At 60.8% G+C, this 57,671-nt stretch carries 45 protein-coding genes, 2 tRNA genes and 2 pseudogenes; 13 read left to right on the forward strand and 36 right to left on the reverse strand.

All coding sequences use genetic code 11. From position 1 onward, the window contains the following. Positions 1–1,083: 1,083 nt before the first annotated feature. The 10 genes and pseudogenes from EB809_RS07685 to EB809_RS21275 all read right to left on the reverse strand — a co-directional run. Positions 1,084–1,160, reverse strand: a tRNA-Pro gene (locus EB809_RS07685). 124 nt (positions 1,161–1,284) lie between these two features. Further along, positions 1,285–1,647 carry a MerR family transcriptional regulator gene (locus tag EB809_RS07690; protein ID WP_123634238.1) on the reverse strand — a complete coding sequence of 121 codons (363 nt, stop codon included), beginning with the start codon at positions 1,645–1,647 and terminating at the stop codon, positions 1,285–1,287. After that, entirely contained in the window at positions 1,628–1,930 is a 303-nt protein-coding gene (ihfA, locus tag EB809_RS07695; protein ID WP_004578706.1) for an integration host factor subunit alpha, read from the reverse strand. The genes EB809_RS07690 and ihfA overlap by 20 nt, the downstream gene beginning before the upstream one ends. A gap of 5 nt (positions 1,931–1,935) precedes the next feature. Further along, positions 1,936–4,308, reverse strand: a complete 2,373-nt coding sequence (gene pheT / locus EB809_RS07700; RefSeq protein ID WP_123634239.1) for a phenylalanine--tRNA ligase subunit beta — start codon at positions 4,306–4,308, stop codon at positions 1,936–1,938. A gap of 57 nt (positions 4,309–4,365) precedes the next feature. Further along, positions 4,366–5,364 carry a phenylalanine--tRNA ligase subunit alpha gene (pheS, locus tag EB809_RS07705; protein ID WP_123634240.1) on the reverse strand — a complete coding sequence of 333 codons (999 nt, stop codon included), beginning with the start codon at positions 5,362–5,364 and terminating at the stop codon, positions 4,366–4,368. A 215-nt stretch (positions 5,365–5,579) separates the two neighbouring features. Next, entirely contained in the window at positions 5,580–5,936 is a 357-nt protein-coding gene (rplT, locus tag EB809_RS07710; protein ID WP_111497796.1) for a 50S ribosomal protein L20, read from the reverse strand. Positions 5,937–5,967: 31 nt separating this feature from the next. Then, entirely contained in the window at positions 5,968–6,159 is a 192-nt protein-coding gene (gene rpmI / locus EB809_RS07715; protein ID WP_123634241.1) for a 50S ribosomal protein L35, read from the reverse strand. Positions 6,160–6,254: 95 nt separating this feature from the next. Further along, the gene (gene infC / locus EB809_RS07720; protein ID WP_123634242.1) at positions 6,255–6,797 is read right to left on the reverse strand and encodes a translation initiation factor IF-3; all 543 of its coding nucleotides are present in this window, start codon (positions 6,795–6,797) and stop codon (positions 6,255–6,257) included. A gap of 23 nt (positions 6,798–6,820) precedes the next feature. Next, a pseudogene (gene thrS, locus EB809_RS07725) lies at positions 6,821–8,569 on the reverse strand (threonine--tRNA ligase); the annotation flags it as partial. Continuing rightward, positions 8,549–8,719, reverse strand: a pseudogene (locus tag EB809_RS21275) (TGS domain-containing protein); the annotation flags it as partial. The pseudogenes thrS and EB809_RS21275, both read right to left, overlap by 21 nt. Before the next feature lie 190 nt (positions 8,720–8,909). Here EB809_RS21275 and EB809_RS07730 point away from each other — a divergent pair. Beyond that, positions 8,910–9,656, forward strand: a complete 747-nt coding sequence (locus EB809_RS07730; RefSeq protein ID WP_123634244.1) for a ParA family protein — start codon at positions 8,910–8,912, stop codon at positions 9,654–9,656. Between the two features lie 63 nt (positions 9,657–9,719). Here the strand turns inward: EB809_RS07730 and EB809_RS07735 are convergent, their stop codons facing one another. The 11 genes from EB809_RS07735 to EB809_RS07785 all read right to left on the reverse strand — a co-directional run bounded on the left by EB809_RS07735 (position 9,720) and on the right by EB809_RS07785 (position 26,535). Then, a complete protein-coding gene (locus tag EB809_RS07735) occupies positions 9,720–12,290 on the reverse strand; it encodes a TRAP transporter permease (protein ID WP_411711062.1) in 2,571 nt (856 codons plus the stop codon). A gap of 159 nt (positions 12,291–12,449) precedes the next feature. Next, entirely contained in the window at positions 12,450–13,433 is a 984-nt protein-coding gene (locus EB809_RS07740; protein WP_123634246.1) for a TAXI family TRAP transporter solute-binding subunit, read from the reverse strand. Between the two features lie 194 nt (positions 13,434–13,627). Next, positions 13,628–16,012, reverse strand: coding sequence for an efflux RND transporter permease subunit (locus tag EB809_RS07745; RefSeq protein ID WP_123634247.1), 2,385 nt, complete (start codon positions 16,010–16,012; stop codon positions 13,628–13,630). Between the two features lie 47 nt (positions 16,013–16,059). Further along, on the reverse strand, positions 16,060–17,202 hold the full coding sequence (locus tag EB809_RS07750; protein WP_123634248.1) for a WD40/YVTN/BNR-like repeat-containing protein: 1,143 nt from the start codon (positions 17,200–17,202) through the stop codon (positions 16,060–16,062). Between the two features lie 141 nt (positions 17,203–17,343). Beyond that, positions 17,344–18,738, reverse strand: a complete 1,395-nt coding sequence (locus EB809_RS07755; protein ID WP_123634249.1) for a DUF1329 domain-containing protein — start codon at positions 18,736–18,738, stop codon at positions 17,344–17,346. A gap of 345 nt (positions 18,739–19,083) precedes the next feature. After that, on the reverse strand, positions 19,084–21,723 hold the full coding sequence (pepN, locus tag EB809_RS07760) for an aminopeptidase N (protein ID WP_123634250.1): 2,640 nt from the start codon (positions 21,721–21,723) through the stop codon (positions 19,084–19,086). A 70-nt stretch (positions 21,724–21,793) separates the two neighbouring features. After that, the gene (locus EB809_RS07765; protein WP_123634251.1) at positions 21,794–22,666 is read right to left on the reverse strand and encodes a DUF2797 domain-containing protein; all 873 of its coding nucleotides are present in this window, start codon (positions 22,664–22,666) and stop codon (positions 21,794–21,796) included. An 11-nt stretch (positions 22,667–22,677) separates the two neighbouring features. Continuing rightward, positions 22,678–22,938 (reverse strand): YeaC family protein, encoded by a 261-nt coding sequence (locus EB809_RS07770; protein WP_123634252.1) that lies wholly within the window; start codon positions 22,936–22,938, stop codon positions 22,678–22,680. Positions 22,939–23,760: 822 nt separating this feature from the next. Continuing rightward, the gene (locus tag EB809_RS07775) at positions 23,761–24,633 is read right to left on the reverse strand and encodes a rhomboid family intramembrane serine protease (RefSeq protein ID WP_223807864.1); all 873 of its coding nucleotides are present in this window, start codon (positions 24,631–24,633) and stop codon (positions 23,761–23,763) included. Positions 24,634–24,637: 4 nt separating this feature from the next. After that, positions 24,638–25,648: a metallophosphoesterase gene (locus EB809_RS07780; RefSeq protein WP_123634254.1), complete on the reverse strand. Its 1,011-nt coding sequence runs from the start codon at positions 25,646–25,648 to the stop codon at positions 24,638–24,640. Positions 25,649–25,650: 2 nt separating this feature from the next. After that, on the reverse strand, positions 25,651–26,535 hold the full coding sequence (locus tag EB809_RS07785; RefSeq protein WP_123634255.1) for an NAD(+) kinase: 885 nt from the start codon (positions 26,533–26,535) through the stop codon (positions 25,651–25,653). 162 nt (positions 26,536–26,697) lie between these two features. On the opposite strand from EB809_RS07785, the gene EB809_RS07790 reads away from it, so the two are divergent. Continuing rightward, positions 26,698–27,630, forward strand: coding sequence for a DUF1853 family protein (locus EB809_RS07790; protein WP_223807865.1), 933 nt, complete (start codon positions 26,698–26,700; stop codon positions 27,628–27,630). Between the two features lie 6 nt (positions 27,631–27,636). Here the strand turns inward: EB809_RS07790 and EB809_RS07795 are convergent, their stop codons facing one another. Further along, entirely contained in the window at positions 27,637–28,896 is a 1,260-nt protein-coding gene (locus tag EB809_RS07795) for a DNA repair protein (protein WP_123634257.1), read from the reverse strand. 372 nt (positions 28,897–29,268) lie between these two features. Between EB809_RS07795 and EB809_RS07800 the strand changes: the two genes are divergently transcribed. The 5 genes from EB809_RS07800 to EB809_RS07820 all read left to right on the forward strand — a co-directional run bounded on the left by EB809_RS07800 (position 29,269) and on the right by EB809_RS07820 (position 34,535). Continuing rightward, complete coding sequence (locus tag EB809_RS07800; protein WP_123634258.1) at positions 29,269–30,612, forward strand: ABC transporter substrate-binding protein; 1,344 nt, start codon at positions 29,269–29,271, stop codon at positions 30,610–30,612. A gap of 122 nt (positions 30,613–30,734) precedes the next feature. Then, positions 30,735–31,769 carry a branched-chain amino acid ABC transporter permease gene (locus EB809_RS07805; RefSeq protein WP_123634259.1) on the forward strand — a complete coding sequence of 345 codons (1,035 nt, stop codon included), beginning with the start codon at positions 30,735–30,737 and terminating at the stop codon, positions 31,767–31,769. A gap of 3 nt (positions 31,770–31,772) precedes the next feature. Beyond that, a complete protein-coding gene (locus EB809_RS07810; protein ID WP_223807866.1) occupies positions 31,773–33,002 on the forward strand; it encodes a branched-chain amino acid ABC transporter permease in 1,230 nt (409 codons plus the stop codon). Between the two features lie 2 nt (positions 33,003–33,004). Then, a complete protein-coding gene (locus tag EB809_RS07815) occupies positions 33,005–33,766 on the forward strand; it encodes an ABC transporter ATP-binding protein (protein ID WP_123634260.1) in 762 nt (253 codons plus the stop codon). Positions 33,767–33,782: 16 nt separating this feature from the next. Then, positions 33,783–34,535: an ABC transporter ATP-binding protein gene (locus EB809_RS07820; RefSeq protein WP_123634261.1), complete on the forward strand. Its 753-nt coding sequence runs from the start codon at positions 33,783–33,785 to the stop codon at positions 34,533–34,535. Positions 34,536–34,548: 13 nt separating this feature from the next. Here the strand turns inward: EB809_RS07820 and EB809_RS07825 are convergent, their stop codons facing one another. After that, positions 34,549–36,621, reverse strand: a complete 2,073-nt coding sequence (locus EB809_RS07825; RefSeq protein ID WP_123634262.1) for an NADPH-dependent 2,4-dienoyl-CoA reductase — start codon at positions 36,619–36,621, stop codon at positions 34,549–34,551. A 131-nt stretch (positions 36,622–36,752) separates the two neighbouring features. Between EB809_RS07825 and EB809_RS07830 the strand changes: the two genes are divergently transcribed. Beyond that, positions 36,753–37,796, forward strand: coding sequence for an AraC family transcriptional regulator (locus EB809_RS07830; RefSeq protein WP_123634263.1), 1,044 nt, complete (start codon positions 36,753–36,755; stop codon positions 37,794–37,796). A 258-nt stretch (positions 37,797–38,054) separates the two neighbouring features. Here EB809_RS07830 and EB809_RS07835 read toward each other — a convergent pair. Then, a tRNA-Asp gene (locus EB809_RS07835) sits at positions 38,055–38,131 on the reverse strand. A gap of 139 nt (positions 38,132–38,270) precedes the next feature. After that, positions 38,271–39,305: an AraC family transcriptional regulator gene (locus EB809_RS07840; protein WP_123634264.1), complete on the reverse strand. Its 1,035-nt coding sequence runs from the start codon at positions 39,303–39,305 to the stop codon at positions 38,271–38,273. 340 nt (positions 39,306–39,645) lie between these two features. On the opposite strand from EB809_RS07840, the gene EB809_RS07845 reads away from it, so the two are divergent. Continuing rightward, positions 39,646–40,533, forward strand: a complete 888-nt coding sequence (locus EB809_RS07845) for a MaoC family dehydratase (protein ID WP_317848709.1) — start codon at positions 39,646–39,648, stop codon at positions 40,531–40,533. 338 nt (positions 40,534–40,871) lie between these two features. Here EB809_RS07845 and EB809_RS07850 read toward each other — a convergent pair whose 3' ends face one another. Genes EB809_RS07850 through EB809_RS07860 form a run of 3 tightly spaced genes read right to left on the reverse strand, consistent with a single transcriptional unit; the run spans position 40,872 to position 44,039 of the window. Beyond that, entirely contained in the window at positions 40,872–42,443 is a 1,572-nt protein-coding gene (locus tag EB809_RS07850) for a response regulator (RefSeq protein WP_123634265.1), read from the reverse strand. A 45-nt stretch (positions 42,444–42,488) separates the two neighbouring features. Continuing rightward, positions 42,489–43,115 (reverse strand): response regulator FixJ, encoded by a 627-nt coding sequence (fixJ, locus tag EB809_RS07855; protein WP_123634266.1) that lies wholly within the window; start codon positions 43,113–43,115, stop codon positions 42,489–42,491. 54 nt (positions 43,116–43,169) lie between these two features. Then, on the reverse strand, positions 43,170–44,039 hold the full coding sequence (locus EB809_RS07860; protein ID WP_123634267.1) for a M23 family metallopeptidase: 870 nt from the start codon (positions 44,037–44,039) through the stop codon (positions 43,170–43,172). 43 nt (positions 44,040–44,082) lie between these two features. Here EB809_RS07860 and EB809_RS07865 point away from each other — a divergent pair, with 43 nt between their 5' ends. Continuing rightward, entirely contained in the window at positions 44,083–44,694 is a 612-nt protein-coding gene (locus EB809_RS07865; RefSeq protein ID WP_123634268.1) for an alpha-ketoglutarate-dependent dioxygenase AlkB family protein, read from the forward strand. 12 nt (positions 44,695–44,706) lie between these two features. On the opposite strand, the gene EB809_RS07870 is transcribed toward EB809_RS07865, so the two are convergent. Beyond that, positions 44,707–47,145 (reverse strand): Lon protease family protein, encoded by a 2,439-nt coding sequence (locus EB809_RS07870; protein ID WP_123634269.1) that lies wholly within the window; start codon positions 47,143–47,145, stop codon positions 44,707–44,709. A gap of 209 nt (positions 47,146–47,354) precedes the next feature. Between EB809_RS07870 and EB809_RS07875 the strand changes: the two genes are divergently transcribed. After that, a complete protein-coding gene (locus EB809_RS07875) occupies positions 47,355–47,642 on the forward strand; it encodes a hypothetical protein (protein WP_123634270.1) in 288 nt (95 codons plus the stop codon). Positions 47,643–47,781: 139 nt separating this feature from the next. After that, positions 47,782–48,159, forward strand: coding sequence for a PilZ domain-containing protein (locus EB809_RS07880; RefSeq protein ID WP_123634271.1), 378 nt, complete (start codon positions 47,782–47,784; stop codon positions 48,157–48,159). Positions 48,160–48,195: 36 nt separating this feature from the next. Here EB809_RS07880 and EB809_RS07885 read toward each other — a convergent pair whose 3' ends face one another. Beyond that, a complete protein-coding gene (locus EB809_RS07885) occupies positions 48,196–48,657 on the reverse strand; it encodes a flavodoxin family protein (RefSeq protein WP_123634272.1) in 462 nt (153 codons plus the stop codon). A 218-nt stretch (positions 48,658–48,875) separates the two neighbouring features. On the opposite strand from EB809_RS07885, the gene EB809_RS07890 reads away from it, so the two are divergent. Beyond that, a complete protein-coding gene (locus tag EB809_RS07890; protein ID WP_123634273.1) occupies positions 48,876–49,946 on the forward strand; it encodes a GGDEF domain-containing protein in 1,071 nt (356 codons plus the stop codon). 75 nt (positions 49,947–50,021) lie between these two features. Here EB809_RS07890 and recA read toward each other — a convergent pair whose 3' ends face one another. From recA to EB809_RS07920, 6 genes are all read right to left on the reverse strand, one after another. After that, on the reverse strand, positions 50,022–51,074 hold the full coding sequence (gene recA, locus EB809_RS07895; RefSeq protein ID WP_123634274.1) for a recombinase RecA: 1,053 nt from the start codon (positions 51,072–51,074) through the stop codon (positions 50,022–50,024). 145 nt (positions 51,075–51,219) lie between these two features. Beyond that, the gene (gene pncC, locus EB809_RS07900) at positions 51,220–51,720 is read right to left on the reverse strand and encodes a nicotinamide-nucleotide amidase (protein WP_123634275.1); all 501 of its coding nucleotides are present in this window, start codon (positions 51,718–51,720) and stop codon (positions 51,220–51,222) included. A gap of 103 nt (positions 51,721–51,823) precedes the next feature. After that, entirely contained in the window at positions 51,824–52,729 is a 906-nt protein-coding gene (locus EB809_RS07905; protein ID WP_123634276.1) for a transglutaminase domain-containing protein, read from the reverse strand. 5 nt (positions 52,730–52,734) lie between these two features. Next, entirely contained in the window at positions 52,735–55,215 is a 2,481-nt protein-coding gene (locus tag EB809_RS07910; RefSeq protein WP_123634277.1) for a circularly permuted type 2 ATP-grasp protein, read from the reverse strand. A gap of 23 nt (positions 55,216–55,238) precedes the next feature. Beyond that, positions 55,239–56,171 carry an alpha-E domain-containing protein gene (locus tag EB809_RS07915; RefSeq protein ID WP_123634278.1) on the reverse strand — a complete coding sequence of 311 codons (933 nt, stop codon included), beginning with the start codon at positions 56,169–56,171 and terminating at the stop codon, positions 55,239–55,241. Positions 56,172–56,174: 3 nt separating this feature from the next. Next, the gene (locus EB809_RS07920) at positions 56,175–57,629 is read right to left on the reverse strand and encodes a circularly permuted type 2 ATP-grasp protein (protein ID WP_123634279.1); all 1,455 of its coding nucleotides are present in this window, start codon (positions 57,627–57,629) and stop codon (positions 56,175–56,177) included. Positions 57,630–57,671: the final 42 nt, after the last annotated feature.

A 57,671-nucleotide genomic window follows, 5' to 3' on the forward strand; every position in this document is an offset into this window, starting at 1 on the left:
CCGCTGACGCCTCTGGACCTGCGTTGCCAACCCTGGATGTGGAACCACCACACCGGCGGGCTGGCGCCTTGGCCAGAGACGTCAGCGGTACGCAGTAGGTCAACGAATTAACCAGACGGGACACTAGAAGGTATGACCAATCAAATTTGATTCACTCTCAGCATTTCAATCTGCAGAGGTTGTCGCCCAGGCGTGAGCCAGTCAGCGGTATCGCAAGACATAGACCTAGTGCCCCTTAACAAAAGAACAAAAGTTCGTCGCCTGTCAGCGTGACAGTGCAGCGCCCTGGCAAGGCGCGCTGGCGAAGGTTTGGTGGTTCCAAATCAAGTCAGCGCAACGTAGCCAGGGCGCTGCACAGCCGCGCCCGGAGGGAGCCTCACATGCGACGAACTTTTGTTAAGGGACACTAGCAGCACGGGTCCACAAATGGTTTGCAGTGACCTGATGCTTCCTCAAACGGAAATATGCCAAAGATTGTTACGAGAAATCTCCTGGAAGCATTGATACAAATAGCTGATAACTAGTCGCCGGTAATCCGAGTAGTTTCGCTCTGCAAGATTTGGAGATCCAAACGCTCGACGTCAGAAATATGCCAGCGTGTCGAACCAGAGTTCAGCTTCTTCGACGAAGGGAATTTTTCCTCCCGGACCTATCGCCAATTGGTGTACCGAGGCATCCCGTAGTGATTTCCATCCTGTACGTCCGCCCAAAACATAATCTTCTCGCCTTGCAGATGTATTTAGGATTGACATGAGGGATATGTTGGGGACGCGCAACGCGGCTTGGGGCCGGCTAATTCCGGGTTTTCCGCAATTAACCCGGAGGGTAGGAAAAGATGAACCTTGAGGAATCGGTAGAGAGCTGAGTCGCCAGAAGTACCGGGTATTTAGGTCGAAATCACGACACGTGCTAAAGTGTTAATCGACGGAAACGATCAGATTGCGCTCGTGAGCCGACCGGTATGTGAGCGTGAGCTGATGGGACCAGTGAAACAACCAGGCTTTTAGGGTCTTGTACCCAAATTGTACCCGGCCAGATAAAACTTAGGAGATCTTCGAAAAGATGCCCTAAATTATTGAAATATGGTCGGGACGGCAGGATTTGAACCTGCGACCACCTGCACCCCATACAGGTGCGCTACCAGACTGCGCTACGCCCCGACACGGCAGGCTTTGAACAGTGAGTTCAATAGCTTAGCGGGAGCGAAGTCTACACCAGCTCCTGCCAAAAATAAACAGGAATTTTGCGAGAAAAAGGAGGTCCAGCGCCGACGCTGACCCGGGGTCAGGTCGGGCTGTTAAGGACGTCCAGGACTTCTTCCAGCTCGGCAATCATCTGGCGGATGAGCTGCTTGTACTGGGAGGTGTCGTCCTTGATTTCGTGGCTGCTCAGCTTTTGCTTGGCGCCACCGATGGTGTAGCCCTGATCGTAAAGCAGGCTACGAATCTGCCGGATGGTCAGGACGTCGGCGCGCTGGTAATAGCGACGATTGCCCCGCCGCTTCACCGGCGACAGTTGCGGGAATTCCTGTTCCCAGTAGCGTAGGACGTGAGCCTTGACGCTACACAGGTCCGCAACCTCACCGATGGTGAAGTAGCGTTTGCCAGGAATCGGCGGCAGCTCGTTGTTATGACTGGGTTCCAGCATACGCTTCTACTTTCTGTTTTAGTTTTTGTCCCGGGCGGAAGGTCACCACGCGCCGCGCACTGATGGGGATTTCCTCCCCGGTCTTCGGATTGCGCCCGGGACGCTCTTTCTTGTCCCGGAGGTCGAAGTTGCCAAACCCCGACAACTTGACCTGCTCGTTGTGACTCAGTGCGTCCCTGATTTCTCCGAAGAAGGCTTCCACCATCTCCTTGGCTTCGCGTTTGTTGAGCCCCAGCTCTTCGTAGAGGCGCTCCGCCATCTCCGCTTTCGTCAAAGCCGTCATTCCGATTAACTCCTCAGTGTTGCACCAAGTTCCGCCTTCAGCGCGTCGATCGCCGCACCGAACCAGGTCTGGATCTCGTCGTCATTCAGCGTCCGCTCCGGATGCTGCCAGAAGAGACTCAGGGCCAGGCTCTTGCGCCCTTCGCCGATGGCGTCACCCTCAAACACGTCAAACACCCGCGCGCCGGTCAGGAACTCACCCGCCTTCTCACGGGCAACGCGCTGAACTTCAGCGTACGTCACCTCATTCCCGATAATGATAGCCAAATCCCGCCGAACTTCCGGGAATTTTGAAAATTCTTTGAAATTAGGCACATATCCGGAAAGGATCGAATTCAAGAATAGCTCAAAGACGTAAATCGTGCCATCCAGGTCAAGCTTTTTCTGGACTTGCGGGTGCAAAGCTCCCAACCAGCCCACAAATTCACCGTTTTTATGGAGCTGGGCCGTCTGCCCTGGATGCAGCGCGCCATGCTCGCCAGCGCTGAATTCAACCGTGATACCCAGCAGCTCGAACAGCGCCTCGAGATCTCCCTTCACATCAAAGAAATCAACGCTCCGGCGGCCGTTGACCCAGCTTTCCGGGTTCTGGGCGCCGGTCACGACGCCGGCCAGCATCGGCACCTGTTCAATGCCCTCACCCTCGCGCACGAAACGCAGGCCGGTTTCAAACAGGCGGATGCGGGACTGCTGGCGGTTCTGGTTGTAAGCCACGGTTTTCAGGAGGCCCGGCCAGAGGCTGGTGCGCATCACGGGCATATCGCTGGAAATCGGGTTGGCCAGCTCAATGCCGGTATGATCGCCGTCGATCAGCGCCTGGACCTTGCTGTCCACGAAGCTGTAGGTCACCGCTTCCTGGTAGCCGCGGTCCACCAGCAGGGATCGTACGTGGCTGATCGGTCGCACCGCTTCCTGCTCTTCGCGCAGACCCAGGCTACCGACCGGCTCGGTCACCGGCAGGTTGTTGTAACCATAAATGCGGCCGACTTCCTCGATCAGGTCCTCTTCGATCGTGATGTCCGGGCGGTAGCTCGGCACGTGGACTTTCCACCCCTCGCGGGTCAGCTTGTCCACATGCAGGCCCAGGCGGGTCAGGATTTCCTCGATTTCGGTGCGGTCGATTTCCAGTCCCAGCACGTCCGTGACCCGTTGTTGACGCAACTCGATCACCGGGGATTTGGGCAGGTGCTGTTCGCTGTGTACTTCCACGATCTCGCCCGCTTCGCCGCCGACAATTTCCAGCAGCAGCGCGGTCGCACGCTCCATGGCATCGCGGGTCAGCTCCGGGTCGACGCCCCGCTCAAAGCGGTGAGAGGCATCGGTGTGCAAACCGAAATGACGCGCCTTGCCAGCAATGGAAATAGGATCGAAGAACGCCGCTTCCAGCACGAGGTCACGGGTCTTTTCGGCGACGCCGGAGTGTTCGCCGCCCATCACGCCGGCGATGGCGATGGGCTTCTCGTGATCGGCAATGACCAGCGTGCCCTCAACCAGTTCCACTTCCTGGCCGTCCAGCAGCACCAACTTCTCACCGGACCTGGCCCAGCGCACAATGATGCCGCCGTCGATTTCACTGCGATCAAACGCATGCATGGGCTGACCCAACTCCAGCATGACGTAGTTGGTGACGTCCACCGCCGCGTCGATGCTGCGGATTCCGGAGCGACGCAGGCGTTCACGCATCCACAAGGGCGTTTCGGCGCTCAGGTCGACGTTGCGGATGATCCGCCCCAGGTACCGGGGGCAACCTTCCGGCGCATCGATGCGGATGTCGACCACGTCCGAATGCACCGGCTCCACCGGGTTGATGTCGGGGCCTTCCACCAGCAGGCGGTTGAGCACACCGACTTCGCGAGCCAGGCCACGGATGGACAGGCAATCGCTGCGGTTCGGCGTCAGGTCCACGTCGATGGTGGCGTCGTCCAGGCCCAGGTAGTCGCGAATATTCTCGCCAGCCGGCGCTGAAGCCGGCAACTCCATCAGGCCGTCGTGGTTGTCGGAAAGGCCCAGCTCGGACTCGGAACACAGCATGCCGTTGGACGGCTGCCCACGCAGCTTGGCCTTCTTGATCTTGAAGTTGCCCGGCAGCACCGCGCCCACCTCGGCGAACGGCACTTTCATCCCCGGCCGGACGTTGGGTGCGCCACAGACCACCTGGACCGTTTCTGCACCGCCAGCGACCTGGCAGACGCGCAGCTTGTCCGCGTCCGGATGCGGCTCGACCGACAGCACTTCGCCCACGATGATACCGGTAAATTCGCCGGCGACGGATTCAAACTCGTCCACTTCCAGACCGGCCATGGTGATCTGATCAACCAGTGCCTGGGTGTCGATCTCCGGGTTCACCCACTCGCGCAGCCATTGTTCGCTAAATTTCATGTTCGTTGCCTTGTCCTGATCCGTTTATCCTGAAACCGTCAATGCCAGTGCTGTCGATCAGCGGAACTGGCGCAGGAAGCGCAGGTCGTTCTCGAAGAACATGCGCAGGTCGTTCACGCCGTAGCGCAACATGGCGAGTCGTTCGACGCCCATGCCGAAGGCAAACCCGCGGTAGGTTTCGGGATCAATGCCGCAGTATTCGAAGACCTTGGGGTGGACCATGCCGCAGCCCATGACTTCCAGCCACTTGATCGAGCCGTCGTCATTGCGGCCCCATTCAATGTCCACTTCAGCCGACGGCTCGGTGAAGGGGAAGTAGGACGGACGGAAGCGCACCGCCAGATCCTTTTCGAAGAACACCCGCAGGAACTCCTCCACGGTGCTCTTGAGGTCGGCAAAGCTGATGTTCTTGTCGACCACCAGGCCTTCCACCTGATGGAACATCGGCGTGTGGGTCATGTCCGAGTCACAGCGGTAGACCCGGCCCGGGCAGATCATGCGGAACGGCGGCTGGCCGTCTTCCATGGTGCGGATCTGGACCGGTGACGTGTGGGTCCGCAGCAGGGTGCCCGGATTGAAGTAAAAGGTGTCGTGCATGGCACGGGCCGGGTGATGGCCGGGAATGTTGAGGGCCTCGAAGTTGTGGTAGTCGTCTTCGATTTCCGGGCCCTCTTCCACGGTGTAACCGGCGCGGGAGAAGAACTGCTCCATGCGCTGGATGGTTCGCGTCACCGGATGCAGACCGCCACGACTCTGGCCTCGACCGGGCAGGGTCACGTCGATCGATTCCGCCGCCAGTTTGGCGTCCAGGGCCGCATTTTCCAGTTCGGCGCGACGCGCGTTGATGGCGTCCTGCACTTCGCCCTTGGCCTGGTTAATCTTCTGCCCCGCGGCCGGCCGCTCTTCGGCGGACAACTGACCCAGCGACTTGAGCTGCTGTGTCAGCACACCCTTCTTGCCCAGATAATCAACACGCACCTGATCCAGCGCCTGCAGGTCCGTCGCCTGCTCTACCGCTTTCAGGCCGTCCTGTACGAGTTGCTCCAGGTTTTCCATTGACCCTGCTCCAAATATGCATTGTGTTCTTTGCGGGTGAGAACCCCTGAAAAATGACCGGCGCCGTGGCTGATCCTTTTTCAGAGATTCCCCGGACGTTCCCGGGCGCACCATTCTACAGGCCCCGGAACAAAAAAGGGGGAAGAGCATGCTCTTCCCCCTACTTCGGAATGCCCCGAGAGGCACTCAATCCGATATGCAATCGATGAAAGAGCTTACGCGAGCGCAGCCTTGGCTTTTTCAACGACGGCACTAAACGCCTGTTGCTCGTTCATCGCCAGGTCGGCCAGGACCTTACGATCGATTTCAACATTCGCCTTTTTCAGACCAGCGATCAGACGGCTGTAAGACAGGCCGTTGGCGCGGGCACCCGCATTGATACGGGCAATCCACAGCGCACGGAACTGACGCTTACGGTTGCGACGGTCACGATAGGCGTACTGACCTGCCTTGATGACCGCCTGTTTGGCAACACGATAGACGCGGCTCCGGGCACCGTAGTAACCCTTCGCCTGCTTCATGATCTTCTTGTGACGACGACGTGCGACGACACCACGCTTTACACGAGCCATATTTCAATCCTTCTCTTTACTGAACCAGAAATTAAAGCGCGGTCATGCGCTTGATGGATGCAATGTCAGCCTTGGCAATTTGCTTGGTGCCGCGCAGCTGACGCTTCCGCTTCGGGCTCTTCTTGGTCAGGATATGACTTGTGAAGGACTGCTTATGCTTGAAGCCTTTGGCAGTCCGCTTGAACCGCTTGGTGGCCCCGCTCTTGGTTTTCATCTTGGGCATTTTATAAAACTCCGCATTTTATGATTTCAATAAATAATGAGTCCTGAACGACAAATCCCCCGCACTGTGACGGGGGACAGGCGATCAAACAGGGCTCACTTTTTCTTTCGGGGGGCAACAACCATCGTCATTTGCCGGCCTTCCATCTTCGGCCGTTGCTCTACCTGGGCAAGCTCCTCGATGTCGGCTTCCACACGATTCATGAGCTGCATACCAATTTCCTGGTGTGCCATCTCACGACCGCGGAAACGAATCGTGATCTTGCCCCGGTCCCCGTTCTCAAGGAAACGTACCAGGTTGCGTAGCTTGACCTGATAATCCCCTTCTTCCGTGCCAGGCCGGAACTTGACTTCTTTTACCTGGACCTGCTTCTGCTTTTTCTTCGCAGCAGCTTTGGCCTTCTTCTCTTCGAAGACCTTCTTGCCGTAGTCCATGATCTTACAGACGACCGGATCGGAATTCGTAACCTGAACCAGATCCAGAGAAGCTTCTTCTGCGGCCTTCAGTGCGTCCTCGATGGAGACAATGCCCACCTGCTCACCGTCCGCCGCAATGAGACGTACTTCTGTGGCTTCGATATTCCCGTTGATGGGCGCTTTAGGAGCCCGTCCCCGATTCGTTCGCTGTTTAATAATCAGTTCTCCGTTTGATTTCTGCCTTTGCGGGACACGTCTTCGGCCAACAGGGCCTGGAAGGCGTCCAGCGACATCGTACCCAGGTCATCGCCCTTGCGATTACGCACGGCAACGGCGCCGGCCTCGACCTCTTTATCACCCACTACGGCGAGGTAGGGTACTTTATTGAGCGTGTGCTCGCGAATTTTAAAGCCGATTTTTTCGTTTCTCAAGTCGGCGTGGGCGCGATAACCGGAATTTTCAAGGGCTTTCGCAATTTTTTCGCAATATTCACGCTGATTATCGGTGATATTCATGATGGCGACCTGGGTCGGCGCCAGCCACGTGGGGAAGGCCCCCTCGTAATCCTCAATCAGGATACCGATAAAGCGCTCGAACGAGCCCAGTACGGCCCGGTGCAGCATCACCGGCGTGCGCCGCTCGGAATTGTCGGCCACATACTGCGCGCCCAGACGGCCCGGCATGGAGAAGTCCACCTGCACGGTACCGCACTGCCAGACCCGGCCGATGCAATCCTTCAGGGAGTATTCGATCTTCGGCCCGTAGAAAGCGCCCTCACCCGGCAGCAGTTCCCACTCGACGCCTTCGCGATTCAGCGCTTCTTCCAGCGCAGCTTCGGCCTTGTCCCAGATTTCGTCGGAACCCACACGCTTTTCCGGGCGGGTGGAGAGTTTATACAAAATCTCGGTAAAGCCGAAATCGGTATAAACCTCATGCAGCAGGTCCATGAACTTGGACACTTCCTCCTGGATGGCCTCTTCTTCACAGAAGATGTGGGCGTCGTCCTGGGTAAACCCACGTACCCGCATCAGGCCGTGCAGCGCGCCGGAGGCTTCGTTACGGTGACAGGAGCCGAACTCGGCCAGACGCAGTGGCAGATCCTTGTAGCTCTTCAAACCCTGGTTGAAGACCTGGATGTGGCACGGGCAGTTCATCGGCTTGATGGCGAAGTCGTGCTTCTCGGACTCGGTGGTGAACATGTCGTCACCGAACTTGTCCCAGTGGCCGGATTGTTCCCACAGGGTGCGAGAGACCACCTGCGGCGTTTTGATCTCCTGGTAACCGTGCTGACGCAGTTTGTCGCGCATGTACTGTTCGATCTGCTGATAGACCGTCCAGCCGTCCGGATGCCAGAACACCATGCCGGGCGCTTCTTCCTGCATGTGGAACAGGTCCAGCTTCTTGCCGATCTTGCGGTGGTCCCGCTTCTCGGCTTCTTCCAGGCGGTGCAGATAGGCCTTGAGGTCTTTCTTGTTACCCCAGGCGGTGCCGTAAATCCGCTGCAGCTGCTCATTGCCGGTGTCGCCACGCCAGTAGGCGCCCGCGACCTTGGTCAGCTTGAACGCCTTGAGCTTGCCGGTGTTCGGTACGTGCGGGCCACGACACAGGTCGATGAACTCGCCCTGCTGATAGAAAGAGAGATCCTCGTCACCCGGAATGTCCTGGATGATGCGGACCTTGTACTCCTCGCCCATCTCGTCGAACAGCTTGACCGCTTCATCGCGCGAGAGCACGGAACGGGAAACCGCGAAGTCCTGCTTCGCCAGCTCTTCCATCCGCTTTTCAATCCGCGCCAGATCTTCGTTGGTGAACGGACGGTCAAACTTGAAGTCGTAATAGAAGCCGTTGTCGATGACCGGACCAATGGTCACCTGCGCCGAAGGGAACAGATCTTTCACCGCCATGGCCAGCAGGTGGGCGGTCGAGTGGCGGATGATGTCGACGCCATCCTCGTCCCGATCGGTGATGATCGCCAGTTCGACGTCCTCATCGATTGCGTAGCTGGTATCCACCAGTTTGCCATTCACACGACCGGCCAGGGCGGCTTTGGCGAGGCCAGCACCGATATCGGCGGCCACATCGTGAACGGTAACAGACTGGGAAAAACTGCGGTGACTGCCGTCGGGCAGCGTAATAACGGGCATGACAAGCTCCTATCAGCGGTGATCCTTACGAGAGACCACATGGTATTTGGGAATCGCGCCACGAATCGCGATTCTTTCAGGCGCGGGATTTTAACAGCGTATCGCGGCGACTGTCATGCAAAAGCATTACAGGCGGGGCACAATGTGAACGGCGTGCCTCCAAGCTTTAAAGGATCAGGACATCGACCCAATGAAAGTCATTGCGTTTCACAACATAAAAGGCGGCGTCGGCAAGACCGCCGCAGCGGTCAACGTCGCCTATCTGGCGGCCCGCGACGGCGTCCCCACCCTGCTTTGGGACCTGGATGCCCAGGGCGCCGCCAGCTGGTATCTGGGCGACACCCCGGATCTGACCGGCGAAAAGGCCGCCCGGCTGGTTAAAGGCAAAACACCCATCGGCAAGATGATCAACGCCACCGCCTACCCAAAGCTGGACCTGATTCCCGCTCACCCCAGCTTTCGCAATCTGGATTTGCGACTGGAACAGGAGGGCCAGAAACAGGCGCTGCGAGATTGGCTGGCGCCGCTGTCGGAAGACTACGCCCTGATCGTCCTGGATTGCCCGCCTTCGTTGTCCCGACTCGCTGAACAAGTATTACAGACGTCAGATGCGGTGTTCGTTCCGACCATTCCATCCTGGCTGTCGATCAACAGCTGGGACCAACTGGTTGCGTTTGCCGAAGACAAAAAGGTCAAAACGGGCAAGCTGCACCCTTTCCTGTCCATGGTCGACCGGCGCAAGCGCATTCACCAGACCCTGCTGGACAAATCCAAGGGCGGACTGAAACGCCGGATGAGGGCGTTCATTCCCTACGCCAGCGATGTGGAACGGATGGGCGAACAACGCTGCCCGGTCTCGATCACCCGGCCGCGGTCACCGGCGGCACTCGCCTACGAATTGCTCTGGAAGGAAATCCGCAAGCTGATCAAGCGTTGAATCACCGCCCACAAAAAAGCCCCGCGACCTTTCGGATCACGGGGCTTTTGATCGGTCCGACGGTCAGACCGTAGCGACCTCGCCTTCTTCCCGGTTTCGTCGCCGGATCTGCAGGAAGGCGATCAGCGCCAGCAAGACAAGCGCCGGAATGAACATGAGTTCCTTCGGCGGTCGCTCCAGCCTCGCCTGCACCGCATCGATGGTCCAGTCGAAGGACAGGCCCGCATCCTCAGCCGGACTGCCGAAGGTTACGAAGTCCACCGCCATGCGGTCACCGTCGCGGCGCACTTCCAGACCCGCCTGCTGCAGACGGTCTTCCGGAGTGTCCCCGGCCGGCAACGGCAGGTTCAGGAACGTGGACTTCTCCTCGCCTTCGATCGACATGCCGGAGGCCTTGAGGATCATGTCCTCCCCGGGTGGCACTTCGCTGATGTGATCCATGATCTCGGTCCCCGGGCGCAACTCGGTCGGCGGATAGACCATGTCCCACCAGAAGCCCGGACGGAACAGTGTGAACGTGATCAGCAGCAGCGCCAGGGTCTCCCAGATACGGCTGCGGGTAAACCAGAAGCCCTGGGTGGCGGCAGAGAACACCAGCATCGCGGTTATCGCGCTCGCTACAGTCACCAGAAGATCAAACCAGCCCGTAAGTCCGATCAGCAACAATTGCGTGTTGAAGATGAACATGAACGGCAGGATGGCCGTACGAATATCGTAGGTGAACCCCTGCACACCGGTCTTTATCGGATCGGCCCCGGATATCGCCGCCGCGGCGTAGGCCGCAAGCCCCACCGGCGGCGTATCGTCCGCAAGAATCCCGAAGTAGAACACAAACAGGTGAACGGCGATCAGCGGTACGATCAGGCCATTCGCTGCACCCAGGGTAACGATGACCGGCGCCATCAGCGTTGAGACCACGATGTAGTTGGCCGTCGTAGGCAAGCCCATGCCCAGGATCAGGCTGATCACCGCCGTAAAGATCAGCATCAGCAGCAGGTTGCCGCCGGAGATGAATTCCACGAATTCGGTCATCACCAGACCGATCCCGGTCAGGGTCACGGTACCGACCACAATACCGGCCGTGGCTGTGGCCACACCGATACCGACCATGTTACGACCGCCGGTCGCCAGCGAATGCAGGAGATCGACCCAACCGTCCTTGAACGCCGTCATCATGCTGCCGGAGTGCTTGCGGAAAAAGTGCTGCAGCGGGCGCTGGGTAACGACGATGAAGATCATGAACAACGTCGCCCAGAACGCCGACAACTGGGGGGACAGGCGATCGACCGTCAGGCACCAGACCAGAACCACCACCGGCAACAGATAGTACAGCCCCGTCTTGACCGTCGGTCCGACGGGCGGCAGCTCAACCGCCGGTTCGTTCGGATCATCCTCTTCCAGCGGCGGGAAGCGGCAGGAATAGGCCAGCAGCGCGATGTAGGCGATCACCAGCAACACCGCCAGGATCCAGGAAGCGGCCTCACCGAAGACCCCTTTCATCCAGCCGACGCCGTAATAGGTGGCCAGGGTCACGACACACAGCCCGATCAGCAGCACGACCCACGTCAGCATCCGCTGCGCAAGCGACGGACGATCGGTGCGCTCGATGCCGTGCATCTTCAGCTTGCAGGCCTCCAGGTGCACGATGTAGATCAGTGCAATGTAGGAGATCAGCGCCGGCAGGATCGCGTGCTTGATCACTTCCAGGTAGGAAATACCAACGTACTCCACCATCAGGAAGGCGGCCGCCCCCATCACCGGGGGCGTCAGCTGACCATTGGTCGAGGCCGCCACTTCAACGGCGCCCGCCTTGCTGGCCGGGAAACCGACACGCTTCATCAAGGGAATGGTAAAGGTGCCGGTCGTCACCACGTTAGCGATGGAAGAACCGGAGATAATACCGCTCAGGCCACTGGAGACCACGGCTGCTTTGGCCGGGCCGCCACGCATGTGCCCCAGCAAGGCGTAGGACACCTTGATGAAGTAGTTACCAGCCCCGGCCTTTTCCAGCAACGCGCCAAACAGCACGAACAGGAAGACGAAACTGGTGGAGACGCCCAGGGCGACGCCAAAGACACCTTCGGTCCCGAGCCACTGGTGCGAAGCCAGTTTTTCCAGGCTGGCGCCCTTGTGGGAAATCACGTCCGGCATATAGGGGCCGGCCAGCGAGTAGAAGATAAAAACCGCGGCAACCACCATCAGCGGCAGCCCCAGGGCCCGCCGGGTGGCTTCCAGCAGCAGGATCATGCCGCCGATGGCGACGATCATATCCTGCATGTTGGGCGCACCAGGGCGCGACGCCAGCTGATCGTAGAACAGGTAGATGTAGGACGCCGCGAACGCGGCCAGCACCGCCAGTACCCAGTCGTAGACCGGTACGTGGTTGAGCGTGCGCCCCTTGATCATGGGGAACGCTGAAAACGCGAGGAAGATGGCGAATGCCAGGTGAATCGAACGGGCTTCCGTGGAATTGAAAATACCCGTGTTAAAGATGAACGGCAGCGGGGATGCTATCCACAGCTGGAAAAGTGCCCAGACCACAGGCACCAGAAAAAGAATCATACCCGGAATGCCGGTGGCTGCCCTGCCGCCGGTTTCCGTTTGCATCACCGCTTCGGTATCAGAGAGCTGCATGCCCTTCTCAGCCTTGGATGACGTGTCTTTTTGGTTCGCCATTGATACGACCTTTCAGGAGGGATTGACCAAAAACGGCTGCCCCCAACCGGGGCAGCCGTGATCCAACCGATAAGTTCGAACGCGACAATGGAAGCTGGCGAGCCTCCATCACCGGTCTTACTCCATCAGGCCAACTTCTTTGTAGTACTTGACCGCACCCGGGTGCAGCGGAGCACTCAGGGCGTCATGAACCATTTCCTCTTTCTTCAAGTTTTCAAACGCCGGGTGCAGACGCTTGAAGCTGTCGAAGTTCTCGAAGACCGCCTTCACGATCTGGTAGACCACGTCGTCCGGAACGTCGGCGGTGGTGACGAAGGTCGCTGCCACACCGAACGTGGTGGTGTCGTCCGGGTTACCGCGATACATACCGCCCGGGATGGTGGCGACACGGTAGTACGGATTTTCCTCAACCAGCTTCTTGGTGGCATCGTTCTGGACGTTGACCAGAACGCTGTCACAGGACGTGGTGGCTTCCTTGATGGCGCCGGACGGGTGACCCACGGTGTAGAAGAAAGCATCGATCTTGTTGTCGCACAGTGCCTGTGACTGCTCGGCGGCCTTCAGCTCGGCGGCCAGGGAGAAGGCGCTCATGTCCCAACCCATCTCGTTCATCAGCACTTCGGCCGTGGCACGCTGACCGGAACCCGGGTTACCGACGCTGACGCGCTTGCCCTTGAGGTCAGAGAAGTTCTTTACGCCAGAATCCTTGCGGGCGACGACAGTGAACGGCTCGGGATGCAGGGAAAAGACCGCACGCAGCTTCTTGAAAGGACCGTCATCCTTGAAGTCACTGGTGCCGTTGTAGGCGTGGTACTGCCAGTCGGACTGGGCCACCGCCAGGTCGAGTTCACCCGCGCGCAGCGCGTTCAGGTTGTAGATGGAGCCACCGGTACTTTCAACCGAGCAGCGAATGCCGTGCTCCTTGCGATCCTTGTTGACCAGGCGACAGATTGCACCACCTGCCGGATAGTAAACCCCGGTGACGCCGCCGGTGCCGATGGTGACGAACTGCTGTTCCGCCGCCGAAACCGACCCGGATGCCGCACCGAGACTCACAGCGGTAGCCAGCGCGAAAGTGGATAGTTTGTGTCGAAGTGCCATTATCGTCATTCCCTTCTTTTTTAGTTTATGTCACTCGTTTTCCGGGACGGCCGGGGCCACCCCACCCTCTTACTTTCATTCTAGAACATAGAACAAGAGTCCTACGAAATAAAGCCGACCATTGTAGCTAAATGCATGAGCCAAAAACAAAAAAAGCCCGCATTTGCGGGCTTTTTGAGTAGCGGCCTAACCGCTTATTTGGCACTGCGTGCCTTGGCGACCATCTTGTCCGGACGCAGGAGGAAACGCGCCAGTGCCGGCAGCAGCCAGATGGAGCCGACCATGTTCCAGATGAACATGAAGAACAGCAGCAGCCCCATATCCGCCTGGAACTTGATGGGCGAGAAGATCCAGGTCACCACACCCAGGCCCAGCGTCACGCCGGTGAAGATAACGGCCTTACCGGTGGAGCGCAGGGTCTCGTAGTAGGCTTCCTGCAGCGTCTTGCCTTCCAGCAGGTATTTCTCCAGCTTGGTGTAGATGTAGATGCCGTAGTCGACACCGATCCCCACACCCAGCGCGATCACCGGCAGGGTCGCGACCTTGATGCCGATACCGGTGGCCGCCATGATCGCCTCACACAGGACCGACGTCAGGCCCAGCGGGATGATGATACACAGCACGGCCCGGATCGACCGGAACGTCAGGAAGCACAGCAAACTCACCACGCCGTAGACGAACATCAGCATCAGGTTCTTGGCCTTGGAGATGACCTCGTTGGTGGCCGCCTCCACACCAGCGTTACCGGCCGCCAGCTTGAAGTTATGCACCTCGTTGCTGTTGTCCGCGGCGAACTTCTCGACCTCGTCCACCACCGTACGCAAGGTTTCCGCCTTGTGATCCTCCAGGAACACCAGCACCGGCGTCAGACTGCAGTCGGTGTTGATCAGGCCACTCGGCGCCTCACGGATGGACGCGTTGATGATGGTCTGGTTGCGGGAGATCTCGTACCACTTCCAGTTGCCCTCATTCAACGCCTTGGTCACGATCTTGGAAACGTCCGCCAGCGACACGGAAGACTGCACGCCCGGCGTGTTCTGCAGGTCCCACTGCAGACGGTCCATGGCGCTGAGCACCTCGTACTGGGTGCACTGCTCCTTCTGGGTTTCCACCATCACCACCAGAATGTCGGCACTGGTGGAGTAGTTGTCGATGATGTACTTGTTATCCACGTTGTAGCGGGAGTCGGCGCGCAACTCCGGCGCGCCCTGATCCAGGTCACCGACCTTCAGGTCCTGCTTGTAGTAGAAGCCAAGCCCCAGACCCAGCAGGGCAATCAGCAGCGAGATCGGCGCCACCCCCGGATGGGAGAAGTAGGACATGATCCGCCACTTGCGGTCTTCCTTCTCGCCGTGGTGCTGGACGTGATTGACGCCACGCTTGGTAATGCCCACGTAGGACATGATCAGCGGGTGCAGGACCAGGTTGGTGACGATGATGATCGCCACACCGATACCGGCCGCCACGGCCAGATCGCGGATAACGTCCACCTCGATGAACAGCAGCGTCAGGAAGCCAAAGGCGTCGGAAACCAGGGCCAGCATGCCCGGGATGTACAGCGAGCGGAACGCCAGTCGCGCCGAAGTCAGCGGATCAAAGCCTTTGGCCGCTTCGAACGCCATGGCGTTGACCACCTGAACCCCGTGACTGATACCTATCGCGAATACCAGGAACGGCACCAGGACCGAATACGGATCCAGCCCGTAGCCCAGCAGGCGCAGGATGCCGAGCTGCCAGAACACCGCGACAATCGACGCGAATACCGGCACCAGCGTGCCTGCGATGCAGCGGGAGTACCAGAACAGCAACAGCGTGGTCAGCACGATGGTGATACCGGCGAACCAGGCGATGGAGCCGATACCCTCGATCAGGTCACCCACTTTCTTGGCGAAGCCGACGATATGGATGTCGATGTTCGGGTTCTGCTTCTCGTACTTCTGGCGCACCTTTTCTTCGAGCTGCTTGGAGAACTCGGCGTAGTCCAGCGCTTCGCCGGTTTCCGGGTTCTTCTCGTACAGCGGGGCGTACACAATGGTGGACTTGAAGTTGTCAGACACCAGACGGCCGACTTCGCTGGAGCGCAGGATATTCTGGCGCAGCTGCTCAAGACTATCGCGGGAGCCGTCATAGCTTTCCGGAATGACGGTACCGCCCTGGAAGCCCTGCTCGGTCACCTCGACCCAGCGAACGTTCGGCGTCCACAGTGACTTCAGACCGGAACGGTCCACGCCGGGCAGGAAGAACACCTCGTCGGTGATCTGCTTGAGCGTGTCCATGTAATCCTTGGTGAAGATATCGCCGTCCTTGGCTTCCACGGCGATCCGCACGAAGTTACCCAGGTTCTCCAGGTCATCCCGGTGTTCCATCATATTGACGATGTAGGGATGCTCCAGCGGGATCATGCGCTCGAAGCTGGCGTCCGGCTGGATCTTGACGGCGTTATAGCCCAGGAAAATGGTCAGCAACAGGAACGCGATCAGGATGATCACCCGGTTGTTGAAGATCAGGCGCTCCAGAAACGGCTCCGCCTTGGGCGACGTGAAGTAATGCTCGCCTTTGTCGTGTTTGGGGTTGGACATTCAATGACCCTCTTCGGAATTCTTGTCGTGCTTATGGAGTTGGCGGATCAGGGATTCTTACCGTTGATGTCGGTGTGCTTGACGCCACCTTCACCGAACAGCACCAGCTCCTCGTCAGAGACCGGCAATACAGACATCACGCCCTGACGGTCCGACCTGAAGTAGGTCCGGAAACTCTCTGCGTTGTTGGAACTCACCAGTACCGTGCCACCGTTGCCCACCAGCGTGATCCGGCCGTCTTTGGCCACCGCGCCGTTGTTCAGCGTATTCGGCGAATCGTTGGGTACCGTCGTCCAGCTGCGGCCCAGATCCGTTGACATGAAGACGTGGCCACGCAGTCCAAAAGCGAGGATCTCATTGACGTCACCGGTTCCCGTTACCCCAAAGAAGGAACCCGTGTAGGGACTCTCCACCTTCTCCCAGGTATCGCCCCGGTCGGTGGACAGGAAAATCGTGCCGGCTTCGCCGACAATCACCAGGGCGCCACCCGTAACTTCGGTGATGCCGTTGAGGTGGAAACGGTCCGGATTCGGGACGTGGGCCGACCAGTCGCGCCAGGTCTGGCCACCGTCGTCGGTACGGAAAATGAAACCGTAAGAGCCCACCGCAAAGCCGGTGTTGTCGTTGGCAAACCAGACGTCGAGCAGCGGCTTCCAGGGACCGACCTCTTTGTCGGCCTGGGCGTCCTCAAGACCGAACTGCATGCCTTCCAGGGTCCACTGCAGGTCGTCTTTCTGGTCGTCCGGTGCGTTTTCGACCTTCTGCTCCAGCTTGGCAATCTGTTCCTTCATGGTTGCGATCACCAGATCCGCCGCCCGACTGCCGTCCAGCTGCTTCTCCCAGGTTTCGCCGCCGTCACTGCTGTGCAGGATGACCGCACCGTGACCGACCGCCCACCCCTGCTTGGGCGTCGGGAAGCTGACACCGGTCAGGGTCGTCGATACGGGGACCTTGCCCTGCTGCCAGGTCTGGCCCTGGTCGTCGGAATAGATGATGTGCCCCCGCTCGCCTACGGCCACCATGCGATCTCCCGCATAGGTGCTGTCGGTCAGCAGACTTTCGTCAGCCAGCGACGTCGGCCGGGCGGGCGTCTCAAGAACATCACTGACTGCCGCTGCCCAGGGACTGGCCAGTGCCAGCGACAGCCCCAGCAACGCTGCAAATGCCTTGCGCTTGAAAGGTGTAGCCATTCAGATTGCCTTTATTCTGAGTTGTTTAGTGTCTGTCGTGCCGTCCGGATGCTATCCGGAAACGGGCAGATACCGTTTGTCCGGCACCCGCCCGCATCGTGCTTTGCTCCCGGTTCGCCGGGTTATTGTGTTCTCTCCCGGTCAGCGAACGCTGCGACGACGCAGGGATGCCGGCGAGAAGTAACGCTTGTTGGGCACTTCGTCGGTGAAGACCCGGGTATTCGGTTCTTCGGTGTCCAGGCCCTGGACGTTGTAGCGACGCGCCTGCAGATCATTGAAGACCTCCAGGGTCGACCAGACGCCCGGCAGCTCGTAGAAATTCTTGACGATGGCCATGCTCACCCGCCACAGCTGGTCACGGCTGTCGTACTGATCCACCAGCAGCGTGTTCCAGCTGTCTTCGTCCACATAGAAACGACGCTTGGAGTAGATGTGGCGCTCGCCCTTTCTCAGCGTAGCCAAAACCACGTGAACGCGATGCAATTCCCAGCGGGTCAGATCCATATTGATGTGGGAGACGCCCAGGATCTTGCTGTAGGGCACGCCTTTCTGCGCGATCTTGTAGTTGTTGTAGGGCACGTAGATCTCGCGCTCGCCCTCATAGGTCCAGTTGTAACGGTCCAGGGCGCCGTTGAAGATGTCGGTATCGTCCGCGGTGCGCAGGTTGTCGGCAGCGGCGATCGGCGAGTCGTAGCCCAGGTTCGGCGCCCGGCGTACGCGGCGCTGACCGGCGTTGTAACCCCAGCCGTTACGCGGGTTCTTGATCTGGTTCAGGGTCTCGTGGACCAGGATGGCGCCACCGGCCAGACGCGGCGGGGATTCGGTGAACGACAGGTAGTAGAACAGGATGTTGTCCAGCGTGGACTCATCGCCTTCCGGATTGTAGAAGTTGAAGAAGGCTTCCTGCTGGGAACGGATCAGGGTGTAGTCGCCGTTCTGCTGCACGGCCACCTCGTTGGCGCGACGCGTCAGGTTGATGCCGCGCCAGCGGGTCAGGTGGTTCCACATGACCTGGTAGGCTTTCTGCTCGTTGTCGCCGCTCAGGATCGGAAAGGGGTAGCCGCCATAGGCGCCCTTGATACCGGCCCCTTCGCCCACGATGGTGGCGGAGGTGGCGTTTTCCTTGGTGTTCTTGGCCACCCAGTCCGGAATCGCGTGGCTGCGACGGGTCCGGTACACCGGGATATGAAAGGTGGTCGGGTAGGTTTCGATCATGGCGATCACGCCATCGCTCAGGTGATCGCGATACTCGTCGAGATTCTTGGCGTTGATGGTGAACAGGACCTTGTCATCCGGGAATGGATCCGGATGGAAGTCACCGCTTTCCTTGTAGCCGGAGCCTGCAGGCGGCTTGGTGATACCGCCGGTCCACGCCGGAATCGTGCCGGAGGCATTGCCCGCCACCGGAGAGCCAAACGGGGTCAGATCCTGTCCCAGACGCGCAGCTTCGGCAGCAGAAACCGCGGCACTCGCCTGGCCGGAGATCATGGAAAACGCAAGCACACTGCCCAACAGCCATTTCTTGTTATGGATCATTGTTCGGACCTTTCATGTGTCTAAAAGCCGAATGGCTTTTGTTTTTTATAGTGTTTCCGGTCGGTTCGAGCCGGACCGGTGGCGCCATTCAGCATGGCATCTTGTTCTTCAACCGCGCCGGCGAACCGCCGTCACGGGGGCGGGATTCCCCTCGCACCGGGAATCCACCTGCAAGAATCGAAGGTTAGCGTATATGCCGTCAAAATCCATCAACCGAAAGTGCGATTTTGTAGCGTTGTGCAACGACAAATGGGGTATTGGCGGAGCGCTATTTGCTCGCCAGGAAGGCTGAAGGGAAGGCGCACCCCGGACCAGGACGCGGCCCGGGGTGTGGGGAGAGGACGGTCAGTCCTTGAGGGACTTGTGGACCACCTCGTACACGTCTTTGGAGAGGTCCGGCTTGGCCTGGATCTGCTCCAGGGCCGCCCGCATGCCCTCGCGATACACCTCGCCGTAGTTGCGCCAGCGCGTGAGCGGCGCCACCAGGCGGGCGGCGATTTGCGGGTTGGAGCTGTCCAGGGACAGGATATGCTTCGCCAGGAAGCGATAGCCGGAGCCATCCTCGGCGTGGAAGTTGGCGAGATTCTGACCGGCAAAGGCGCCAATCACCGAACGGATCTTGTTGGGATTCTTCCAGTCGAACGCCGGGTGCTCGAGAAGAGCCTCCACCGCCGACAGCGTCCCGGCCCGCGGGCTGCCGGCCTGGATGGAGAACCACTGCTCAACCACCTGAGGGTCGTTGCTGAAACGATCGTAGAACGCATCCAGCGCCTGGGTACGGTCGGCTTCGAAGTCGGAGTTCACCAGCGAACGCAGCGCCCCGGACTGATCGGTCATATTAGTGGCCGAATCGAACTGCTTGAGCGCCATCTGGCGCGCCTCTTCATCATTGATGTGCAGCAGCCAGCTCAGCGCCGTGTTCTTCAGGGAGCGACGGGCAATGGCCTCTGGCGTCGGCTCGTAGGCACCGTCTTCACGGTTGCGCAGGTAACAGGCCATCAGCTCTCCCTGCAGCTCCAGCGCCAGCTGGTTCAGGACACGGGTGCGTGCGCTGTGGATCGCCTGGACATCCGCCACGTCGGCCAGCTCGATCAGGTAAGCCTCGCTGGGCAGCTGCAGCATCTTGGCCACCAGGGCCTGATCCAGCTCGGTGTCCGACAGCAACTGACGGAAGGCGGTGACCAGCCGCGGATCCACGGTCTGTTCCTGGGGCTGGCCCACCATCGACTGGATGACGTCGACCGCAAGCCGCTGACCGGCGTCCCAGCGGTTGAAGCCGTCGCTGTCGTGGCTCATCAGGAACAACAGCTGATCACGGCTCCACGGGTAACGCACTTTCACCGGCGCCGAGAAGCCGCGCAGCAATGACGGCACCGGACGTTCGGCCACGTCGTGGAAGACAAACGTCTGCTCGGATTCGGTCAGATCCAGAATCCGCTGGGTCGGCGCCTCGGCATCGTCCGCACCCAGCTTGAGCGGCAGATCGGAGCCATGCTCTCCGATCAGGCCGATGGCAAACGGGATGTGCTGCGGTTTTTTCTCAGACTGCCCCGGGGTTGGCGGAACCTTCTGGCTCAGGGTCAGCGTGTAGGTTTTGGCCTGCTCGTCGTAATGGTCGGTCACATCCACCACCGGCGTGCCGGCCTGCTGGTACCACAGGCGGAACTGGCCCAGGTCGCGGCCACTGGCCTCTTCCATCGCCTTGACGAAATCGTCGGTGGTCACCGCCTGGCCGTCGTGACGCTGGAAGTAGAGGTCACTGCCCTTGCGGAAGTCTTCCTCACCCAGCAGCGTATGGATCATGCGCACCACTTCGGCGCCCTTCTCATACACAGTCAGCGTGTAGAAGTTGGAAATCTCGATGTAGGAATCCGGCCGTACCGGATGGGCCATGGGGCCGGAGTCTTCGGCAAACTGGGCGGTGCGCAGCAGGGTGGCGTCTTCGATCCGCTTGACCGTAGGGGAGCCCATGTCCGCCGAGAACTGGGAGTCCCGGAACACCGTGAAGCCTTCCTTGAGGCTCAACTGAAACCAGTCACGACAGGTGACCCGGTTACCGGACCAGTTGTGGAAGTACTCGTGCGCGACGATGGCTTCGATGCGCTGGAACGCCATGTCGGTAGCGGTATCCGGCGTGGCCAGGACGCACGAGGAGTTGAAGATATTGAGGCCCTTATTCTCCATGGCGCCCATATTGAAGTCATCGACGGCGACGATCATGAAGATGTCCAGGTCGTACTCGCGGCCGTAGATCTGCTCGTCCCAACGCATGGAACGTTTGAGAGAATCCAGCGCGTGGTCGCACTTGGCGGCGTTACGCGGCTCCACATACATGCGCAGGTCGATCTCGCGGCCGGACTGGGTAGTAAAGGTGTCTTTCTTTTCCGTCAGGTCACCGGCGACCAGCGCGAACAGGTAGCAAGGCTTGGGAAATGGGTCTTCCCAGGTGACGAAGTGACGACCGTCTTCCAGTTCGCCGCGATCCACGTCGTTGCCGTTGGACAGGAGAATCGGGTAGCGCGCCTTGTCGGCCTCGACCCGGGTCCGGAAACGCGCCATCACGTCCGGGCGATCCGGGAAATAGGTGATCCAGCGGAACCCCTCGGCCTCGCACTGGGTGCAGAACATGCCGGACGATTTGTAGAGCCCTTCCAGCCGGGTGTTGTCCTGCGGCAGGATCCAGGTCACCACGCCCAGGGTGAAGGCATCCGACACCTTCTCGACCCGCAGACCGCCGGAGGTCACCTCGAAATCGGACGGTGCCAGCGGCAGGCCGTTGAGCGTCAGACCTTCCAGTTCCAGACCTTCGCCATCCAGCTCCAGTGGCTGCCCGGGATCCGCCTCAGGATTGCGCCGTATCTCCATCGAGTTGTAGACGCGGGCCCCTTCCTCGAACAGTTCGAAACGCAGGTCGACATGGTCCACCAGATACGGCGGCACCTTGTAATCCTTCAGGTAAATGGTCCGTGGCTGACTGGTTCGCATGGTACTTTCTCCGATTTGGCGATCCCGGTTCGGGCCGGGAACAGGCGCCCCGTCGCCGGAGCACCCAACTTCAGTTTGAAAACAGGTCCGGCGTTTGCGGAGTCTCGTCAAACACCTGCAGACGCACACTGTACGCGGTGAATTTGCGAATGTTGATCACGCCGCTGTCGAGAATCAGGTACTGCCCCTTGATGCCTTCCAGGCGCCCGCCCACCGACGGGGTCTTGTCCAGGTTGTGGGTCTTGATCCGGGCGGGCCACACCTCGACCGGATAAGCCAGGTCGAGCGCCTCGTCCGATACCGGCCTGATCGCATCCTGGCCGTGCGTGTCGCGCAACTCATCCAGCGACGCTTCGATTTTCTCCAGCATGCGCGCACGCTCTTCCACCAGGTCGAGTGCCGGCACATCGCCCTTGAGCATGGCCCGCCAATTGGTGCGATCGGCCACGTAAGCCTTGCAGACCACCTCCACCAGTCCCGACAACTGGCGTGTCGCCACTTCCAGCATGGGAATGGCGGCGACGGCGCCCTGATCGATCCAGCGGGTCGGTACCTGGGACTTGCGGGTGATGCCCACTTTCAGGCCCGATGAATTGGCCAGATAGACGATGTGGGGCACCATGCAGTGGGTTTCGCCCCACTCCGGCTCCCGGCAGGTACCCTCATGGTAATGGCATTTTTCCGGGCTGACGATGCAGCTGTCGCAGGCCGCCAGCTTCCGGAAGCAGGGATAGCAGAACCCCTGGTTGAAACTCTTCTTCGTCAGGCGATCGCAGTGAATACAGCGGATCTCCCCGTCGAAATCGATCTGGATGTCCCGGCCGATCAGGTCGTTCAGCGGCACCAGGGTCTCACCGACTTTCATCCGGTAGTGCACTGGCGGTCCGGGTTCGACCGGCATCTTGCGCAACGGTCCCTGGACATCAACAACAGCGGACGACATAGACTGCGGCCTCAATTCAGGATGCGAATGGGCGTCGTATCGTCAGCGGGCGTTGAATCCCGCAGTTCCTTGCGCTCGCGGTCGATGTAACCCACCCGTTCGTTCTCGGGGATGTTGTGCTCGTTCTCGTAGTAGATCACGGCCTCCATGCAGATCTGGCGCTGATCCTCGGAAACCGGACGACCGTCCGGCCATTTACCCAGCTCGACAGCGCGGCGCAGACTCTTGTAAACGGTGGGATCCAGCCGTTTGATCAGTTCATCGTAAGTCATCTTCTCCCCTTCGATCACTGGCGCCGAAGGCACCATTAACCCATGGCGCAGCACTCGGCCGATCGTGTCAGCTTAACATAGAGGCGATTGTTTACGGCGGCCCCGACCTTGGAAATAGGCTATCACCACGATGGTTTTTGGCACCGGGGAAAATTTTTTGAAAAAAGTGGGCAGAAACCTTTGACAATCGATAATGATAATAATTATCATTTCAACCGTACCAAGTGAGAACGGTCGTTTCATTTGGTCTCTCTCATCAGGAGCTTAACAGGCTCATTTAATGCCCCGCCGTTTGGCGGGGCTTTTTTGTGCCTGAAACAATGCTCATCTGATGTACGCCGCTAACGTTTGGGAAGATTTTGTAGAAAGCCTGACCGAAACCAATGGATGCCATTGCTGGAGCAGAGGACAGGATGTCCTCGTCGCATAAGCGGCCATGGACGACCCTCTTAGGCGACGGAAGCGATGGCATTCATTGGTTTCCGACTCCCAAGGTCGATTGACGTCGTGGCGTTATTTCCCGCCGTTCGACCTTTGAGGTGTCACAGCGAATCAGGGCAGCTCTTTGGGCTGCTCCGAAGCTAAAGAGGGTGTTGCACAAGCCCCATTATTCCAAAAGTTGCGTCGTACACTCCCTCTCCCCTCGAGGGAGAGGGCCGGGGAGGCGCCGTCAGGCGCCCGTCTATAGCAGGCGATTATGTCCAGCGAGGCTTTCGCCTCGACCCCCTCTCTCCAAACCTCTCTCCCGCCAGGGGAGAGAGGCTTATACCCGAAAGTTTTTGCAACACCCTCTAAAGCGTCGGCTACATTGTTGGGGCGACATCAGGCGCCCTGAGGATCCTGTTTGCGCGGCGGGGGCATCAGCACCGCCATGATCAGCCCGGCCAACAGGCCGCCGAGATGCGCCTCGTTGGCCATCGACCCAAGCCCCAGGATCTGCGTCAGCGGCGTGAAGCCGATCAGGATCCAGACCAGCGATACCACGATCAGGGCCGGTGGGAACTGGAATCGGGGCCGGCGTTGTTGGCTGAGCCAGCAGTAGCCCAGGATGCCGTAAACCACACCGGACAGACCACCGAACAAAGGCCCGGACACCAGGAACTGCAGGGTGTTCGACAGCAGACTGATGACCACCACCAGAATGCCCAGGCGCAACTTGCCGTCAAACCATTCCACCTGACTGCCGAGAAACCACATCATCACCGCATTGAAAATGATGTGCGACCAGCTGAAATGCAGCAGATCCGGCGTTAGCAATCGCCAGAACTGGCCCTGAGACAACGTGGCCGACAGCGCATCCAGCCGCTGCGCCAGGGTATCGAAGACAAACCGCGTCGGGTCGACAAACATCAGGGTGGCCGAAGCCGGATCACGCCCCAGGCCGGTGAACCAGGTCACCAGCGCCGCGATGGCGATGATCGCGAGGACCATGGGCGCGTGCTTCGGAGACGGTTGCCAGCGGCCGTTGACGAACACCGGGGAGTGATTGGTTTCGTGGATGGCCCGACGCACTTCCGGTCGGGACATGAACTGCTCAAGCGCTGCCAGCACCGGCTCGGCATGCTCCTGGTGCTCCAGCCAGAGAACCTGCTGGTCGCCCTCCTCGGAAATCCGGTGTTCGACGCCCTGCTCACGCAGCCACTGGCTGAAGTCGGCCAGGTCCGTCCCGGCCGACAGCTGTTTGACTCGGTACAAAGGGTTACCTCGTAAGACTGTCTTCGGTTTGCGAATCGCTCGGCAGTTCCGGTCGCGGTACGTTAACCCAGACAAATTTGTCCGCGGAAAGTTGCCGCTCATCGTCCATCCGATACGCCACCAGGCGGCCGTATTTCACCGCGCTGTAGTCGATACAGGCCACGTTGGGTTTGAGTGGCGCCGGACGCCCTTCCCGCCAGTAATGGCCGACAAACACGGGCGGTTCGGTGGGCGGATAGGCAATGATTTTCTTCTTTTCAGCGTCGGACAGTGGCCGGTTGGCGATATGCTCCGGCAACGGATCCGGCTGGAAGACCACGTCGTTGTATGTCTGCGGATTCTCCGCCCAGAACTTGGTGCGGAAAAAGCGGCGCACAAAGCCGTCCTTGCCTTCGATGTGCAGGCCGTCCGGCAGGCGCAGGTCGGTACCGCGCAACAATCGATCCATCACCTGGCCGGCAAAGGAATCCAGCACCGACGAGGCATGCAGGAAATCCTCATCGATCAGGTTGCCGCTCTGGGTCGCCTTGAACTGGTCGATCAGCCGGCTATCCCAACAGGCATGCACGACCCGGAAATGCTCAACTTCCAGAAACAGCGGCAGCGTATAGAACCACTCCAGGAACTCGTTCCATTCGTGGGGATGGTGTTCGAACTGGTCCAGGGTTTCCCGAATCAAACGGTCGTGCCGGGGGTTGTGTTCCCGCAGGAATTTCCTGTCGCTGCCCGGTCGCGCCCGGGTGCAGTACCCCAGCGCATTGTATTCATGATTGCCCATGGTGATCTGCGCCGAGCCGTGCTCGACCATATCCCGCACCATGTGCAGCGACTCGCGGATCCGTGGTCCACGATCGATGATGTCGCCGATAAAGATCGCCTGACGACGCTTGTGCTCGTAGACCCCGTTGACCTTGCGATAGCCCATCTGCTCCAGCAGGGCCTGAAGCGTGTGGGCGCATCCATGGATGTCGCCGATGATGTCATAGCCCCGGCTGCCTGACCGCTTTACAGACATAGTTAACTCGCTGCGATGTTACTGGCCCAACCGAGTTTCTCCCGGCACGTGGCGTAGAAATTGTGATCCGTCGGATGAATCAGGCGAATCTTGAAAGGCTTCTTGGTGATACGAATGATGTCCCCCGGCGCGCAGGACACGTCCATCTGGCCGTCGCAGCTCATCTGTGGATAGGTTTCGTTGTCCTCGCCGATCACCAGTTTGATCTCGCTCTTGCCGTCCACCACGATCGGGCGGCTGCTGAGCGTGTGCGGGAACATCGGCACCAGCACGACCGCATCCAGCTTGGGATGCATGATGGGCCCGCCGGCGGACAGGGAATAGGCGGTCGAGCCGGTCGGCGTGGACACGATCAACCCGTCCGAGCGCTGGCTGTAGACGAAGTGGCCATCGATATACAGATCGAAACCGATCATGCGCGTCGATTTGCCGGGGTGCAGCACCACGTCGTTCAGGGCTGTGCCGAAGCCGACCGGGTTGTCACTGCGGGTCACGTGGGCGTCCAGCAGGAAGCGGTGCTCTTCGATGTACTCGCCCTGCAGCACCCGGCCCACGCGCTCTTCCAGATCGTCCGGTGAGATGTCGGTCAGAAAGCCCAGGCGACCACGGTTGACGCCGAGGATGGGAATCTTGGACTTGGCCAGTTCCCGGGCAGCCCCGAGCAGGCTGCCGTCGCCGCCGACGACGATGACCAGGTCGCAGATTTCACCCAGCAGTTTCTTGCTGGACACCTGCAAGCCGTGGCCCGGCAACATGGTGGCGGTTTCCGACTCCAGGATCACCTGATAATTTTCATTGAGCAGATAGGTCTTCAGGTGGCGCAGGGTCTCCACCACCTTGACGCTGTTCATCCGCCCAATCACACCAATATTTCTGAATTGCTCCATTCGATATCCTGTGCCAGCCCAGTGATGCGTTTGGGTCACTCGGGGTATAGTGACCGGACCGTATTGCCGTGGTCCGTCCGGGAACCACTCACGGCGATTGACGCCTTTGCCGGAAGTCGCCGGGCGCGTTCAGTGAACACGGGTCCGCCAATACTACCCAAAGTGACAGCATTTCTGAAAAAAGAACAGGAGCCCGCCATCACCTCATCCGGCCCACCCTCGCCCCTGTGGCAGACCGCTGCGGTCAGACACCTGGCCTGGTTATGCCGGGCACCGCAACTGACCGATGCCGAAGCGGGTTTCGATCTGGCGAGCTATCTGCCGCCAGACCTGCCGCAACGCCTGGCCCGGCTGGACGCACAGCCCCAATCACTGGAAGCGCTGTTAGCCGCCCACCCCAGCCCCCGGCTCGGCTTCTACTTCGAACGGCTCTACCAGTTCCTGCTTACGGATCTGCTGGGCTGGCGCATCCTGCTGATGAACGAGCAGGTCCGTGAGGACCGCCGGACGCTGGGCGAGCTGGATTTCATTGTTGAGAACACCCATGACCGGCGCATCGAACATCATGAAATCGCCGTCAAATTCTATCTGGGCTACCGGCATGAAAACAGCACCGACTACTGGTACGGACCCAACGCCAAGGACCGGCTGGATCGCAAGACCCAACGCCTGACCGACCACCAATGCCGGCTCACCCGAACCCCCGCCGCACGACAGATGCTGGCCGATCGAGGCATCACTCAACCGCCCCTGCCCCGGCTGTTCATGCCCGGCTACCTGTTTTACCCGGCTGACCGGTCACTGGCATCGCCGGCCGGAGTACCGCCCGATCATGACAAAGGCACCTGGTGTCGAGTCGAAAGGCTGGATGATGCCGCCACGGCGAACTGGCATTGCCTGATGAAGCCGCACTGGCTGGGCCGCTATCAATCATCCGAACCACCGGATGCGGACAACACGCGGGCGGTGCTGGCATCGATCCGGGCCGGCGGTGCACCGCGCCTGTTTGCATCGATGGCACCGCGCGGTGATGGTGGTGGTTGGGAAGAGGCGGGAAGAACCTTCGTGGTGCCTGCGCAGTGGCCTGAGGCTTAACCGTCGCTAACCCGGGGTGTCCTGATGCGGCTCGCAGCGATCGTCAATGCCCGGCCGGAAATCGGACGGTTGGCTGACGCGGATCAGGGGCTCATGGCAGGGTTTGCCGTCCACCTCAGCCTGGCAGCGCGGATCCTCGTGATGCGCCAGCCACTGGCGATAGGCCGGTTCGTTCAGCCCGCATTTTTCAGCCACATAGGCCATGACGTTTTCGAAGTAGCGGGGAATGTCCTCGTAGGGCAGCGTAATGTGACCAAGGCCGGGGTGGTAGGCAACCAGGAAGACATTCTGGGCCTTGAGTTCCGCCATCAGGGTATTTTCGGCCGGCTCCCGGTGGGCCAGATCGTAGCGCTCCTGCTCCAGCACGACGATCTTGTCGTTGCGCAGTTCCAGTTCTCGCTGCTTGCGTTCCAGTTGCTCACGCAACAAAACCACTTCCGCGTCGCTGGCGTCCTGGCGGGCCTCGGTGGCATTGCCCGCTTCGCTGATCTCCTGTTGCAGCGTCAGGTACTGCTCGTTGCGTTCCGACAGGCGAACTTTCAGCTGCTCGTTGGCCAGACGCTGACGCTCCAGCTTCTCCTCCATCGACTGCAGATCGTTACGCAGGGACTGCATCTCATGCCGGTGCTCGCGCTGGATATCCGACATGGCATCGCGATGCACGCTCTGGAGCGTCTTGATGCGCAGGCGCTGCTCGCGAATAGTCCGGGCCAGCCGCACCCGCTGGCGAGCGGCCTCACGGGTATCGGTGGTGCTTGAGGAGCGCTTGACGGCCGCCTGCAGGACCGGGATGTCCTCGTCCGGCGCGTCCATCACCTTCTTCTGGAACTTCAAGTGGTTTTCATCCACTGCCCGGCGAATCGCCTGGAAGTGGTTGCTGCCCGGGGTCATGTCCGGGTCCCAGAGTTCGTCGGTAAACCGGGGTTCCGGGCATCGGCTGCGGCAGGCGAGATAAATCGGGCCAGCGCCAAGATCCGGCCCTTTGGCCGCGGTCTCGGAAAACTTTTCCACGGGCACGTTCCAGTGGCTGTCGGCCCGACCCTCTTCGTCGAAATAGATGCGGAAGAAGACCAGGCCCCGAATACCGAGGTCCGGTCCAAGATTCAGATAAACGGCCCTGACTTCGGTATCGGCCAGATCCGACAAACCCACATAGCCGTCCAGAAAGGCACCGAACTCCGAGCCCCGCATCTGCCTCGCGACCGTCGCGCCATCCATAAAAAAGACGGCCGAGTACCCCTCATCCGCCGCGGCGGTTTTCGCCATGCCTTGCCTCCGGTGGTGCCGTAAAACGTCAGAAATCAGCGTGCTTTGTAATTTAACGCCTATTGTAGACATCCCTCCGCGGAGAATAAGCAGAAATCTGCAACGTTTTGAAACCGTCGACGGCACAATTCAGCTGAAAAGCCCGCACAGCAGCGCCTCACCCGAGAAAGTCTTCCGCGCCGACAACATCGCGGCACTAGACATTAGTTGTAACTACGACCAACTTCATTTGATTAATTTTTAGACATCTCCAAAGCTTGAGGAGTACCTGATCGATAAATGTTCGGCCCGCCCGGCCACGACGCAACGTCGGATGTATTGCGCCAGGTCCCGGAGTCGACAGACAACAACAGTCATTCGGGGAGAAGCACAATGTCAGACAACAGGTTCAAGCGCCGTAGTTTCCTGAAGGGCAGTGCTGCCCTGGGGGCCGGCGTGGTCGCACCCACCATCTTCACCCGCACGGCCAGCGCCTACACCAATGAACCCGGTGACAGCCGGGTCGTCCTGGGTTTCAACGTGCCCCAGTCCGGCCCTTATGCTGACGAAGGTGCGGATGAACTGCGCGCCTACAAACTCGCCGTCAAGCACCTGAACGGCGAGGGTGACGGCGGCATGCTGAATACGTTTTCCTCCAAGACCCTGAACGGGACCGGCATCCTGGGCCGCAAGGTGGACTACGTCACCGGCGACACCCAGACCAAGTCCGACGCCGCCCGTGCCTCAGCACGGGCCATGATCGAGAAGGACGGCGCCATCATGATCACCGGTGGCTCCTCCTCCGGCGTGGCGATTGCGGTCCAGTCCCTGTGCCAGGAAGCCGGCGTCATCTTCATGGCCGGTCTGACCCACTCCAACGACACCACCGGCAAGGACAAGAAAGCTAACGGGTTCCGTCACTTCTTCAACGCCTACATGTCCGCCGCTGCACTGGCGCCGGTGCTGGGCAAGGAATACGGCACAGACCGCAAGGCCTACCACCTGACCGCCGATTACACCTGGGGCTGGACTCAGGAACAGTCGATGATTGCCTTCACGGAGGAACTCGGCTGGGAGACGGTGGATACGGTGCGCACGCCCCTGTCGGCCACGGACTTCTCGTCCTACATCGCGCCGGTGCTCAACTCCGGGGCGGACGTGCTGATCCTCAACCACTACGGCTACAACATGGTCAACTCGCTGACCAACGCGGTGCAGTTCGGCCTGCGCGACAAGATCGTCAACGGCAAGCAGTTCGAGATCGTGGTACCGCTGTACTCGCGCCTGATGGCCCGCGGGGCCGGCGACGCGGTCAAGGGCATCTTTGGCTCCACCAACTGGCACTGGACGCTGCAGGATCCGGGCTCCCAGGCCTTCGTCAAATCCTTTGGCAAGGAGTACGGCCATCCGCCGTCCCAGGCCGCCCACACTTGTTATGTGCAGACCCTGCTGTATGCCGATGCAGCCCAGCGGGCGGGCAGCTTCAACCCCTGCGCCATCGCCGAAGCCCTGGAGGGCTTCAAGTTCGACGGCCTGGGCAATGGTCCCACGCTGTATCGGGCCGCCGATCACCAGTGCTTCAAGGACGTTCTCGTGGTCCGGGGTAAGGAGAAGCCGGAGTCCGAGTTCGACCTGCTGGAAGTCTTCAACGTGACGCCGGTCGACAAGGTGATGTACGAACCGGACAACCCCATGTTCGCGGGCGGCTCTCTCGGTAAGTGCAACCCCGGTACCTGATTCACCGGCCAGCACTGCAATCCCTGACGCAGGCCCTTCCCGCACGGGAGGGGCCTGCGCCGACGCGCTCTGGATATGCCCGCCAATAGGCCGGGCGACTGTTATCAGACAAGGGAGAACCGATGGATGCCATCTTTCTGCAGATCCTGAATGGCCTCGACAAGGGCAGCGCCTACGCCCTGATCGCCCTGGGTCTGACCCTGATTTTCGGCACACTGGGTGTCGTCAACTTTGCCCACGGCGCCCTGTTCATGATCGGCGCCTTCTGCACCGTCATCCTCAACAAGCTGCTGTCGCTGGAACTGGTGACCCAGTCGGCCACCGAGACCACGCCATGGGGCACCCCGGTCGAGGTTCACACGCCCTATGTGGTGATGTGGTTCGGCAAGGTGGGCGAGACGATGATCGACTACTCCGTGTTCTGGTCGATCCTGTTTGCCATACCCGTCATGCTCATCATCGGCATCGCCATGGAGCGGGGCCTGATCAAATTCTTCTACAAACGGCCGCATGCCGACCAGATCCTGGTGACGTTTGGCCTGGCCATTGTGTTGCAGGAAATCATCAAGCAGGTGTTTGGCGCCAATCCCATCCCGCAGCCGGCGCCTGAAGCGTTCGTGGGCTCGATCGATATCGGCGCGCTGGTCGGGCTGGGGGCCAACGCGGTGGTGTATCCGATCTGGCGACTGGTCTACTTCCTGTTCGCCGCGGTGATCATTGCCGGCGTGTTCGCGTTCCTGCGCTACACCACGTTCGGCATGGTGGTGCGTGCGGGCATGGCCGACCGGGAAACGGTAGGTCTTCTGGGCATTAACATCGACCGCCGGTTCACGGCCATGTTCGGCCTGGCGGCGGTGGTGACCGGTCTGGCAGGTGTGATGTACACGCCCATCCTGTCCCCCAACTATCACATGGGAATGGACTTCCTGGTGCTGTGTTTCGTGGTCGTGGTGGTCGGCGGCATGGGGTCGCTGGCCGGTGCCGTGGCCGCCGGATTCCTGCTGGGTATTCTGCAGAGTTTCGCCTCCATGCCGGAGGTGAAGGCATTCCTGTTCGGCTTCTCGATCGACCAGGTCATCATCTATCTCGTTGCCGTCGTCATCCTGCTGACCCGCCCGCGGGGCCTGATGGGACGCAAAGGCATCATGGAGACCTGAGCCATGCTGAAAACCACCGACAACAAAGACCGGCTCATGATGATCGTCTTCACGGTAGCCGTGCTCGCCGCCCCCGTCATCCTGGCGCCGTTCGGCGCCGGCTACCCGGACCTGATGCAGCGCTTTGCCATCTACGGCATCTTCGCCATCGGCTTCAACCTGCTGTTCGGGCTGACCGGCTACCTGTCGTTCGGCCATGCGGCCTTCCTGGGTGTCGGCAGCTATGCCGCCGTCTGGATGCTGAAGCTGCTGAGCGTCAACGTCATTCCGGCGATCATCTTTGCCGTGGTGATTTCCGGCCTGTTTGCCCTGCTGATCGGCTACGTATCGCTGCGGCGGTCGGGGATTTACTTCTCCATCCTGACCCTGGCCTTCGCCCAGATGAGCTACAACCTGGCCTACTCGGTGCTGACACCGATCACCAACGGCGAAACCGGCCTGCAGATGGATCTGGACGACCCCCGCATCCTGGATGCGGCCACCGCGCCCGGTCAGCTGCCATCCCCGTCGCTGTTCGGCCTGGAGATGGGAGACACCCACTACCTGTCCTTCATGGGGCTGGACCTGCAGCTCAACGTGGGCTTCTACGTCTGTGCGGCCATCCTGATCCTGATGTTCTACATCTCGCTGCGCATCTTCCGCTCGCCCTTCGGCATGCTGCTGCGGGCCATCAAGAGCAACCAGACCCGCCTCAACTACACCGGCGTTCACACCCGGCCCTACGCGCTGGTGGTGTTCGTCATCTCCGGCATGTACGCCGGGCTCGCCGGAGCCTTGCTGGTGTGCATGGATCCCCTGGCCGGGCCCGAACGCATGCAGTGGACCGCCTCCGGCGAGGTGGTACTGATGACCATCATGGGCGGCGCCGGCACCCTGATCGGGCCGGTTCTGGGGGCCTGCATCATCAAGTATTTCGAGAACATCTTCAGTCGCGTGAACGATGCGGTCGTCAGTAACTGGTTCTCCGGCTTGCCCGACAGCCTGGGGGATTTCTTCAGCGCGATCGTTTCGCCCTTCCTGGGCAGCGGCTGGCAGATGTCCCTGGGGCTGATTTTCATGCTGGTGATCATTTTCCTCCCCGGCGGCCTGATGGAAGGCGTGACCCGTCTGATCGGCTGGCTCGGCCGGCTGTTCCGTTCCCGCAACCATGACGAGGACGCCGAAACAACCAGCGCCAAGGAATCCTCGCCGGATCCCCATTCGTCCCGACCGGCCAGTCCGAAGGAGTCCTGATCATGGACATTCTCGAAGTCAAAGGCGTGAACAAGCGCTTCGGCGGGCTGCTGGCCCTGGATGACGTCAACCTGTCGGTGGCGGAAAACAGCATCCACGCGGTCATCGGCCCCAATGGCGCCGGCAAGTCGACGCTGCTCAACTGTTTTGTCGGCAAGCTGCTGCCCGACAGTGGCAGCATCCTGTTCAACAACCAGAGCCTGCTGGGCCTGCCGCCCTACCGCATCAACCAGGTGGGCATCAGTCGGGTTTTCCAGACACCGGAAGTGTTCCAAGACCTGACGATTCTGGAGAACGTCATGATTCCAGCGCTGGCCCACCGGGACGGCGCTTTCCACCTGGCCCCATTCAAGTCCCTGTCGCGGCAACACGACATCCGGGAGCAGGCGGAGAGGATCCTGGGCAGCGTCAGCCTGTTGGACGAGCGTCACAACCTGGCCTCAGCCATGTCCCGCGGCAACAAACGGCGACTGGAAATGGCCATGTGCCTGGTGCAGAAACCCAAGCTGTTACTACTCGACGAGCCCACGGCGGGCATGTCGCGGGCGGATACCAACAACACCATCGACCTGCTCAAGACGATCAGCGAAGACCATGAAATCACCTTCGTCGTCATCGAACACGATATGACGGTGGTGTTCAGCCTGGCCGATCGCATCAGCGTCATGGCCCAGGGGCATGTGATCGTCGAGGACCACCCGGATAACATCAAGGGCCACCCGAAGGTGAAAGAAGCCTACCTGGGCACCGCCGAGACCGCCTGAGCGAGGAAACGCCTGCATGAGCGAGAACACCGCACACAAGCATCCGCATGCCCAACGCAGCGAGCCGGCCTATTTCTCGGCCTGGGATCTGCACGCCTATTACGGCGAGAGTTACGTCGTCCAGGGGGTATCGCTGAATATCCACGAAGGGGAGATTCTCGCCCTGCTGGGCCGTAACGGCGCTGGCAAGACCTCCACCCTGCGCGCCATGGCCCGGGTGGATTCACCGCACCTGACCCACGGCGAAATCTGGCTGGACCATCAACCACTGCATACCATGAAAGCCTGGCAGGCCGCCCGCAGTGGCCTCGCGCTGGTCCCGGAGGACCGCCGCATCATTCCCGGACTGACGGTGGAGGAAAACCTGAAACTGGCCCAGCTCGCGCCCTCCCCGGGCTGGGAGATCAGCCGCATCTTCGAGCTGTTTCCCCGGCTGGGAGAACGCCGCAACCAGGAGGGCATCACCCTGTCCGGCGGCGAACAGCAGATGCTGGCCATCGGTCGGGCTTTGGCCCGGGACATCAAATTGCTGTTGCTGGACGAGCCCTATGAGGGGCTGGCCCCCATCATCGTTCGTGAGATCGAGCGCACTCTTGAGGAAATCAAATCGCTGGGGATCACCACGATCATCGTGGAGCAGAACGCAATCGCCGCCCTGGAACTGGCGGATCGCGCCGTGATTCTGGACATGGGTCAGGTGGTGTTCGAGGGAACGGCGGCGCAGGTCCTCGACGATGAGGACCTGCGGCATACTTACCTGGCTATCTAAGGCATAGCACCGATCAGATCTCAGCCGCCAGCCGACTGCCCTGATTGATGGCCCGCTTGGCATCCAGCTCCGCGGCCACGTCGGCCCCGCCGATCAGGTGAACCCGCTGACCGGCGTCCAGCAGCCCCTGCTGGAGTTCGCGCAGCGGGTCCTGGCCGGCGCAGATGACGATGTTGTCCACATCCAGGATATGATCCTCGCCCTGCTCCGCGCCTTTCGGCGTGACCGTAATGTGCAGGCCCTGGTCGTCGATCTTGCGGTAAGTGACGCCCGGGATCATCTGTACGTTGCGCATCTTGAGTGCGGACCGATGAATCCAGCCGGTGGTCTTGCCCAGGTTCTTGCCCACCTTGGTGGTCTTGCGCTGCAGCAAGAACACGTCACGCGCCGGTGCCGGAACCTTCGGGGTCACGCCCTGGATGCCGCCGCGGTGCGCCACGGACAGATCCACGCCCCATTCCTGCATGAAGTGTTCGGTATTCAGTGACGGAGACTCACCTTCGTGCACCAGGAATTCGGACACGTCGAAGCCGATGCCACCGGCGCCGATCACGGCAACCCGACGCCCCACCTCACGGCGCTTGAGCAGCACATCCAGGTAACCCATTACCTTGGGATGGTCGATGCCTTCGATCTCCGGCAGGCGCGGCGCGATGCCGGTGGCAAGCACCACATCGTCGAAGCCATCCCGAGTCAGATCGTCCACGGTGACGCGGGTATTAAGTTTCACTTCCACGCCGTGCTTGTCCAGCATCACCCGGAAGTAACGCAGGGTTTCGTAAAATTCTTCCTTACCGGGAATGCGCTTGGCCACGTTGAACTGGCCGCCAATCTCACTGCCGGCATCGAACAAGGTCACCTTGTGGCCGCGCTCCGCGGCGACGGTGGCAAACGCCAGACCGGCCGGGCCGGCGCCGACCACCGCAATCTGCTTGGGTGTGGCGGTCTTCACGTAAGTCAGCTCGGTTTCGTAGCAGGCGCGCGGATTCACCAGGCAGGTGGTCAGTTTGCCGCCGAAAGTGTGGTCCAGGCAGGCCTGGTTACAGCCGATGCAGGTGTTGATCTCCTCGGCCCGATCCTCCTCAGCCTTGCGCACCAGATCCGCATCCGCCAGGAACGGCCGCGCCATGGACACCATGTCCGCATCGCCTTCGGCCAGGACTTTCTCGGCGACATCCGGCATGTTGATCCGGTTGGTGGTCACCAGCGGAATGTTCACTTCGCCCTTCAGGCGTGCGGTGACCTTGGTGAAAGCGCCGCGCGGCACCGAGGTGGCGATCGTGGGCACCCGTGCCTCGTGCCAGCCGATACCGGTATTGATGATCGTGGCGCCGGCCTTTTCTATTTCCTTGGCCAGCTGGACCACTTCGTCCCAGGTGCTGCCGTCCTCAATCAGGTCCAGCATGGACAGGCGGTAGATGATAATGAACTGATCGCCCACTCGCTCGCGCACGCGGCGCACCACCTCGATCGGCAGGCGGATCCGGTTTTCGTAGCTGCCGCCCCACTGATCGGTCCGATGGTTAGTGTGAGACACGATGAACTGGTTGATGAAGTAACCTTCCGAACCCATGATCTCGACGCCGTCATAGCCTGCTTCCTTGGCCAGGGCCGCGCACCGTGCATAGTCTTCGATTTGCTTTTCGATGCCGGCCTCATCCAGCTCCTTCGGCGTGAACGGGTTGATCGGCGCCTGGATAGCTGACGGCGCCACCAGCTCCGGATGATAGGCATAGCGCCCGGCGTGGAGGATCTGCATGCAGATCTTGCCACCCGCCTCATGAACCGCCTTCGTGACCACGCGGTGTTGAACCGCCTCTTCTTCAGTATCCATTTTGGCAGCGTGCTGCCCAACGCCACCTTCTACATTCGGCGCAATACCCCCGGTCACCATCAGTCCGACACCGCCGCGTGCCCGCTCGGCAAAGAACGCCGCCATGCGTTCGAATCCGTTAGGCCGCTCTTCCAGACCGGTGTGCATTGAACCCATCAGGGTGCGGTTACGCAGGGTGGTGAACCCCAGGTCCAGCGGCGCCAGCAGGTTGGGATAACGGGCCTGGCCCGGAGCTTTTTCGATCACGGTCATGGAGGTCTCCTCATCGTGTCACTGGCCGACTTTTCACGCCGACTCTCAATGCTCCCTAAATTAAGCGCCTCACTTGCCCCAGACAATATCCTCAAATAACATTTAATTATCCTTAGACAACACTTCAAAAAATGACCATACCCGCCAATACCTCCCGGCGTCGCCATGCACTGGGCGATATCAGCGTGCTCTACCTGCACGTCATGGCCCGCGCTGTTGCCGCCCAGGATCACGACATCGGTCCGGATTTCGAGCAGTTCGGGATCTCGGAGACACTGTTACAGGCGCCTGAAGCCCGCATCAGCATTCCCCGCTTCATGCGGCTGGGGCACGCCGCGATCCTGCGAACCGGCCAGCCCAGCCTGGGCCTGACCATGGGTGCCCTGACCCGACCGATTGATGCCGGCCTGTCGGGTCTCGCCGGAATGAGCGCGGCCACGGCCGGCGAGGGTCTGGCGACAATCATTCGCTACTCCCTGCTCAACAGCCGCAACAGCCGGGGGCATCCCCGCTACGAAACCGATCGCCAGCGGGCCTGCTTCTATTCCATTCGGCCGTATAACCGCTACAACTTCTTTGTGGTGGATTCGGTGATGGCGGGCTGGACGCAGTTCCTGCGGCGCATGACGGGCCAGCACGCGGTGTTGGAGCAGGTCTGCATCGAATACCCGGATCAGGGCGAACAGGCCGCCTTCGAAGCCTGGTTCGGCTGCCCGGTAACCTTCGGCGCACCAGAAAACCACATCCAGATCCGACCGGAAATCGCCCGGACACCATCCCGGGAAGCCCACCCGGCCATGCACCGCGCCCTGCAACAACAGTGCGACACACAGCTCAAACGGATTCGCGGAGGGTGGACCGTCATCGATCAGGTGCGGGAGAAGCTGACGCCGATGCTCGAAGGGCAATCACCGTCGCTGGAGGACGTGGCGGCCGAACTGGGAATGGCGCCCTGGACATTGCAACGTCAGTTGAATGCGGAGCAATCCCGTTTTAAGGACTTACTGGATGAGACCCGCCGGGATCTGGCGGCCGACTACGTACTGGAAACGCGGCTTAATTTTGCAGAAATTGCGTGGCTGCTGGGATTCTCAGGTCCGCCGGCCTTTCACAAGGCTTACCGGCGCTGGTTCGGGATGAGCCCGGGTCAGCACCGCGAGCCGGTACAGCCCTGATTCCATCGGATTCCGCGAGATCACATCTCGATCGCGTCGTCGCTGTCGTCGTCATCGTCGAAATCTTCAAAATAGCTGTCGAGCAGCTCTTCTTCATAATCAATCATGAGACCTTCTCCTTGTCTGGGCCGTATCGATTCGAAACGGGCAATAATCAGATTACAGAGGAGACTATGACCGATGGATGACGAAAAGATTACAGTGCGTGCCAGATGGCCAAGAGAATATTGAGAGGGGAAGTGCAAAGAGAGAGGAAAATGGCGGAGCGGACGGGACTCGAACCCGCGACCCCCGGCGTGACAGGCCGGTATTCTAACCAGCTGAACTACCGCTCCGCGTAGATCGTTGACGCCGTTCAGTAGCGACAACGAGGGCGCATTATAAAGACGCCCCCTGACATGTCAACGATTTTTCATAAAAAACTTTCAGAGTCTCCAAAACCGCCTGTTTCCTGGCTATTTTTTAGCCAACCCACTAGCCAACGACGTCCAGATGGACCTCGCGTCCCTGAGCCGCCTTGCGGTACTCGATCGGGGTCATGCCAGACCAGCGCTTGAAAGCACGATAGAACGTACTCGGCTCGGAAAAGCCGGTGAGGTACACGATCTCGTCGATGGACTCGTCGGTGGTGGCCAGCAACTGACGCGCCAGGCGGTAGCGGAAATCGGCCAGTACCTGGTTGAAGCTGGTTTCCGCCTCGGTCAGGCGCGTGCGCAATGTGCGCGGTTTGATGTCGAGGCGCTCGGCCACCGAGTCCAGCGTGACTTCACCACTGTCCAGCAGCTCGGCCACAATGCGCTCCACCTGCCCCACAATGTCCTTCTTCTCCAGTCGGGCCACCTGTTCGCTGGCAAAGCGCTCGTGCAGCGCCAGCAACTCCGGTTCGGCGTGGGAAGATGGGTGCGCCAGCAGGCTGGCCGGGAAATACATGCGGTTTTCCTCGGCGCCGAACACCACCTCGCAGCCGAGCACCTCGGCGACGTGGTCCTGCCTTTCCTCCCGCTCGTGCTCGAACTCAACCTTCGAGCACTTGAACCGGTCATCGGTGATCGACTTGAAGAAGGTCACCAACCCCTGCACGAAGCACTCGTTGAAGTGCTTCAGACGGCGGACTTCATCGGACGCGGCATCCAGCACCATGCAGGCCTGGTCACCGTCGATAAAGAATTCGGTGTTGGCGGCGTCAGAGAGCAGCCGCTGGTAGTTCAGTGCCCGCCGCAGCCCCTCGCCAAAGGTGGGGCTACTGAGAAAGAGGTACTCGAGAACCTGTCCCTTGTAGGTGGGCAGTGCCTGGCCCAGATGAAGGCCGACATCGGGATCACCGGAAACCTCCTCCACAATCTGCCAGAAAAAAAGCTGGGCATTGTGAGGCGTCCGGAGATGGGCGGAATTCAGATAATCTTCGTCGACGCCGAGGCGCTTGAAAATCTCATCGGTATCCACACCCTTCTGCTTCATAGCCTGATAAATCAGGCGCAACATCACACCTGCGTCACGAAGTTCCTGCATATGATCCCGCTTATTGTTTTGGGAGCTATTGTTCTGCTCCTTGTGGTGCTACCGCGTTGGCCAGCTCGCCTCCTGGATGTGACTGGCGAGTCAATGCCCGTGTGCAGCCGGTTTGCGACACTACCGGCACTCAGGGCCTGAGCCAACCCCCTGGACTATGGACAGTTGTACCAGATTTTGAGCCATTGCAGTAGCGACTGGCCCTCAGCCGCCTATTGTCCGGCGGAGACCCTGTCGCCACAACGGCCACTCCGCCCCCAGAGGCGGCGGCAACGTGATGGCCCAATATGACTCATAATAGATACAATCCACATCATCACAAGATGCCAGTGATACTCGGATGAGGTCAGTCAAGATGCAGGACGTGATTTCCTATAAGAACCGCCCCCCGGCCCTCTGGTCTCTCTATGGCAAAGCCCTGACATCCCGCGGTTCGGGGGCTCGCTCACCGACGGTCCCTCCCCTGCAGGCCGAATTGCTGGGCGTGACCACGGATCCGGTACGCGCGGGCCGCTATGCCGACGTCTGCGGCTATCGCAGCAGCTCACGCATGCCAATGACCTGGCCGCACATCCTGGCGTTTCCGCTGCACCTCAAGCTGCTCACGGAAGAGGCCTTTCCGCTGCCCCTGTTGGGCCTGGTGCACCTGCGCAACCGCATCACCCAACACCGGCCGATTGCCTACGGCGAGTGCCTGGACATTCACGTGCGCCTGGACAACCAGACGGACACGGACAAGGGCATCGAGTTTGATCTGGTCACCGAAGCGCGCAGTGCGGGCCGCCTGATCTGGGAGGAGACCAGCACCAACCTGTTTCGCCAGCCCGACAAGAGCAGCGGCGGTAGCCACAAGGGGCCGCCACCGGCGCCTGAACGCCTGCCCCATTCGGCACTGATCACGGCCGGCGAGTCGCTGGGACGTCGCTACGGGCGACTCTCCGGCGACCTGAACCCGATCCACATGCACGCGCTGACCGCCAAGGCGTTTGGCTTTCCCCGGGCCATCGCGCACGGGATGTGGAGCAAGGCGCACTGCATTGCGCTACTGGAACAGCAGCCGGCCTGGCAGGAGGGTCCGGTCACGGTGACCGCCAGCTTCAAGAAACCCCTGTTCCTGCCCGGCAAAGCGCAGTTGAACTGGGACGAGAAGAAAGACCGCTGGGCTTACCAGCTGTTGAACGAGAAAGGGGATGCGCCGCATCTGACGGGTGAGGTGATCTGGAAGTAAAAGACAGCGCTGCAGGCTGCTCCGAAGCTGAAGCGCCGGCTACATTGTGCGGTTAAATTGGACTGCAGGCTGGACTGACGCAGGAAGCCCAACGATAAGCAGGCACCGGACGCTCCCGTCATCGCGGATACGCTTGGAGCATGGGTTCTCGAAAACCGGAATGGCCGACCATTCGATGGGATGTGATTGGCCGCAAAATCTGCTTGTTGGGCTTCCTGCGTCAGCCCAACCTACGATACGACGTTGTGGGGTTAACTCGAGCCTGTAGCAGATGCTTCAGCTTCTGAGGCGCCGCCAGGCGCCCCGTATTGATTGGAGCCGACGACCGGTCGATCCGCTTAGTCAACCGCCTCTTCCGGCTGCTCAGCCGTGACCGGGGCTACCGGCAACGTGAAGTAAAACTTTGCACCACCCTCTTCCGGCCGCTCAAAGCCGATCTCGCCATTCTGTGCCTGGATCAGGCTGCGACACAGGGCCAGGCCAATCCCCATACCTTCCTGCTTGGTGGTGAAAAACGGATGGAACAGCTTTTCCTCGGCATCTTCCGGCAGGCCGACGCCGCGGTCAGTGACCTCGACACGCACGAACTGGCCGTCGATGATGGCCGCCGTCACACGCACCGGTTCTTCGCCACCCGCTGAACGGGTCGCCTCCAGCGCGTTGCGGATCAGGTTGAGAGCCACCTGCTGGACCTGGATCGGGTCCGCCAGTACCGCAGGCACCGAGTCGTCCACATCCAGCTCAACGGCCACCTGGTTGGTACGGGCGTCGACTTCGGCGAACTGGCGGGTCTCCTCCAGCAAACAGTCCAACTGGATGACTTCCTTGCCGGATGCGGGCTTCTTGACGAAGCTGCGGATACGACGGATCACTTCGCTGGCCCGGTGCGCCTGGGCTTCAATCTTGTGCAGGGTCTGGCCGAGCAGCTCACGGTCCAGCTCATCGGCGGACAACAGGCGATCGGACACCCGAACGTAGTTGGAAATGGCCGTCAGCGGCTGGTTTACTTCGTGGGCAAAGCCCGCCGCCATCTCGCCCATGGTGGACAGTCGTGAAGCGTGGGCCAACTGGTCGCGCTGGATATCCACCGTCTCCCGGGCCTCGTCCAGCGCCCGCTCGTTCTCGAGTTCGGCGGATATATCTCGAAACACCACCACCGCGCCCAGCACCTGATCGTCTTCCAGTTTGGGACTCGAGCGATACTCGACCGGAAACGATGTGCCATCGGGACGGTACATGGCGACGTCACGCTGGTGTTCGGCGACGCCGTTACGACAGGTGGCCAGCACCGGCAGGTCATCGCTGTCGGCGTCCTGGGTTCCGAAGTGCAGGCGGAAGAAGTTCTGGCCCACCAGCTCCTCCGGCTCCAGTCCCAGCATCGCTCCGGCCGCCGGGTTGGCGAAGATGATTTCGCCTTCGGTGGTCAGGCCGTAGATGCCCTCGCTGATGGCATTTAGAATTCGGGTCTGGTCGCTTTCCAGCTGGCGATTGCGGGCCTGGAGCTGACGCTCCAGCTGGATGACACGGGCATGGGTGGCCACACGGGCAATGACTTCCTGAGCCTGGAACGGCTTGGAGATGTAGTCGGCACCGCCCAGCGAAAAACCTTTCACCTTGGCGTCCACATCATCCAGGGCGGACAGGAAGACCACCGCGCCATCGGCCGTATCCGGGTTTTCCTTGAGCCGCTGACAGACGTCATAGCCGTCCATACCCGGCATCATGATGTCCAGCAGGATAACCTCGGGCTGGTGACGCTCCGCGAGAGCCAGGGCCTTTTCGCCTTCATTGGCGATCAACAGCCGATAACCGCGGTCCTTGAGTGTCTCGTAGAGCACTTTCAGGTTCTGCGCGTTGTCATCGACCAGCAGGATCGTGGCTTCGTCGCGTTCGCTGGCAGTTTCAGTCATAAAGTCCGTGCCGACTCAGAATGGACGACCATCTTGGCTCGCGATTCAGGAAGCGTCGATACGGTCCTTTACGGACATTACCATGCGGACGAGATGCGCCAGTGAGTGGGTGCCCATCTTGTGCATCACGCGCGAGCGGTGGATTTCCACGGTACGCTGACTGATGTCCAGCTCGATGGCGATGACCTTGTTGGCCTGACCGGCAATCATGCGATCCATGATTTCGGTCTCACGCGGGGTCAGCATGTTGATGCGGCGCATGATCTCCTGCTTCTGGCCTAGGGTCTTGCGCTGTTCGCGGTCCTGCTCCAGGGCCTGCTCAATCTTCTTGAGCAGATCCTCCTCGCGGTAGGGCTTCTGGATGAAGTCCACGGCGCCCTGCTTCATGGCGTCCACCGCCATGGGGACGTCCCCGTGCCCGGTGACAAAGATGATCGGCAGAATCGAGTTCTTCTCGTTCAGGCGGCGCTGCAGTTCCATGCCGTCCATACCCGGCATGCGGATATCCAGCACGATGCAGCCGGCCATATCGTCGGAGTAGCTTTCGAGGAACGCGTTGGCAGTCGGGAAGGTGCGAACCTCCTTACTGGAGGATTTCAGCAACAGTTCGAGGGAGTCACGTACCGCTTCGTCATCTTCGACTACAAAAACCGTCTCAGTATTCTCGCTCATTGATCCACCTTTATCCCGTATCGTTGTTCTGAACGTTCCCAATGCCCCGCCTGACTACTCCGTCCGGCTCAATTGCGTCACCGGGGGAGTATGCCCGTCGACCAGCGCCGGCGCCACCGTCACCGGATCGACGCGGACGTCGTACCAGTTCATGCGCCAGTCCAGATGAGGCCCGGTCGCTCGCCCGGAGCTGCCGACCTCGCCAATCTTGTCGCCCTGGCGAACCTTCTGCCCCACCGCCACATCCAGCCGGCGCATGTGCAGGAACGTGGAGCTGACGCCATAGCCGTGATCGATGATCACCGTGCCGCCGGAGTAGAACAGATCCGGAGCGGCCAGGGTCACCGTGCCGCCTGCCGGCGCGATGACAGCTGCGCCCGCCGGTGCCGCGACATCCACCCCGAAGTGGGGATTACGCGGCTTGCCGTTATAGACCCGCTGGCTCCCGTAGACGCCGCTGATCGGACCGGAGGCCGGCCAGATGAACGGGCCCAGGAAATCCTCCCGATCCGAATCCGTCTGCCGGGCCTTGCGCACCGAGGAAGCTTCGCTGCGAATCCGCCCCAACTTCGACGGGGACGGCGTCACGGTGCCCTGGGGCACGCCGTTGACCCGCTGTATCCGATACTGGCGCTTGGCCAGCGTCAGCGGCCGGCTCACCTCCTGTCCGTCCGGCAGCACCACCCTGAGCGTTTGCTGGAGCCTGGCCTCGCGGGCAAACCCGATGACAAAGCGCCCGTCTCGGGTCACGCGTATCGGCGTGTCATTAAGCCAGACGCGGCTTCCCGGGGCGACGCTGCCATACACGAGACTGCCCTGCTCGAGCGGCCCCTTGAGTGCCACCGACTCTCCGGCGTGAGCCGAAGCCGCCAGCCACCACAGCAACACGACCAGCAGCGGTTTGATCCTGTATCGTATAACCATAGCCTTTCCTGACCTGAATGTCGTTAATCGTCCCGGATTTTGTATGGCCTTTGCTGTTGAAAACGAAGCTTTTTTCGATCTTCCGCCGTTCCAGCTGCGGCTGATTCACAACGCTCTGCCAACGTCACTGGCCGATGAACTGCTGACGCGGTTGCCGGCTGAGCTGCCTTGGTATCAGGCGCGCCTGCAGCTGTTCGGTCAGTGGCACTGGTCGCCGCGACTGCAATGCTGGCTGGGGGATCCGGGCGCCGCCTACCGCTATTCTGGTCACAATATGACACCCGAGCCGTGGCCGCCAGTCCTGCAGCCGGTTCGGGAGCGCGTCTGCGCCCTGGGCGGAGACGCCTTCAACAGCGTGTTGTGCAACTGGTACCGTCACGGGCGCGACAGCATGGGCTGGCACAGCGACGACGAACCGGAGCTGGGGCCCGATCCGCTCATCGCGTCACTCACGCTGGGTGAAGAGCGCCGCTTCCAGTTTCGCCGCACCGGCGACCGACGGCTGTTCACCAGCATCGACCTGCCTCACAACAGTCTGCTGGTCATGCCACCGGGACTGCAGGCCGAATACCAGCACCAGCTGCCCAAGACCCGGCGTTCAGCCGGCGACCGCTTCAACCTGACCTTTCGACGGATCACCGCGGCCGCCGTCTGACGGCCTTGCTCCTCAGGCCTGCCCGGAATGTCCAACGTGGGGCGCATGATGGCCGTCGTGGCTCTGGCGCCGCTCGCTCGATGACTCCTGGCGCTCGTGCTCACGCATCGAGTCCAGTCGCTTCTGGATGACACCAAACACGGTATTGGCCGGATAACGACCCTTGGCGCTGGGCTTGCCGGCGGTTTTGCCCAGCAGCAGCGAAATGGCCTCCTCCGCCGTTTCCACGGCATAGATCGCAAATTTGCGCTGGCGCACCGCCTGGAGGATGTCGCTGTCCAACATCAGATTCTGGACATTGGTGGCCGGCAGGATGACGCCCTGCGAACCGGAAAGCCCCTTGATGCGGCAGGTTTCGAAAAAGCCCTCGATCTTTTCGTTGGCACCACCAATGGGCTGGACCTCACCGAACTGGTTCAGCGAACCGGTGATCGCCAGATCCTGGCGGATCGGAATGCCGGAGAGTGACGACACGAGTGCGCACAGCTCGGCCACCGAGGCGCTGTCGCCGTCGACTTCGCCGTAGTTCTGCTCGAAGGTCAGGCTGGCCGACAGGCTCATGGGGTCGGTCACCGCAAAGCGGGAGGCCAGCCAGGAGGTGAGGATCATCACGCCCTTGGAATGCAGGTTGCCACCCAGCTTCACGTCCCGCTCGATGTCGATGATATCCCCGTCACCGTAGTAACAGGTGGCGGTGATGCGATTGGGCATCCCGAACTCGAAGCCACCGGCCGACAGCACCGACAGGGCATTCACCTGCCCCACCCGCTCCCCTTCGGTGGACACCAGGGTGGTGCCGTCACGGATGGAGTCGAAATACTGATCGCGGATCCGGCTGCTGCGATAGCGGGCGCTGGCCAGGGCCTGCTCCACATGGGTGGCCTGGATCATTCGAGCGCCGGCATCCCGGGCCCAGAAATCGGATTCCCGCAGCAGGTTGGCGATATCCGCTGCGTGCAGGGACAGTCGCTGCTGGTGATCGGCGATGCGCGAGCTGTATTCGATGACCCGCCCCACGGCCTTGCGGTCGCAGTGCAGCAGCTTCTTCTCAACTACCACGCTGGCAATGAACTTGGCGTACTGCTGCTCGCTGTCCGCGTTGCGGTGCATCTCGTTCTCGAAGTCAGCGGCGATGCGAAACAGCTCGGAAAACTCGGGATCGTATTCCTGCAGCAGCATCCAGGTTTCCCGGTCGCCGAACAGGACGATCTTCACGTTCAGCGGAATCGCTTCCGGCTCCAGGGAAATGGTACCGGACAGGGTGAGTTCGCGTTCCAGGGAATTGATCTGCAACGATTTCGAGCGCAGTGCACGCTTGAGGCCGTCCCACACAAACGGTTGCTCCAGCACCTTGATGGCGTCCATCAGCAAGTAGCCGCCGTTCGCCTTGTGCAGGCTGCCCGGCCGGATCAGGGAGAAATCGGTGAACACGGTGCCCTTGAAGGTGACGTTCTCCACATAGCCGAACAGGCTGTGGTAGGTGGGATTGTCCTCGACAATCACCGGCACCTTTTGCGCCTTGTGATGCACCATCAGGTTGATCTGGTAGCGCCGCGGCATCTTGCGATCCAGCGAGGCATAGGCCATCGCCGCCTGCTCTTCGCTGTCTTCCAGGAAGATGTCCAGGTTGTCCGCCAGGTCCTTACGGACCGATTCCAGGTAATCGACGATCTCCGGCAACGCCTTGTACTTGGCGACGAGTTCATCCAGCTGGTGGCCGGTAATGCTCTCCAGCGTTTCCTCGTTCAGCGCCTGCTGCTTGTCGGTGTAGTCCTGCTCCAGGTCGGCCACCTTGCGCAGGGCCGCGCGCAGCTTCTTCTCCAGCTTGTTGATGGCGTCCTCAAACCCCTGGCGCTGGGCTTCGGTCAGGGCGGCAAAGCTTTCCTGTGTGTGGGGCTCGTCACCGTTCATGGCAATCAACCGGTAGCCGCCCGGCGTGCTGACGCTCAGGCTGACTTTCTTGCGCTTGGCCTGGCGCGCCACCTTGTCGAGCTCCTGCTCCTGGAGGTTACCGTAATCGTTCTTCAGCTTCTCCGCCCGCTCCAGGAAACTGTCCCCCTCAAACGTCTGCGGAATCAGCTTGGTCAGGCGCAGCATCAGGCGATCCATGTCCTGCTTGAGGTTCTGGCCCTCGCCCGCCGGTAAACGCAAAACCCGGGGCGAACGCGGATCGTCGAAGTTGGCCACGTAACACCAGTCGTAGCTCTGGTATTCCTTGTTCGCATGGTGCTCCAGATAGCGCAGCATCATGGTTCGCTTACCCAGACCGTTGCGGCCCACGGCGTAGACGTTGTAGCCGCCGTGCGGCATGGCCAGGGCAAAGCGCACCGCTTCCTGGGCTCGGTTCTGGCCCACGATCTCTTCGAGCGGTTCGAGCTGGCGCGTGGTCTTGAAGCTGAAATTGCGGGTGTCGCAGTTGTTGTAGAGCTGGTTCAGTGGCAGAGACTTCAAGGTGCCGTCCTGTGTCGGGGGAAATGGTGCAAGGCGGCGTTGCGGGGCTGATGCCGATACCGCCCAAAAGATTGATTCAAAGCATTGTAGAAGGAGAAGGGCGCGCTGTCCTCACTTGCAGGCCTCCGGGGCAAAATGTGTTCAAGTTTTGCACGATTCGGCCGACAAACCGTAAAATGACTCTCGACAATATCTTGAGGTTACGGCCCATGGAGATATCGCGTTCAAACCCCTACGGACTGACCGCGCTGGATCGCCGAAAGACGGAGCATCAACAGCGCACGCCCGACGCCCAGAACATTGCCCCGACACCACAGAACCGCCCGCTCGATCGTCGCACCCGGCCTGACCGCCGGCGTCGCCAGGAGACGTTTGACGGGCCGGATCGCCGCAAGCGCCGAAGCGGCCGCCGACGACCGTCCCTGCTTGATGCCCGCACCGCTCGGCCCACCAATGCCGAAGACCGTCGTGGCGAGCGCCTGAACACCTCCGCCTGATCAGTCGTGACGCCCAGGTCACTTTTGAGACCTTTGTCACAGATGCCAGGTTGTCCGTTTTCCAGCCACGGGCCCGGGTTCTACACTGACTATCCCGTGATATCACAATGACAACGACAAAAACGTGGAAACCGGTGTTATGGGAACAGACTCTGGAGACCGCCGCATCAAGGATCGTTACGAAGCCCAGTGCCTGAAGGTGCGCCTGACGGAACGGGGCTTCTTTGGCCGGCAGAAAGCCCGGACCGACGTCCAGTGCCTGGACATCAACCGCTACGGCATGGCCGTTCTGTCACCGCGTCCGGTACCGCCCGGCAGCCGACTGCTGTTGGATTTTTCCGGCAAGTACATCACCGAGTCCCGCGTGGCCGCGCGGATCGTCAGCAGCTACCCCTTCCGCACCGGCTATCGGCTGAGCATCCAGTTCAGCTACTGCCATGACCGGCGCGGCTACTCCCGGGCCGTGGACAACGCCCTGTCGCGAATCGAGGGTTTCTACAACCGCCTGGCCAGTTAATCGGCGACTTTCCGCCCGTCGTCACCGCCGGCGTTATTAAAACATCCCCGCGTCCAGTCCAGCCGCCAGATAGAGCCCCAATTCCTCGCACTGCGTCTCAAAGGCCGGATCGTACTCGCCCCGGCAAAGCACGGGATCATGCACGATCCGCCAGCGTAAACCGGTGGTGATCGACTCGATCGCCCGGCGGGTTCCGGTCCCGTCGTGGCCGGCCCGAATGTAGAACGCAAACGGCAGCCCCTGGGTTTTCTCAAGGCAGGGATAGTAGCTGCGATCGAAGAAGTCCTTGAGCGCCCCACTCATGTAGCCGAGGTTTTCCGTGGTCCCGAGAATGATGGCGTCGCAGGCCAGAACATCCTCGGGACCGGCATCCAGTGGCGCCATGACACGCACATTCACACCCTCAACGTCCGGATGACCGACACCCCGCGCCACGGCCTGACGCAACGTCTCGGTATTGGGTGACGGCGCATGGGCCACGATCAACAGTTGCTTCATGGAACGACGGTTCTCCGATCAGGATGTCACGTTCACTGTGCCGGTCCCGGGCGAATCGGACAAGGGTCGAATGAAACACCGACCATGCTCAGGACAGCCGCGTTTCGGGCGCTTGACATATCACGATCTTTTACAGTTTTGCGCATTATTTTGGCTACACTGGAGCCCTGTCCGGCTTCCCGATTGACTTGACCGGCAGACAAGGACGGTCTCCTACCATGATTGACGCTACCGATCTCCCTTCTCGGGAGCACGCACAACCGCATCGCAAAGCGGTGCTGATGGCCTTGCTGTGGATCACGCTGATAGCGGGCATTGTGTTTGCCACATTGAACATTCGCGCCGGCAATGGGCCATTGGCGATGGTGGAAATCGTAATGGCCACCTATTCGGTGTTCCTGATGTGGGCCGTTCGCCGGACCCGACATCTGGACCGATGGCTGCTGGCCTACAGCCTGCCCTTCTTCAGTGCGATGATGTTTGCGCTGTACGTGCCGCGTTCGACGGTGTCCGTGTTTGGCTGGATCCTGCTCGTACCGATCCTGTCGCACCTGCTGCACGGGAGAAAGCTGGGGCTGGCGATTTCGTTGTTTTTCACCGGCGTCGCCACAGCCATTTTCCTGTTCAAGTTCCACGACTCACCGATCTATATGAAGCCCATTCCCTTGCTGAACATGGGCATCCTGACGCTGTGCATCCTGACATTTTCCCATGTGTACGAGGTCAGCCGGGAGCGGTCCGAAAACAAGCTGCTGCGGCTGGCCCGAACCGATTTCCTGACGGGTCTGGCCAATCGGGTCATGTTCGAGGAAGTCTTCGAGAAGGAAACCCACCGGGCCCAGCGCGAGCTTACCCCGCTGTCGCTGATCCTGCTGGACCTGGATTTCTTCAAGAGCGTCAACGACCGCTACGGCCACGAGATGGGGGATCGGGTGCTGGTGCACGTGGCGCGCCTGATTCGCAAACGCCTGCGACTGAGCGATCTGGCCTGCCGGTTTGGCGGCGAGGAATTCGCCATTCTCCTGCCGGACACTCACATCAAGCAGGCCATGACCGTGGCCGAGGAGCTACGGACCACCGTTGCTGAACGCCCACTGGTTTATGACGGCACGACGATCTCCCAGACCATGAGTCTGGGCGTCGCCGAAATCGGCCCGGACGGCAGTACCCTGGAAGACCTGCTGGCGTTTGCCGACGAGCGGCTTTACCTGGCCAAGGGCAAGGGCCGCAATCGAGTCGCCGGCCCGCAGTGGCTCGATGCCGAGACAGTCAGCTCACCCAACAGCTGATCCCCTTCTCCATACAAAAACACCCCGCCGGAGAACCCGGCAGGGTGTTGCTCAGAGCGCCAGTGAAGTCTGGCTTCAGAGCAGCTCGCCGCTTTTCTCCTCCTCGGCGGCCGCCGGTGCGTCCTTGTCCTTGGGGGTCGGCTTCGGCATCAGTTTTTCGCGGATCTTGGCTTCGATCTCATGGGCCATATCCAGGTTTTCTTCCAGGAATTTACAGGCGTTCGCCTTACCCTGGCCGATCTTGTCGCCGTTGTAGCTGTACCAGGCACCGGACTTGTCGACGAAGCCTTCCTTCACGCCCAGGTCCACGACCTCGGCCATGTGGTAGATGCCCTTGCCGTACATAATCTGGAACTCGGCCTGCTTGAACGGCGGGGAGACCTTGTTCTTGACCACCTTCACGCGGGTTTCGTTACCGACCACTTCGTCGCCTTCCTTCACGGCGCCGATACGACGGATGTCCAGGCGAACGGAGGAATAGAACTTCAGCGCGTTACCACCGGTGGTGGTTTCCGGGCTGCCGAACATGACGCCGATCTTCATCCGGATCTGGTTGATGAAGACCATCAGGCAGTTGGCGTGCTTGACGTTACCGGTCAGCTTACGCAGCGCCTGGGACATCAGGCGGGCCTGCAGGCCAACGTGGGAATCCCCCATCTCGCCTTCGATTTCCGCCTTGGGCGTCAGGGCCGCCACGGAGTCGACGATGATGACGTCGATGGCGTTGGAGCGCACCAGCATGTCGGCAATTTCCAAGGCCTGCTCACCCGTGTCCGGCTGGGACACCAGCAGGTCGTCGACGTTAACGCCCAGCTTCTCGGCGTAGACCGGGTCCAGCGCGTGCTCGGCGTCGACGAAGGCACAGGTCTTGCCGGCCTTCTGGGCTTCAGCGATCACCTGCAGGGTCAGCGTGGTCTTACCGGAGCTTTCCGGACCGTAGATCTCGACGATCCGCCCGTACGGCAGGCCACCAATGCCCAGGGCAACATCCAGCCCCAGGGAACCGGTGGATACCGCGGGAATGGCCTCACGGGGCTGATCGCCCATCTTCATGACCGCGCCTTTGCCGAACTGGCGCTCGATCTGGCTCAGAGCCGCGCTCAACGCCTTCTTACGGTTGTCTTCCATCGCTGCGAAAACCTCATCTTTCTGTGCCGCCGCACGGCATGATCGGAAACGTCCGGTCTGGGAACCTGTTATACAGGGTCCAGACTGTATATTTGAACAGTATTAAAACACAACAGGTCCCGGCGTCCAAGTGTCGTGTTTTCAACTAGGTTTCGGCCAGGAACCGATGGACGCCTTCAAGGACAAACTGCACCGCCTGACGCCGCACCGCATCGCGGTCTCCGTCAAAATACTGCACCACGCACTGGGTGTCGGCGGCCGATCGGCCCCAAGCGAACCAGACCGTTCCAACGGGCTTGTCTTCCGAACCGCCTCCCGGCCCGGCGACGCCGCTGATGGCGACGGCCACATCGGCACCGGTCGCTGCCAGCGCCCCGGCCACCATTTCCCGGACGACCGGCTCGCTGACCGCCCCGTATTCCTCCAGCGCTGTTTCGCTCACGCCCAAGAGGCCCCGTTTGGCATCGTTGGAATAGGTCACCAGGCCGCTGTGGACATAATCCGAACTCCCGGCCCGGTCGGTCAGGACCTTGGCCACCCAGCCCCCGGTGCAACTCTCCGCCGTGGTGATCATCTGGCCCTTCTGGCGCAACAGATCGCCCAGCTCGGCAGCGCTGGTGAAGAGGGTATCGTCGGAAATGGTCATGGATCGGAGACTCCGAGCAGCGGTCAGCAAAGCCCCCATTCTTTCGATATGAACGGCCCGCGTCTACCCCTTGTCGGATGCCTTTTCAGGAAGCCGACGGGATTCAGGCATTTGCGGATTTCGAGGTCGGTTCATCGAGCGGCATCACGTCAACTTCGACGGTCAGGTCGTGACGGCCGCCGCCGCTCATCAGTCCTTTAAGTGGCACCACGTCGGCGTAATCCCGGCCGAACGCCACGGTGATGTGCCGTTCGTCCGGCATCAGATCGTTGGTGGGGTCGAAATCCACCCACCCCAACGAGGGGTCGTACACGCTGAACCAGGCGTGGGAGGCATCCGCACCCACCAGTCGCGGCTGGCCCGGTGGCGGAATGGTTTCCAGGTAGCCGCTGACGTAGCAGGCCGGAAAACCGAGGGAGCGCAGGGCACTGATCGCCAGGTGGGCGAAATCCTGACACACACCACGACGGGCCTTGAGCACGTCGTCCACCGGCGTGGCCAGGGTCGTGAAGCCGGGGTCGTAGGTGAACTCGCTGAAAATCCGGTGCGTCAGTTGCCGTGCTCCTTCCAGCAAAGGCAGTCCAGGGCTGAAAATATCCCGGGCGAATTCGGCGATGAGCGGATCAATCGGCGCCATTCGCGAGCCCACCTGCAGCAGGCGGGCCTGCAAGGCCTGGCGACTGGTGTCCCCGGCCAGACGCCGAACGGCCTCTTCCCACGGCAGCGAACGCGTGGGCGCCTGCTCAAGGCCCCGCGGCATGACCTCCACCTGACTGGTGACGTTGACCTCCATCTCTCTATGGAGGGAGTTCACATGAAAGAACGTATAGAGGTTGCCGAAAACGTCCGGGTGGTTGTAGAGACTGCTCGGCGTCGGCGTGACCGTCAGCCGACTGGACTCCACTTTCTGGTAGAGCAGGCCACGCGGCAGCAAACAGCCGCGGTTATAGCTGTTGGCGATGTCCTGCTCGTAGGCGTAGCGCGTCAGATGGGAGATCCTGTATTTCATCGGTCTCACACGTCGTCGATCGGTCGCGGAATGTCCGCGTGGTTGAAGTAGGCCAGCGTGATGGCTTCGGACAGTTTGCTGAGCAGATTGTTGATGCGCACCAACAGTTCATCCAGCTGCGGCGACGGCTCCCCGGTCTCGCTGACCAGCGCTTCCAGGTCCACCAGTTGCAATACGGACACCAGCTCCACCATCAGTCGCTGCTCGGCGTTGAGGCCGGCCAGGGTCGAATCCCGTTCCGGGAGCAGGCTTACCTGCCGCTTCAACCGCCCGCACTGGTAGCCCACCGAACGCGGTGTGCTTTCATCCAGCAACAGCAGATCGATAATGGCCACCGGGTGCAACTCGGTCCGGTAGCGCCGACGATAGGTCATCAGCGTATCAGCCATGCGCAACACCGCCTCCATCAGCGCCGCCGGCGGCTGCGGGTACTTGACGAAGACCTTGTGCAGCAGCGCGGTGGTCTGCTGGGCGCGTTCGATGTGCTGGCCGATATCCATGAACCGCAGAGTCTGGGTGCGGCTCATGGTTTCGTTGTTCAGGCCATAGATGGCGGACTGCAGCAGGATGATTTCGTCCAGGGCCCGATCCATGCGGGATACCGAGCCACGGGCCGGGAACTGGTTCAGGGCATTCTGCAGTCGTTCCAGGACGTACCAGGTGTCCTCACTAAAGAATTCACGGACCGACTGGGCGTTCATGATCAGCGCCTGCAATACCGCCAGCAGTCCGTCCTTGCGGTCATAGAGGAACAGGCTGGTGAGCTGGTGGGTCAGCTCGTCCACGTTGTCGGTGGGCATGAACACGCCGCCGTTGATGGTGCAGGCAAATTCTACCAGCGGCGTCAGGGTCCGCACCTGCTCGTCCCGGGCCAGCGTCGAGATCAGCGGCAGCGCCGCCCGCATGGCCCGGCAGGCCAGGTTGAGCCGTTCGCTGTAGCGGCCCAGCCAGAACAGATGATCCGCCACGCGACTGGGCAACAAGCCGGTTTTACGCGACAGGCGCACGCTGGTCAGCGTGCTGTGCAACAAACTCACCGCGCTGTCGTCGGGGCTTGCCAGCCACACGTCCTTGGCCATGAAACGGGTGGACAGCCCCAGCTGCAGCTGCAGCGGTTGTTCGTGGCAGCGTGCCAAACCGCCGGGCAGCACTTTGTCGTCACTGCCCTGGCGCAGGGCGAAAGCTCGCAAGGCGACACTGCGGGACTGCACTTCGTGCCTTTGCCAGACCGGCAGGGTACTCAGCGGCAGGATACGGCGCGCCACAAAACGCGTGGGATCGAGCTTGATCCGCTCCGCCAGCTTTTCCCGTTCCCGGCGACTGGCGTTGGCGTAGCTGATCAACTTGCCGGGCTTTTCCAGATCGTGCACGACCATATCGATGAGTTCGTCCAGCACCACCTTTTGCTGGACCGGATCGCCACACCAGTAGGCCTCCACCGCCGGTAGCTTCAGGGGTTCCCCCAGCAGGTGCTGGCACAGGTCTTCCATGAACGGGAGCAAGGCGCCGCTGTCGATCAGTCCCGCCCCCGGCGGATTGCAGCACACCAGGTTGCCCTGGCGAATGGTCTGCAGCAGCCCCGGCGTGCCGGCAATGTCCCCTTCCAGCTCCAGCGGATCGGACAGGTTGTCCGGCATATAGCGCATCAGGGCATCGACCGGTTGCAGTCCGCTCAGGGTTTTCAGCCAGATGCGGCCTTCGCGGAACATCAGGTCGGCGCCGTGGACCAGGGCCAGGTCCAGGTAGTTGGCCAGGAAGGCGTGCTCGAAATACTGGCCATCCCGGTAGTGGCGCGTCATCAGGCCAATCAGCGGTTCGCTGGCGTAGGGAATCTGCGGCACCAGCGCCTTCTGGAGATCCTTGAAGAAACTCGCCAGATGGCGCTTGTCGAACCGCTGGGCCAGCTCCGGCACCACCTGATTGATGGCCACCCGGTTCTCCAGCACGTAGCCCATGCCGCCGGGCGCCTGGGAACCGTCGGCATAGACCGTCATGCGGCCGCTGGCATCACGCCCCAGGTCGCAGCCCAGCATCACCAGCCAGTCCATATCCTCGGGAACCAGACCGTGGCAGGGCAGCAGGAAACTGGCATTACGGAAGATCAGTTCCGGCGGCAGGATGCCGTCGCGAAGCAGGGTCTGCGGCCCGTAGAGATCCCGAAGAACGAGCGACAGCAGCTGTCGACGCTGGACCAACCCCGCTTCGATGGGGTCCCACTCGGCCGGGTCGAACAGCCAGGGAATCAGGTCCAGGGTCCGGTTCTGCTGGTGCTGGGGGTCGAACGTGGCGCCGTGTTCACGCAGCTGATGCTGCAGGTCGGAGGACAGCGCCGCGAGCACGTCCCCACCCTGCTCCATCATCCAACCCAGCACCTGGTTCCAGCCCGGTGCGTCGGCACGGGGCAGCCATTCATCCGCGGTCTCGGACGGGCACCGGTAAGTCTGCCTCAGGGCGTCCAGAGACAGTGGCACGTCGAATCGCGTCATGGTGAACCTTGTCAGAACCCTGTTCAGGCCGCGGGCGCTTGCAGCGACTCCGACATCAGTGCGCCGTGCAGGTCAATCAGACCCGCCTGGACGTCGTCAATCAGCTTGTGCATGCCCAGCGTGTTAAGTGAATGCAGCGGTTCAGAGTCTAGCGCGTTCCGGATATTTCCAATAGTTTTTAGGACACTTTCCGACCGGGGCAGCCATCGGGCGGACCGTTCAATCTTCTCCAGGCAGGAAGCCACCGAGCGCGGGAACGGGCCGTAGGTGAGCAGGAAGTCGGTCACGTCGGTCTCGCCCGGCTCCTCAGTGTAGTAACGACGGTAGGACTCCACCGCCCCCATGGCGTTCAGCAGCGAGCTCCACTCGAATTGGCGCCGGGTCTGGCGTCCGGCGGCGGGCGCCAGTTGCTGCAGGATCAGCACGTCCATGATGCGGGTGGTCATGTCCGCCCGCTCCAGGTGCCGGCCGATATTGAACAGGCCGTAGGTGTCGTCCCGCAGCATGGTGCCGTCCATCACACCAATCACCGCCTGGCAGCGACGGATCACTTCGGCCATCAGGTTGTAGCGCTTGGCACGGCTGGACGCCAGCTTGCATTCGGACTGCACGAACAGGTGCAGGGAATTGATCTCTTCCCAGAATTCCCGGGGGATCACCTCTCGCACGCAGCGGGCGTTGGTCCGTACCTGGGAGCAGGCGTGACGGATCGAGGCGGTGCTGTCTTCCGCCACAATCAGATAATGCATGACGCCCAGCTCGCTGGAGCTGCCCTCCTGTATGAAGCCCTTCGCATCTTCACCCAGCACATCGATCAGGACCGGCCAGCTGAAGCGGGTGTCCTCGTGGGAGTCGATCAGCATGTGGGTGGTGGCGTTGATCAGGCGCGCCGTGTCGTCCATTCGCTCCAGGTAGCGCCCCATCCAGTAAACGTTTTCGGCTACACGTGCCAGCATGGCTCAGCTCCCGTGATTGATGATCCAGGTGTCTTTGCTGCCGCCGCCCTGGGAGGAGTTCACCACCAGGGATCCCCGACGCAGCGCGACGCGGCTCAGACCGCCATTGGTGCAGTACAGCGACTCGCCCTGCAGGATGAACGGACGCAGGTCGAGATGGCGGGGCTCCAGCAGGCCGTCGCAGAGGGTCGGTGCCGTGGACAGGTTGAGCGTGGGCTGGGCAATGAAGTTGCGCGGGTTCTCGCGGATCGCGGCCGCACACTGGGCCCGCTCCTCGTCGGTGGCCCGCGGCCCGATCAGGATGCCGTAGCCACCGGACTCGTTGGCCGGCTTCACCACCAGCTTGTCCAGGTTGGCCAGGACGTGATCGCGCTCCTTGTCGTCCATGCACAGGTAGGTGGGCACGTTGTCGATCAGCGGGTCCTGTTTCAGGTAGTAGCGGATGATCTCAGGCACGAAGGCGTAGACCACCTTATCATCCGCCACGCCCGAGCCGGGCGCATTGGCGATCGCCACGTTGCCCGCTCTCCAGGCGCCGATCAGTCCGGGAATGCCCAGCGCGGAATCCTTGCGGAACACCTGCGGGTCGATAAAGGTGTCGTCAATGCGCCGGTAGATCACGTCCACGCGCTGCGGTCCGTGCAGGGTGCGCAGATAGACGACATCGTCATCCACGTAGAGGTCGTTGTTCTCCGCCAGCGGGCAGCCCATCTGCTGGGCCAGGAAGCTGTGCTCGAAGTAGGCGGAGTTGTAGATTCCGGGCGTTAGCACCACGACGCGCGGTGTCTCTGCGTCCTGGGGCGACAGGGAGGCCAGCATGTTCCAGAGTTGGGCCGGGTAATCGTCCACCGGCCCGATGGTGGATTCCGCAAACAGTTCCGGAAACACCCGCTTCATGACCGTGCGGTTCTCCAGCATGTAGGACACCCCGGATGGCACTCGCAGATTGTCCTCAAGAACCAGGAAGTTACCCTCACCATCGCGCACCAGATCGGTGCCGCAGATGTTCGCCCAGACGCCGTAGGCCGGCTCGAAGCCCTGGCATGGTGCAAGGAAATTCTTTGATTTCAGCACCAACTCACTAGGGACAATACCGTCCTTGAGGATTTTCTGGTCGTTGTAGAGATCGTTGATGAACAGGTTCAACGCCTGCAAACGCTGCTTGAGTCCATCGCTGGTGCGCTGCCAGTCGGAGGCCGCGATGGTTCGCGGCACCACGTCCAACGGCCAGGCCCGGTCAATGTTCTGGCTGTCGGAGTACACCGTAAAGGACACGCCCATGGCTGAAATGGTCCGGTCCAGCTCGGCCTGGCGCCGGGCCAACTCCTCGGCACCGTTCTGCATAATGAATCGAGCCACGGCGAGTGCCTGTGGCCGGGCCACACCGTTGGTATCCACCAACTCGTCGTAGCAGTCCGGATAGGGTCGGTAGGGGTCCAGTGCAATCACTTCTGACATGGTGGTCAGGCTCCCTGCTGAGGTCTGTGCGGCTCCGTCTCG

The sequence above is a fragment of the Marinobacter sp. R17 genome (assembly GCF_003789045.1).
Taxonomy (GTDB): domain Bacteria; phylum Pseudomonadota; class Gammaproteobacteria; order Pseudomonadales; family Oleiphilaceae; genus Marinobacter_A; species Marinobacter_A mangrovi.

Bases quoted from the DNA above. Each gene is read 5' to 3' on its own strand.
- pheT (WP_123634239.1), bottom strand. From the start codon at position 4,308: ATGAAATTTAGCGAACAATGGCTGCGCGAGTGGGTGAACCCGGAGATC.
- rpmI (WP_123634241.1), bottom strand. From the start codon at position 6,159: ATGCCCAAGATGAAAACCAAGAGCGGGGCCACCAAGCGGTTCAAGCGG.
- EB809_RS07690 (WP_123634238.1), bottom strand. From the start codon at position 1,647: ATGCTGGAACCCAGTCATAACAACGAGCTGCCGCCGATTCCTGGCAAA.
- EB809_RS07825 (WP_123634262.1), bottom strand. From the start codon at position 36,621: ATGACCGTGATCGAAAAAGCTCCGGGCCAGGCCCGTTATCCCAACCTG.
- EB809_RS07805 (WP_123634259.1), top strand. From the start codon at position 30,735: ATGGATGCCATCTTTCTGCAGATCCTGAATGGCCTCGACAAGGGCAGC.
- EB809_RS07815 (WP_123634260.1), top strand. From the start codon at position 33,005: ATGGACATTCTCGAAGTCAAAGGCGTGAACAAGCGCTTCGGCGGGCTG.
- EB809_RS07905 (WP_123634276.1), bottom strand. From the start codon at position 52,729: ATGAAATACAGGATCTCCCATCTGACGCGCTACGCCTACGAGCAGGAC.
- EB809_RS07750 (WP_123634248.1), bottom strand. From the start codon at position 17,202: ATGGCTACACCTTTCAAGCGCAAGGCATTTGCAGCGTTGCTGGGGCTG.
- EB809_RS07755 (WP_123634249.1), bottom strand. From the start codon at position 18,738: ATGATCCATAACAAGAAATGGCTGTTGGGCAGTGTGCTTGCGTTTTCC.
- EB809_RS07765 (WP_123634251.1), bottom strand. From the start codon at position 22,666: ATGTCGTCCGCTGTTGTTGATGTCCAGGGACCGTTGCGCAAGATGCCG.
- EB809_RS07820 (WP_123634261.1), top strand. From the start codon at position 33,783: ATGAGCGAGAACACCGCACACAAGCATCCGCATGCCCAACGCAGCGAG.
- EB809_RS07785 (WP_123634255.1), bottom strand. From the start codon at position 26,535: ATGGAGCAATTCAGAAATATTGGTGTGATTGGGCGGATGAACAGCGTC.
- EB809_RS07810 (WP_223807866.1), top strand. From the start codon at position 31,773: ATGCTGAAAACCACCGACAACAAAGACCGGCTCATGATGATCGTCTTC.
- EB809_RS07910 (WP_123634277.1), bottom strand. From the start codon at position 55,215: ATGACGCGATTCGACGTGCCACTGTCTCTGGACGCCCTGAGGCAGACT.
- EB809_RS07915 (WP_123634278.1), bottom strand. From the start codon at position 56,171: ATGCTGGCACGTGTAGCCGAAAACGTTTACTGGATGGGGCGCTACCTG.
- EB809_RS07890 (WP_123634273.1), top strand. From the start codon at position 48,876: ATGATTGACGCTACCGATCTCCCTTCTCGGGAGCACGCACAACCGCAT.
- EB809_RS07920 (WP_123634279.1), bottom strand. From the start codon at position 57,629: ATGTCAGAAGTGATTGCACTGGACCCCTACCGACCCTATCCGGACTGC.
- EB809_RS07845 (WP_317848709.1), top strand. From the start codon at position 39,646: ATGAGGTCAGTCAAGATGCAGGACGTGATTTCCTATAAGAACCGCCCC.
- pepN (WP_123634250.1), bottom strand. From the start codon at position 21,723: ATGCGAACCAGTCAGCCACGGACCATTTACCTGAAGGATTACAAGGTG.
- pncC (WP_123634275.1), bottom strand. From the start codon at position 51,720: ATGACCATTTCCGACGATACCCTCTTCACCAGCGCTGCCGAGCTGGGC.
- rplT (WP_111497796.1), bottom strand. From the start codon at position 5,936: ATGGCTCGTGTAAAGCGTGGTGTCGTCGCACGTCGTCGTCACAAGAAG.
- EB809_RS07735 (WP_411711062.1), bottom strand. From the start codon at position 12,290: ATGCAGCTCTCTGATACCGAAGCGGTGATGCAAACGGAAACCGGCGGC.
- EB809_RS07875 (WP_123634270.1), top strand. From the start codon at position 47,355: ATGGAGATATCGCGTTCAAACCCCTACGGACTGACCGCGCTGGATCGC.
- EB809_RS07730 (WP_123634244.1), top strand. From the start codon at position 8,910: ATGAAAGTCATTGCGTTTCACAACATAAAAGGCGGCGTCGGCAAGACC.
- EB809_RS07880 (WP_123634271.1), top strand. From the start codon at position 47,782: ATGGGAACAGACTCTGGAGACCGCCGCATCAAGGATCGTTACGAAGCC.
- EB809_RS07800 (WP_123634258.1), top strand. From the start codon at position 29,269: ATGTCAGACAACAGGTTCAAGCGCCGTAGTTTCCTGAAGGGCAGTGCT.
- EB809_RS07865 (WP_123634268.1), top strand. From the start codon at position 44,083: ATGGCCTTTGCTGTTGAAAACGAAGCTTTTTTCGATCTTCCGCCGTTC.
- EB809_RS07850 (WP_123634265.1), bottom strand. From the start codon at position 42,443: ATGACTGAAACTGCCAGCGAACGCGACGAAGCCACGATCCTGCTGGTC.
- recA (WP_123634274.1), bottom strand. From the start codon at position 51,074: ATGGAAGACAACCGTAAGAAGGCGTTGAGCGCGGCTCTGAGCCAGATC.
- EB809_RS07745 (WP_123634247.1), bottom strand. From the start codon at position 16,012: ATGTCCAACCCCAAACACGACAAAGGCGAGCATTACTTCACGTCGCCC.
- pheS (WP_123634240.1), bottom strand. From the start codon at position 5,364: ATGGAAAACCTGGAGCAACTCGTACAGGACGGCCTGAAAGCGGTAGAG.
- EB809_RS07840 (WP_123634264.1), bottom strand. From the start codon at position 39,305: ATGCAGGAACTTCGTGACGCAGGTGTGATGTTGCGCCTGATTTATCAG.
- EB809_RS07740 (WP_123634246.1), bottom strand. From the start codon at position 13,433: ATGGCACTTCGACACAAACTATCCACTTTCGCGCTGGCTACCGCTGTG.
- EB809_RS07780 (WP_123634254.1), bottom strand. From the start codon at position 25,648: ATGTCTGTAAAGCGGTCAGGCAGCCGGGGCTATGACATCATCGGCGAC.
- EB809_RS07860 (WP_123634267.1), bottom strand. From the start codon at position 44,039: ATGGTTATACGATACAGGATCAAACCGCTGCTGGTCGTGTTGCTGTGG.
- EB809_RS07770 (WP_123634252.1), bottom strand. From the start codon at position 22,938: ATGACTTACGATGAACTGATCAAACGGCTGGATCCCACCGTTTACAAG.
- ihfA (WP_004578706.1), bottom strand. From the start codon at position 1,930: ATGACGGCTTTGACGAAAGCGGAGATGGCGGAGCGCCTCTACGAAGAG.
- EB809_RS07830 (WP_123634263.1), top strand. From the start codon at position 36,753: ATGACCATACCCGCCAATACCTCCCGGCGTCGCCATGCACTGGGCGAT.
- EB809_RS07795 (WP_123634257.1), bottom strand. From the start codon at position 28,896: ATGGCGAAAACCGCCGCGGCGGATGAGGGGTACTCGGCCGTCTTTTTT.
- EB809_RS07885 (WP_123634272.1), bottom strand. From the start codon at position 48,657: ATGAAGCAACTGTTGATCGTGGCCCATGCGCCGTCACCCAATACCGAG.
- fixJ (WP_123634266.1), bottom strand. From the start codon at position 43,115: ATGAGCGAGAATACTGAGACGGTTTTTGTAGTCGAAGATGACGAAGCG.